At 45.7% G+C, this 57671-nt stretch carries 55 protein-coding genes and 1 pseudogene (1 of these 56 running past the window's edge); 21 read left to right on the top strand and 35 right to left on the bottom strand.

Going from position 1 to position 57671, the window contains the following annotated elements; all coding sequences use genetic code 11:
* The 4 genes from J7545_RS06185 to J7545_RS06170 all read left to right on the top strand — a co-directional run.
* Positions 1–313 carry the 3' portion of a hypothetical protein gene (locus J7545_RS06185; RefSeq protein ID WP_318699750.1) on the top strand. Its footprint begins 332 nt before the window's first position, so 313 of the gene's 645 nt are visible here — the last part of the coding sequence; the start codon falls outside the window, past its left edge; the stop codon is at positions 311–313.
* A gap of 31 nt (positions 314–344) precedes the next feature.
* Positions 345–1709, top strand: coding sequence for a DUF2157 domain-containing protein (locus tag J7545_RS06180; RefSeq protein WP_318699752.1), 1365 nt, complete (start codon positions 345–347; stop codon positions 1707–1709).
* A gap of 89 nt (positions 1710–1798) precedes the next feature.
* Positions 1799–2818, top strand: a complete 1020-nt coding sequence (locus J7545_RS06175; RefSeq protein WP_318699753.1) for a hypothetical protein — start codon at positions 1799–1801, stop codon at positions 2816–2818.
* Positions 2819–2892: 74 nt separating this feature from the next.
* Positions 2893–3531 carry a GDYXXLXY domain-containing protein gene (locus tag J7545_RS06170; RefSeq protein ID WP_318699754.1) on the top strand — a complete coding sequence of 213 codons (639 nt, stop codon included), beginning with the start codon at positions 2893–2895 and terminating at the stop codon, positions 3529–3531.
* Positions 3532–3652: 121 nt separating this feature from the next.
* Here J7545_RS06170 and J7545_RS06165 read toward each other — a convergent pair whose 3' ends face one another.
* Positions 3653–4381, bottom strand: a complete 729-nt coding sequence (locus tag J7545_RS06165; RefSeq protein WP_318699755.1) for a C40 family peptidase — start codon at positions 4379–4381, stop codon at positions 3653–3655.
* A 19-nt stretch (positions 4382–4400) separates the two neighbouring features.
* Positions 4401–4895 (bottom strand): crossover junction endodeoxyribonuclease RuvC, encoded by a 495-nt coding sequence (gene ruvC, locus J7545_RS06160; RefSeq protein ID WP_413038727.1) that lies wholly within the window; start codon positions 4893–4895, stop codon positions 4401–4403.
* A 48-nt stretch (positions 4896–4943) separates the two neighbouring features.
* Between ruvC and J7545_RS06155 the strand changes: the two genes are divergently transcribed.
* The 7 genes and pseudogenes from J7545_RS06155 (at position 4944) to J7545_RS06125 (ending at position 10360) form a co-directional block, all read left to right on the top strand.
* The gene (locus J7545_RS06155) at positions 4944–6158 is read left to right on the top strand and encodes an inorganic phosphate transporter (RefSeq protein ID WP_318699757.1); all 1215 of its coding nucleotides are present in this window, start codon (positions 4944–4946) and stop codon (positions 6156–6158) included.
* Positions 6159–6367: 209 nt separating this feature from the next.
* Positions 6368–7663 (top strand): DMT family transporter, encoded by a 1296-nt coding sequence (locus J7545_RS06150; RefSeq protein ID WP_318699758.1) that lies wholly within the window; start codon positions 6368–6370, stop codon positions 7661–7663.
* Positions 7664–7792: 129 nt separating this feature from the next.
* Entirely contained in the window at positions 7793–9184 is a 1392-nt protein-coding gene (locus J7545_RS06145) for a hypothetical protein (protein WP_318699759.1), read from the top strand.
* Positions 9185–9274: 90 nt separating this feature from the next.
* A pseudogene (locus J7545_RS06140) lies at positions 9275–9418 on the top strand (Uma2 family endonuclease); the annotation flags it as partial.
* 41 nt (positions 9419–9459) lie between these two features.
* Positions 9460–9582 carry a hypothetical protein gene (locus tag J7545_RS06135; RefSeq protein ID WP_318699761.1) on the top strand — a complete coding sequence of 41 codons (123 nt, stop codon included), beginning with the start codon at positions 9460–9462 and terminating at the stop codon, positions 9580–9582.
* A 147-nt stretch (positions 9583–9729) separates the two neighbouring features.
* A complete protein-coding gene (locus J7545_RS06130) occupies positions 9730–10020 on the top strand; it encodes a nucleotidyltransferase family protein (RefSeq protein ID WP_318699762.1) in 291 nt (96 codons plus the stop codon).
* Positions 10010–10360, top strand: a complete 351-nt coding sequence (locus J7545_RS06125) for a DUF86 domain-containing protein (protein WP_318699763.1) — start codon at positions 10010–10012, stop codon at positions 10358–10360. The genes J7545_RS06130 and J7545_RS06125 overlap by 11 nt, the downstream gene beginning before the upstream one ends.
* A 153-nt stretch (positions 10361–10513) precedes the next feature.
* Here the strand turns inward: J7545_RS06125 and J7545_RS06120 are convergent, their stop codons facing one another.
* From J7545_RS06120 to J7545_RS06090, 7 genes are all read right to left on the bottom strand, one after another.
* On the bottom strand, positions 10514–11317 hold the full coding sequence (locus tag J7545_RS06120) for a tetratricopeptide repeat protein (protein WP_318719301.1): 804 nt from the start codon (positions 11315–11317) through the stop codon (positions 10514–10516).
* Between the two features lie 3 nt (positions 11318–11320).
* Positions 11321–13300 (bottom strand): NB-ARC domain-containing protein, encoded by a 1980-nt coding sequence (locus tag J7545_RS06115; protein ID WP_318719300.1) that lies wholly within the window; start codon positions 13298–13300, stop codon positions 11321–11323.
* Between the two features lie 98 nt (positions 13301–13398).
* A complete protein-coding gene (gene murI / locus J7545_RS06110) occupies positions 13399–14244 on the bottom strand; it encodes a glutamate racemase (protein WP_318698670.1) in 846 nt (281 codons plus the stop codon).
* A 60-nt stretch (positions 14245–14304) separates the two neighbouring features.
* Positions 14305–15852 carry an N-acetylmuramoyl-L-alanine amidase gene (locus J7545_RS06105; RefSeq protein ID WP_318698671.1) on the bottom strand — a complete coding sequence of 516 codons (1548 nt, stop codon included), beginning with the start codon at positions 15850–15852 and terminating at the stop codon, positions 14305–14307.
* Positions 15853–15959: 107 nt separating this feature from the next.
* Positions 15960–17852 carry an N-acetylmuramoyl-L-alanine amidase gene (locus tag J7545_RS06100; protein ID WP_318719299.1) on the bottom strand — a complete coding sequence of 631 codons (1893 nt, stop codon included), beginning with the start codon at positions 17850–17852 and terminating at the stop codon, positions 15960–15962.
* Positions 17853–18078: 226 nt separating this feature from the next.
* Positions 18079–19515: a cation:proton antiporter gene (locus tag J7545_RS06095; RefSeq protein ID WP_318719298.1), complete on the bottom strand. Its 1437-nt coding sequence runs from the start codon at positions 19513–19515 to the stop codon at positions 18079–18081.
* A gap of 97 nt (positions 19516–19612) precedes the next feature.
* Complete coding sequence (locus tag J7545_RS06090; RefSeq protein ID WP_318698674.1) at positions 19613–20422, bottom strand: carbon-nitrogen hydrolase family protein; 810 nt, start codon at positions 20420–20422, stop codon at positions 19613–19615.
* A gap of 261 nt (positions 20423–20683) precedes the next feature.
* Between J7545_RS06090 and J7545_RS06085 the strand changes: the two genes are divergently transcribed.
* Positions 20684–21295 (top strand): hypothetical protein, encoded by a 612-nt coding sequence (locus J7545_RS06085; RefSeq protein WP_318698675.1) that lies wholly within the window; start codon positions 20684–20686, stop codon positions 21293–21295.
* A gap of 10 nt (positions 21296–21305) precedes the next feature.
* On the opposite strand, the gene J7545_RS06080 is transcribed toward J7545_RS06085, so the two are convergent.
* The 4 genes from J7545_RS06080 to J7545_RS06065 form a co-directional block, all read right to left on the bottom strand.
* Entirely contained in the window at positions 21306–22640 is a 1335-nt protein-coding gene (locus J7545_RS06080; protein ID WP_318698676.1) for a PrsW family glutamic-type intramembrane protease, read from the bottom strand.
* A gap of 123 nt (positions 22641–22763) precedes the next feature.
* Positions 22764–22964, bottom strand: a complete 201-nt coding sequence (locus J7545_RS06075; RefSeq protein WP_318698677.1) for a hypothetical protein — start codon at positions 22962–22964, stop codon at positions 22764–22766.
* Positions 22965–22973: 9 nt separating this feature from the next.
* Positions 22974–23537, bottom strand: a complete 564-nt coding sequence (gene def / locus J7545_RS06070) for a peptide deformylase (RefSeq protein WP_318698678.1) — start codon at positions 23535–23537, stop codon at positions 22974–22976.
* Between the two features lie 75 nt (positions 23538–23612).
* Positions 23613–23801, bottom strand: coding sequence for a hypothetical protein (locus tag J7545_RS06065; RefSeq protein WP_271939893.1), 189 nt, complete (start codon positions 23799–23801; stop codon positions 23613–23615).
* A gap of 142 nt (positions 23802–23943) precedes the next feature.
* Between J7545_RS06065 and J7545_RS06060 the strand changes: the two genes are divergently transcribed.
* Positions 23944–24927: a GntR family transcriptional regulator gene (locus tag J7545_RS06060; protein ID WP_318698679.1), complete on the top strand. Its 984-nt coding sequence runs from the start codon at positions 23944–23946 to the stop codon at positions 24925–24927.
* Here J7545_RS06060 and J7545_RS06055 read toward each other — a convergent pair.
* Entirely contained in the window at positions 24919–27501 is a 2583-nt protein-coding gene (locus tag J7545_RS06055; protein WP_318698680.1) for an EAL domain-containing protein, read from the bottom strand. The two genes, J7545_RS06060 and J7545_RS06055, sit on opposite strands and share 9 nt — an antisense overlap.
* A gap of 677 nt (positions 27502–28178) precedes the next feature.
* Between J7545_RS06055 and pstS the strand changes: the two genes are divergently transcribed.
* The 5 genes from pstS to psb27 all read left to right on the top strand — a co-directional run bounded on the left by pstS (position 28179) and on the right by psb27 (position 32654).
* Complete coding sequence (gene pstS, locus J7545_RS06050; protein WP_318698681.1) at positions 28179–29309, top strand: phosphate ABC transporter substrate-binding protein PstS; 1131 nt, start codon at positions 28179–28181, stop codon at positions 29307–29309.
* 87 nt (positions 29310–29396) lie between these two features.
* Positions 29397–30347: a phosphate ABC transporter permease subunit PstC gene (gene pstC, locus J7545_RS06045; protein WP_318698682.1), complete on the top strand. Its 951-nt coding sequence runs from the start codon at positions 29397–29399 to the stop codon at positions 30345–30347.
* 49 nt (positions 30348–30396) lie between these two features.
* On the top strand, positions 30397–31293 hold the full coding sequence (pstA, locus tag J7545_RS06040; RefSeq protein WP_318698683.1) for a phosphate ABC transporter permease PstA: 897 nt from the start codon (positions 30397–30399) through the stop codon (positions 31291–31293).
* A 36-nt stretch (positions 31294–31329) separates the two neighbouring features.
* The gene (pstB, locus tag J7545_RS06035; RefSeq protein WP_271939899.1) at positions 31330–32163 is read left to right on the top strand and encodes a phosphate ABC transporter ATP-binding protein PstB; all 834 of its coding nucleotides are present in this window, start codon (positions 31330–31332) and stop codon (positions 32161–32163) included.
* 92 nt (positions 32164–32255) lie between these two features.
* A complete protein-coding gene (gene psb27, locus J7545_RS06030; protein ID WP_318698684.1) occupies positions 32256–32654 on the top strand; it encodes a photosystem II protein Psb27 in 399 nt (132 codons plus the stop codon).
* Between the two features lie 96 nt (positions 32655–32750).
* On the opposite strand, the gene J7545_RS06025 is transcribed toward psb27, so the two are convergent.
* The 3 genes from J7545_RS06025 to J7545_RS06015 all read right to left on the bottom strand — a co-directional run bounded on the left by J7545_RS06025 (position 32751) and on the right by J7545_RS06015 (position 35969).
* Positions 32751–33797, bottom strand: a complete 1047-nt coding sequence (locus tag J7545_RS06025) for a hypothetical protein (protein ID WP_318698685.1) — start codon at positions 33795–33797, stop codon at positions 32751–32753.
* A gap of 129 nt (positions 33798–33926) precedes the next feature.
* Complete coding sequence (gene murA / locus J7545_RS06020) at positions 33927–35189, bottom strand: UDP-N-acetylglucosamine 1-carboxyvinyltransferase (protein ID WP_318698686.1); 1263 nt, start codon at positions 35187–35189, stop codon at positions 33927–33929.
* A 159-nt stretch (positions 35190–35348) separates the two neighbouring features.
* The gene (locus tag J7545_RS06015; protein ID WP_318698687.1) at positions 35349–35969 is read right to left on the bottom strand and encodes a DedA family protein; all 621 of its coding nucleotides are present in this window, start codon (positions 35967–35969) and stop codon (positions 35349–35351) included.
* Positions 35970–36305: 336 nt separating this feature from the next.
* Between J7545_RS06015 and J7545_RS06010 the strand changes: the two genes are divergently transcribed.
* On the top strand, positions 36306–36662 hold the full coding sequence (locus tag J7545_RS06010) for an STAS domain-containing protein (protein WP_271939903.1): 357 nt from the start codon (positions 36306–36308) through the stop codon (positions 36660–36662).
* Here J7545_RS06010 and J7545_RS06005 read toward each other — a convergent pair.
* The 5 genes from J7545_RS06005 to J7545_RS05985 all read right to left on the bottom strand — a co-directional run bounded on the left by J7545_RS06005 (position 36648) and on the right by J7545_RS05985 (position 42195).
* A complete protein-coding gene (locus tag J7545_RS06005; protein WP_318698688.1) occupies positions 36648–37289 on the bottom strand; it encodes a hypothetical protein in 642 nt (213 codons plus the stop codon). The two genes, J7545_RS06010 and J7545_RS06005, sit on opposite strands and share 15 nt — an antisense overlap.
* A gap of 9 nt (positions 37290–37298) precedes the next feature.
* The gene (locus tag J7545_RS06000; protein ID WP_271939905.1) at positions 37299–37829 is read right to left on the bottom strand and encodes an Npun_F5560 family protein; all 531 of its coding nucleotides are present in this window, start codon (positions 37827–37829) and stop codon (positions 37299–37301) included.
* Positions 37830–37878: 49 nt separating this feature from the next.
* Positions 37879–39969 carry an ATP-binding protein gene (locus J7545_RS05995; protein ID WP_318698690.1) on the bottom strand — a complete coding sequence of 697 codons (2091 nt, stop codon included), beginning with the start codon at positions 39967–39969 and terminating at the stop codon, positions 37879–37881.
* A 161-nt stretch (positions 39970–40130) separates the two neighbouring features.
* Positions 40131–41423: a phosphoribosylamine--glycine ligase gene (gene purD / locus J7545_RS05990; RefSeq protein ID WP_318698691.1), complete on the bottom strand. Its 1293-nt coding sequence runs from the start codon at positions 41421–41423 to the stop codon at positions 40131–40133.
* A 109-nt stretch (positions 41424–41532) separates the two neighbouring features.
* Complete coding sequence (locus J7545_RS05985; RefSeq protein WP_318698692.1) at positions 41533–42195, bottom strand: hypothetical protein; 663 nt, start codon at positions 42193–42195, stop codon at positions 41533–41535.
* A 100-nt stretch (positions 42196–42295) separates the two neighbouring features.
* Here J7545_RS05985 and J7545_RS05980 point away from each other — a divergent pair, with 100 nt between their 5' ends.
* Positions 42296–43858 carry an FAD-binding oxidoreductase gene (locus tag J7545_RS05980; protein ID WP_318698693.1) on the top strand — a complete coding sequence of 521 codons (1563 nt, stop codon included), beginning with the start codon at positions 42296–42298 and terminating at the stop codon, positions 43856–43858.
* Positions 43859–43895: 37 nt separating this feature from the next.
* Here the strand turns inward: J7545_RS05980 and J7545_RS05975 are convergent, their stop codons facing one another.
* The 12 genes from J7545_RS05975 to J7545_RS05920 all read right to left on the bottom strand — a co-directional run bounded on the left by J7545_RS05975 (position 43896) and on the right by J7545_RS05920 (position 55911).
* Positions 43896–44870 carry a hypothetical protein gene (locus J7545_RS05975; protein WP_318719297.1) on the bottom strand — a complete coding sequence of 325 codons (975 nt, stop codon included), beginning with the start codon at positions 44868–44870 and terminating at the stop codon, positions 43896–43898.
* Between the two features lie 183 nt (positions 44871–45053).
* Positions 45054–45239 carry a hypothetical protein gene (locus J7545_RS05970; RefSeq protein ID WP_318719296.1) on the bottom strand — a complete coding sequence of 62 codons (186 nt, stop codon included), beginning with the start codon at positions 45237–45239 and terminating at the stop codon, positions 45054–45056.
* Entirely contained in the window at positions 45232–46155 is a 924-nt protein-coding gene (locus J7545_RS05965; RefSeq protein WP_413038748.1) for a radical SAM protein, read from the bottom strand. The genes J7545_RS05970 and J7545_RS05965 overlap by 8 nt, the downstream gene beginning before the upstream one ends.
* A 56-nt stretch (positions 46156–46211) precedes the next feature.
* Complete coding sequence (locus J7545_RS05960; protein ID WP_318698696.1) at positions 46212–47150, bottom strand: isopenicillin N synthase family dioxygenase; 939 nt, start codon at positions 47148–47150, stop codon at positions 46212–46214.
* Positions 47151–47291: 141 nt separating this feature from the next.
* Positions 47292–47603: a hypothetical protein gene (locus tag J7545_RS05955; protein WP_318698697.1), complete on the bottom strand. Its 312-nt coding sequence runs from the start codon at positions 47601–47603 to the stop codon at positions 47292–47294.
* A gap of 10 nt (positions 47604–47613) precedes the next feature.
* Positions 47614–48024, bottom strand: a complete 411-nt coding sequence (locus tag J7545_RS05950) for a DMT family transporter (protein WP_318698698.1) — start codon at positions 48022–48024, stop codon at positions 47614–47616.
* A gap of 136 nt (positions 48025–48160) precedes the next feature.
* The gene (locus tag J7545_RS05945; protein WP_318719294.1) at positions 48161–50578 is read right to left on the bottom strand and encodes a CoA transferase; all 2418 of its coding nucleotides are present in this window, start codon (positions 50576–50578) and stop codon (positions 48161–48163) included.
* Positions 50579–50669: 91 nt separating this feature from the next.
* Positions 50670–51416, bottom strand: coding sequence for a hypothetical protein (locus J7545_RS05940; protein ID WP_318698700.1), 747 nt, complete (start codon positions 51414–51416; stop codon positions 50670–50672).
* A 150-nt stretch (positions 51417–51566) separates the two neighbouring features.
* The gene (locus tag J7545_RS05935; RefSeq protein WP_318698701.1) at positions 51567–52670 is read right to left on the bottom strand and encodes a mandelate racemase/muconate lactonizing enzyme family protein; all 1104 of its coding nucleotides are present in this window, start codon (positions 52668–52670) and stop codon (positions 51567–51569) included.
* Between the two features lie 36 nt (positions 52671–52706).
* Entirely contained in the window at positions 52707–54017 is a 1311-nt protein-coding gene (locus tag J7545_RS05930; RefSeq protein WP_318698702.1) for an NAD(P)-dependent oxidoreductase, read from the bottom strand.
* A gap of 22 nt (positions 54018–54039) precedes the next feature.
* Complete coding sequence (locus J7545_RS05925) at positions 54040–55110, bottom strand: alcohol dehydrogenase family protein (RefSeq protein WP_318698703.1); 1071 nt, start codon at positions 55108–55110, stop codon at positions 54040–54042.
* A 108-nt stretch (positions 55111–55218) separates the two neighbouring features.
* Positions 55219–55911 (bottom strand): class I SAM-dependent methyltransferase, encoded by a 693-nt coding sequence (locus J7545_RS05920; protein ID WP_318698704.1) that lies wholly within the window; start codon positions 55909–55911, stop codon positions 55219–55221.
* A 274-nt stretch (positions 55912–56185) separates the two neighbouring features.
* Here J7545_RS05920 and J7545_RS05915 point away from each other — a divergent pair, with 274 nt between their 5' ends.
* Positions 56186–56998 (top strand): Uma2 family endonuclease, encoded by an 813-nt coding sequence (locus J7545_RS05915; RefSeq protein WP_318698705.1) that lies wholly within the window; start codon positions 56186–56188, stop codon positions 56996–56998.
* 365 nt (positions 56999–57363) lie between these two features.
* Here the strand turns inward: J7545_RS05915 and J7545_RS05910 are convergent, their stop codons facing one another.
* On the bottom strand, positions 57364–57552 hold the full coding sequence (locus tag J7545_RS05910) for a hypothetical protein (RefSeq protein WP_318719292.1): 189 nt from the start codon (positions 57550–57552) through the stop codon (positions 57364–57366).
* Positions 57553–57671 lie beyond the last annotated feature (119 nt).

Raw genomic sequence — 57671 nt, 5'->3', positions numbered from 1 at the left:
CGCAGAACAACAGGCTAGTGAGATTTTAGACGAAATGAGCTTAGTCCAGCAAGCGGAACAGGAAGCTCAAGCCATTTGGCAACAAACGCTACAGGAGTGCCAAAAGACGAAGGAAAATTTAGTTTTGGAATTACAGGAGTTAGAAAAACAGTCCACGCAAGATTTAGAACTCCAGCGTCAGAAACTTCTGGAAGAGTGTGAGATGATTCAAAAAGGAGCTGATGATTATGCAGATCAGGTATTGCAGGATCTTGAAAGTCGTCTAGGCGAGATGTTGCGGGTGGTTCGTAACGGTCGCGAGCAACTTCAGTGAATTCACTTAACTGAGAAGATCGAGTAATCTTATGGCCGAGAAATTTCGTCGCCAATTACGCCAAGAGGCTGAAATTTGGAAATCTGAAGGGTTGATTTCTGATCAAATTTATACTCAATTATCCGATCGCTATCAGTTCGATCGCCTGGAAGCAGCCGCCAGTAACCGATTTATTGCTGTATTGGTGGGATTAGGAGCAGTATTATTGGGATTGGGAGCGATCGCATTTGTGGCAGCAAATTGGCAAGGATGGCCGCGATCGCTCAAAATAGGCATATTACTATCGAGTTTAATCCTCACTCATGGTATTGGATTTTACTTGTGGCGATTTACCTCCGATCGATGGCAACATCGATTTGGCCAAGGTTTATTGCTCTTGGGCACTCTTCTCCTGGGTGCGAACTTGGGATTGATGTCCCAAATGTTTCACTTAGATGGCCCCATTTATCAACTCTATCTGATTTGGGGATTGGGGGTAACCAGTTTAGCTATTAGCTTGCGAATGACTCTCTTAGGGTTTGTTTCCCTTGTGTTAATGGCTCTTGCCTATGGATCGAGTCTAGATGATTGGTTGTCTATCGGGAGATTACCAGGAATTGCCAGAATTTTGCAACATGCACCCTTAATTACGGGGGTAGTCGGAATTATTTTAGCTCGTTGGTGGAATTCACGGGTCATTTTCGCCTTAATGATGATAGCGTTTATTCCTACCGTATGGATACAGCTTGCGGCGATCGGCGTATGGAGCGTTCCCACCGTAGTTAAACTGACATTAGGGTTAACATTGCCACCCGCATTTTTGTGGGGTTACAACGATCGCGCGATCGAAGTTGCCAAAGGCGATCGCCAACTGTTTCAGCCCCTTGCTCGTAGATTAGCCCTATTGCTGATTGCTCTACAGTTATACCTCTTTTCCTTCCATGGATGGTGGAATAGCTGGGGTGGTTGGGGTAATATTGACGACACCCTAGGGGGATGGGAATTAAGTCTCGATATTTTTGCCTTAGTAGGGCTAACGGTATGGCAGTGGTTTCAACTGGCTAAATCTCGGCGATCCGGCGATCTCCGGCGTTTCGATAGTTCTAGCTTTCTAGTCATCAATCTTTTAACCATAACTAGCGCTCTGTTCCTCTGGCACAGTCTAATCTATCCATTACCCATTTTCGCCCCCTTAATCATCAATATTGAGATCTTTCTCTTAGCCGTGAACTTAATTCGTATCGGATTAAAACAAGGAACTCGCTTAAGATTTTGGAGTGGGTTAATATTATTGACCAGTCAAATTATTAGCCGCATGTTAGAATATGAGACAGGATTATTATTAAAATCTATTGTCTTCATTCTCTGCGGCTTAGGTGTCATGGCAGCCGGATTCTGGTTTGAAAAAAAAAATTAAGAATAGTCGATCTTACTGGAGTAGGGTGGGCAGGAAAAGAAATATTCCCTATTCCCTATTCCCTACTCTCTATTCCCTAACTTCTACAAATGATCAAAACTCAAACATTGGCTTGGAAATGTTCTGCTCGCCTGGCAACCCTACTCTTGACGACCAGCTTAGGTCTTCTAGGCTGTACCTCTGTTTCCTCTGAGGTGACTGAACACTCGACTCGCTCTTCTTCAGTTCCTGAAATCGAGTCCTCGAATGGGGGAGAAGCCAACTCTACAGACTCGGCTCCCTCACAAACCTCTGCTACTCACGCACTAGGCCCAGCGAGCATCTCCGCATTAAATAAGCAATGGAAGACTGAAAACGGTCTGCGCTATGGAGAAGTACGGAGGCGATTGATAGCACAGGGATGGATTCCCCATACTATAGAAACGACCGGCCCCGTGCGCCACTACAATCCTGGGGGGTTGTTACAAAAAATGTATGACTTAGGGTATGAGGAAGTTGTTGATTGTGCGGGTACAGGTTTGGCCCCCTGTCGGTTTGAGTTTGTCTATCAAGATCGGGCTTTAGATAATGGTCCAGTGTTGGCTGTCATTGCCACAGTAGCGAGTGGGCCGAATCCCGATCCCTATTTCGCGGGTATGAATCCCGATGCTTACGGTGTTAATACAGAGTATCAAAATCGCTCTTTAGATGCTGCTTTATTTGCAGAAATTCAACAGGATAAACAATTCTGTGGTGCGATAGGTACTTGCCCAGACTTATTTTCACCCTCTGAGTTATATCAAGCTTACTCTGAGTTGTATCAAACTCAATCACAATATGCATTTCAAGATGTGGTGATTCTGGCTCGTGCTTATCTGGAGGGGGGAAATCGAGCAGTTGTTTTTCCTCGTAGACCGGTTTCTCGGGCACAAGCTCTAGAGTATGCTAGGATTCTCGATACTGAAAACACCATTGATTTGAGCGATCGCAATCGGGAACTCTACAACTATGACCGGCCAATTGAAAGTTATGCTGCCCCAGGAGAAGGCCCTCGTAATTTAATTACACTCGTATTAACAGCAGATGGACAAGTTTCTGAAATCAGTTTTGTTAAACCTGGATCGCTTTAAGAGCAGCTCAAGATTGTGGAGCGGATAAGCGAGTTTGAAAAATTACTTAAGAACACTGCATAATCAATAGGTTTATGTCTAACTCTATTCCCCCATCTGTCCTTTCTCAACCTCTACCAACTTCCCTAAAACGCTCTCAGATTCCCTGGTGGCGCTTAATTGTGCCCTTAGCTATTCAGGTAGGCTTAGTCGTAGCCATTCCGGGTCAAGCGTTCTATACTAGAATCACAGGCAAAACGGTGATTTTACAAACCCAACCGGTTGACCCCTACGATTGGTTACGGGGCTATTCCCAAACCTTGAGTTATGATATTTCTCGCTGGGAAACCTTGCAGAATCTTCCTGGATGGGATGAATTGTCGAGTAAGCCAAACCAGTTCAGTCGAGAGTTTTATCTGATTTTGGAACGACCGCAAGGACAACAACAGGGAGAACTACCACAACCTTGGAGTGCGATCGCCGTTAGTCCTCGTTTACCGCAAAACTTACCCTCTAATCAAATTGCCTTACGGGGACGAGTGAATCAAGGACAATTGGTTTATGGGTTAGAAACCTATTATATGCCAGAAGATCAACGGCAGAAAATTAATGAGGAAATCAACTTATCGCAACAACAAGAAAGTCAACCCTTTGTTGTAGAAATTAAAGTTGACGATCGAGGGCGATCGGTTCTGATTCAACTCTGCATTAATAACCAATGTTATCAGTTTTAAAAATCAGGAATCATCCCGATCGATTGCAATAGGCAATTGAGCGATCGCCAAGGGTTGAACTGCTATAACCCAGAACACAACACAAACCGCTATACCAATAAAACGCCCGATTTTCATGAATTCATTGATCGGTGATAGGACATTCAAATTGAGCGTTGGGATTGCCAGTACTGATATAGCCTGTAATAATTCGACCTGCACCACAGTATAGTTGATGATAATATCGACTCAAGGAATCTCCTTCAGAGGATAAAGGGTCTATACCAATGCCATTGCGACCGTTATCTTTTCCAGAGCTATGAATATAGTTCCGATCGCCTAAATATAACGCGACATGGGTAACCCGTTGTTTAGAAGAGAAAAATAGTAGATCTCCGGGTTCGGCTTCTTCAATAGCAATGGGTTGAGTAAAATTATGTTGTTGATAGGCATCTCTGGGTATCCAGATCCCGACCGAGGCGAAAGCAGCTTGCATTAATCCAGAACAATCATAATTAGGGGGAACTGTTCCTCCCCACAGATAGTGATGGGGTTGATTCATGGCGTATTGGGTATAGGCAATGATGCGATCGATCCTTGTTTCAATTTCAGCACGGGAGACGGGATGCGGTTGATAGGGTGCTAAGGCAAGGTTGATTTTGTCTAAGTCGTTCAAAGATAACCAGCAAGAATAATCGTCTTCAGATAAGAGGATGGGAACAGCATTGTTTTGGGGAGATCCGATGAGGTGAAATTGCCGATCGCCAGCCGCCTGGGTTGCTAACTCTTCCGTTGCACAGGAATTATATAAATCTACAGTGCCACAAAATTGATAAGCTTGGGTCGTGGTTAGTTTTTCAAGAGCGATCATAATAGTTAATTGTTAAGGGTTAATCGAATTGGCAAAACCAGGCCGTTAAAGCGATCGCCAACGCATCAGCCGCATCATCTGGTTTAGGCATCTCTTCTAGAGCTAACTCTAGCATCACCGATTCTTGGACTTCCTCCTTATCAGCCTTGCCATATCCGGTCAGAGTTTGCTTGACTTGGGCAGGCGTATATTCAACCATAGGAATCTGGTGTTGAGCTAAAACCAGGAGCAGCACCCCTCGTGCTTGAGCCACCAGAATCGTATTGCCCATACGATAGAAAAACAATTTTTCGATCGCCGCTAGATCCGGTTTCCACTGGGTGACAATCGCTTGCAGGTCATCATAAAGGGTACAGAGGCGATCTCCCACAGCTTGGGAACTCGGAGTGGTAATTACCCCAAAATCCAAGGGATTCAAGCGCTCCTCTTGGGTATCCTCGCATTGCTCGCAGTCCAGAAGGCCAAACCCCAAACGGGCTAATCCTGGATCTAACCCTAAAATCCGTTTTTGGATCATAATTGTGACTCTCTCTCCCATCAAGCTTAAATTAGGTATTACTGGATGGATTTACTCTTACCTGTTCTACTGGCCTTCTACGTCGCCTGCAATTTAGGCGCGAATGATGTAGCCAATTCCATGGGAACATCTGTCGGATCGAAGGCCATTACCCTCACCCAAGCGGTCTTGATTGCGGGCATCTTAGAATTTACCGGAGCAGTTTGGTTTGGCTCTCGAGTCTCCGAAACCTTAGCCACCGACTTGATTCATCTAGAAGAATTTGCCCCCGATCTGCAACTTCTTTTTCTGGGGATGGTTTCTGTACTGCTCACCTGCGGACTGTGGTTACAAATCGCTACCCGCTTTGGATTACCTGTGGCTTCTTCCCATGCCATTATCGGGGCGATCGCTGGATTTAGTGGGGTGGCGATCGGCCCAGAAGCCATGGATTGGTCTACTCTGGGACGCATTTCCCTCGTTTGGGTCATTACCCCAGTGGTCAGTGGTAGCCTGGCCATGGTCTTTTATCATCGCCTCAAAGCTGGGATTTTAGACCATCCTCAATCCCAGCTCAGGCTGCAAGAATGGATTCCCTGGATCTGTACGGGTTTATTCAGTATCTTTGGGGCGATCGTTTTGCCCACCCTATTTGCCAATTTCTCCATTCCCCATCTTCCCAATCATACCGCCATGATTGGCACAGCCGCCTTGGGAACTCTCGGCCTGACAGCCCTCAGTTGGCATCAGTTTAGCTCAGAGAAACCCCTAGAAGGACTCTTTGCCCAATTTCAGGTCATTAGTGCCTGTTTTGTCGCCTTTGCCCATGGCTCCAACGATGTGGGCAATGCGATCGCCCCCTTAGCCGTGATTAGCCAAATTAGACAGGGGGATATGCTGATGCCGGGAAACTTTCAAGTCCCCCTCTGGAGTTTAATCGTTGGGGCGATCGGCATTGTTTTCGGATTAGCCATTTGGGGTAAAAACGTAATTTCTACTGTCGGCGAAAACATTACCCCCCTCAAACCCAGTGGTGGATTTTGCGCCGAAGTGGCTACGGCTACCACCATTTTACTTGCCTCCCGGTTTGGGTTTCCCGTCTCCACCTCCCATGCTCTCGTGGGTGCTGTCGTTGGCATTGGTTTAGTACAGCGATCGCCCTCTTCCCCCCTCAAATTCAAGACCCTCAGAGAAATTGGCCTAGTTTGGGCAATCACCCTTCCCCTGACTGCTAGTATAAGTGCTACTATCTTGGCAATAGTTCGCCTGTTTTGGGCATAAACACGGCACAGATCAACTCGCTCTGTGGGTTAAAAGCGCCTGGGTGCAGTGACGGCTATCCTCCTTGCTGGTTCTTCATTAAGATTGTTAAATTCCTAGCAAAAATCCTCCGTTCTCTCCCTTGGATCGCTATGCTTAAAGCAACAAAGGCCTTATTACTTCTGGAAAGGGCTTTCGCCCCCTACCCGTCGTCTTTCAAGTGAACATCAATGGACAACACGGACTTAGACAACTCTAAGGCAAGAAGCGCCGAAGAGACTTTAAGGAAAGTTAATCAAGACCTGGAAAGGCTACAAGAGGAACTGGCCCATCAATTGAATCAAGATGGCCAGCCCCTCGGTGACAAAGGAGCTAGACTTCTGGAGGAAATCAGAACGCTAGAGGGTTTGGCCCATCGGTTGCGATCGCAAATTGAAAAACCACAACCCACAGTACATCCGATATCTACTTCGGCTACTCGGGAAGAACCGGTTAATCGGCCCCCAACCGCACCTCCAAGCCCCAAGCCGAAGCCCAAAGAAGGTCAAGTGGTCACTGGTTTACTCTTAGCCTTCTTATCCGCTTGTGTCCTTTCTTTATTCAACGTCACCCTGAAAATCTTATTAAAACTTTCCCCTGAACCCCGACTGGTTTTGGATATGTTTCCTGTCGATGGGTTGATTACTCCAGGGTTAGGTAATTCTTTGCTGATTCTGTTTTTGCGGATGATCGTGGTGATGTTGGTCTTTCCGATCTTGGCTACATTTCTCTATCCTTCCGTTTGGTCAGATCTGAAGCGCTTCATCGAGTCCAATGATTATGACCACATGATCAAGGTGGTTGGCAGTGGGTTCTTCCTGTTTTTGTCCCAAGTCTGTATTTATATCGCCATTGGTAATATTCCTACAGGAATTGCGATCACGATTTTCTTTATCTATCCGATTGTAACCGTGTTTGCTTCTTGGGCCCTATTTGGCGATCGCCCCAACCTGGCTCGCATTATTGCCATGGCTGTTATCCTCGCTGGGGGAATCATGGCCCTACCTCAAGGCGGTGTCGAAGGCAATACCCAACTCGGTATCTCGGCGGCGATCGGTGCTGGAGTTACCTTTGCGGGTTACGTGCTATTAGTGGGCATGGGAACTAAGAAATTACACCCAATTCCGTTTTCTCTGGTGTCGTTTGCCGCTATTTTTGTCTTTTCCGGAATTTCCCTGATGTTTCCCTTACCCCCTGAGTTGGGTGTAGTCATTGAACCGAATACTCAAACGGGTCTGTTGATTGGGGGAAGCATTTTGGGACTTCTCACCCTCGGAAGTTACTTGCTCAATAACTTTGCTATTCGCTTTGCTGGCCCTGCTTTAGCCTCTATTGTCGGAGCGAGTGGTCCGGCTCTGACGGCTCTATTTAGCTTATTCTTGATTGCTGAGGCCCTCAAAATGCAGCAATGGGTAGGGTTAGGCTTGGTAACTCTAGGCGTGTTGGGCATGAGTTTAGAACGCATGTTAGCCTCCAAAAAAGCCTAAAATAGAAAAATCCAGGAGAATATACGGATGGGAGAAGCGGTGAATTTTGGCTAGCTCACTCCCACCTCTCCTATCTTATGTGCATAATGATAATTATCAATTGGATCGACGAAAGGTGCAGAGGTCTCCATGAGTCTTGAAAATGACCAAAAACAATGTTTAGAAAAGCTGGTTTGGGCGATCGATCAGTTAGAGGTAAAGGTTGAGCCAAGTAAGCTTTCCGATATTGCTGACCTGATTGTGCAAACCATGACGGGGCCTTGGCGGTATTTCCATACGCCAGAGCATATTTTTGAAGTCGGAGGGAGAGACGATGCGATCGAAGTCCTGGCGGCTTTATTTCACGATGTGGTCTATGTACAAGTTGATAAAAGTGTAAATTTTAACTTAAGCTACTATATTAGTCCCTTTATTAGTCAAGTCGGAGAAGATCTCCTGATCCTAGACCGGGATAAATTGCCCAAAGATGGCATGTTTGAAATGGTCTTGGATTTGTTTAACTTCCAGGCTGGACAAAAACTTTCCCCCATGACAGGACAAAATGAATTCCTCAGCGCCCTAGTTGCTGCTAAAGTGTATGAAGATTTTTTGAGTCCGGGTCTAATCCTGCAAATTATCGCTTGTATTGAAGCCACGATTCCCTTTCGCTCTAAAACACCAGAAGGGTTCAGTAGTAGCGAAGTATTATACAAAAGACTAAGGGCAGTTAACGAAAAATACCAAACTGAACTCACGGAAGAAACCATGCTCGAAACCGTGTATAGTTCGGTACGAATGTCAAATCGTGATGTCGGTAGCTTTGCTTATGAAAGTGCGGCTCGCTTCCTAGATGGAACCTGGAATTTATTGCCAGAAACCAACCATCACCTGAAAAACTCCAATTCCTATACGGTGAGCCAATATCGCACAGCATTACAGAAAATGGAAGGTTTCATGAATTTCTTGAAACCGGAGATTATTTTCCATGAGTTTCGCAATGTCCCTGAATCAACAGAGTATCAGCTTTTGATTGAGCGATCGCAACGGAACATGGATGTCGGTCGTCTCTATTTAGGCACCAAACTGCTCTCCATTGCCTTCCTAGAAGCCCTCTCCTTGCAATTTGGTAAAAACATCCCCATCTCCACCATGATGGGCGAAATGCGTACTGAAGGCAGTGTCGGAGTCGTCTTAGAGGAATTACTTCCCCCAGTCACCAATCCCCATCAACCCGGAAATGGACTAGAAAAAGAGGTTCTTACTCTCCTGGAAAAAGGACGCTTACAAGACTCATCCTATGACCTAAAAAATTCCCCTTTGAGTACCTTTATGGTCAAATCTATGGGATTCGATCAGATTCGAGAACTCACCCTTCAGGCTAAAGCTTTTTTCAAAGGAGAACTGAAAGCCTCTGACTTTTTAGCACTGTTCCCCTCCGATGTTCTACAAATTGTGATTGAAAAACTTTTAGAGTTGTTTGAAGCACGGAAAAGCGCCCTCAGAGCAGCACTTCCAGAAACAGAAGTTTTACCCGTGGGCTAAAAGGCAAAAAGTCAGCAATGGAGAGCTGTCACTGAGCGCAGTCGAAGTAACCGCTCTCTCTCATTTTTTAACTGTTCTAGGTGACTCATCATGAACTGGGAAGACGTTTGTACCCATAAACAATTACAAGATTTACCCTTCAAAATTGAATTAAATAAATGGGGACAAATCGTTATGAGTCCAGTTAAAATTAAACACTCTTTTTATCAGGGGAGAATCCAAAGTGAATTAGATCCCTCTGAATTAGTGCCAAATTTTCCTCAGAACATTCAACGGTGATTATAGTACTTTGCGCTAGAAAATATTGCTTCTCTCCTGAAGCGATCGCCGAAATCTTGAATCTTCCAGTCGAAACAGTTACCGAAATCCTAGAGAATTTGAGTCACAACGATCGATAATGGCGCTTCGCCTCCCACCCAAAGAAACCGGGTTTCTCCTTATCTTGCAGCTCCACCCCTAGATTGTCGCAGAAACCCGGTTTCTAGCTCCCTAGCAATCGCTATAATGGGAAGAATATCGTAATTATACAATTACTTCATCAAACTATGAATCAGGAAACCGTTATTTCTACTCTGAAAGAGCATCCAGAAACCTTGCATAATTTGGGCGTAAAATCTTTAGAACTTTTTGGCTCTGTTGCTCGGAACGAAGCTAGACCCGATAGCGATCTGGATTTTCTGGTAGAATTTGAAGGGAAAATCACGTTTGATGCTTATATGGATTTAAAGTTTTTTCTAGAAGACCTGTTTACAAGAAAAGTCGATTTAGTGATCAAAGAAGACCTCAAGCCTCAAATCCGTGAAGTCGTGATTACTCAAGCCATCCATGTCGCGTAATCTCAGTTTATATCTGACTGATATTCTCAGCAGCATTGACAAAATTCAAAGCTACACGAGATCGATAACCTATGATGAGTTGATTGAAGATGGACGAACGTTAGATGCTGTGATTTATAACTTCTACCTAATTGGAGAAGCAACTAAACAGATTCCTGAGACGATCCGGATTAAGTATCCACAAGTGGAATGGAAAAAGATTGCTGGACTACGAGATATTATTGCCCATGCATATTTCTCGATCAATACTCAAATTATCTGGAGCATTATTCAAACTAAGCTAGAACCATTGAAAAGCGGTGTTCAAGCGATCTTAAATCATGAAGAGACAGAGCAATAATAATCCTTCTCGAAGAAACCGAGTTTCTGGCTGCGAAGAGAGGCGAAAAGAAACCGGGTTTCTTCCCCATTTAAGGCACTTCTCCTAACTTCTGGCAGAAACCCGGTTTCTGGCTACGACGCGGACATCTCTTCGTTGTTAATTGTTCATTGTTCATCGAATCCGCCGATAGAGGAGAACGGCAATAAACCAGAGCAGGGCAAAGGGAAACGCCACGACACCGGCAATAAAACAGAGGGCGAAATTGAACCAGCCTTTCTGAGCAAAGCGAATAAAGGATTTGAACCATGGGGCAGTCGGTAAAGCGTCCAAACCTTGCAGTTCTAATAGCTGTTGGTTGTAGTAACTCGCTTGTTGATATTGTCCTAGCTGAGAGTGGGCAATGCTTAAATTTTGTAGAGATCTGATTTCTCCAGGCTTATCGCCGATTTGTTGTCTGATTTCCAGAGACTGCTGGTGGAAGGATATGGCGCTTTCGTAGTCTCCTTGGGAATCGTAAGCGTTGCCTAAGCCCATGAAAGAATTGGCAATGCCAGAGCGATCGCCAATTTCTCGTTTGATTTCCAGAGACTGCTGGTGGAAGGATATGGCGCTTTCGTAGTCTCCTTGGGAATCGTAAGCGTTGCCTAACTCTGTCAAAGAGGCAGTATAGCGCCAATCTTGCTGGTTGGGTAAATGGGGCACTAATTGCAGATAGAGTTCAATCCGCAGAGCATTGTAACCTCGTATATATAGAAACTGACTAACTGACTTCTTATAATCTCCTGGATTATTACGAATTACATCAAATGCCTGCACATACTCTCCCAACTGGCACAGGTGATAAAACAACTCCAAATAATCCTGTACATCCTCAACCGTTGCCGTTTTCCACTCTTCCGGCATTTCACACCGACTTCCATACACCTCCACCGCTCGCTCGTGCGCTTCCTTCGCGTCCCCAGCGCGATACTGCAAATACTACAAAATAAACGGCTGAAACTCATAGCGTTGTCGCTCATGGCGATTCTTTTTCTCCAAAGCCACCAGAAACCCTTGAATCCCTAGATTCGGCAGTTCCTCATCTCCAATATTCTCTCCCACCATGGCTTCTACCAGAAGGCGATCGAATCCTTGCCGCAATACCGTCAGCCGCACTAATCGCTCTTGCCAAACTGGGGATAACCAACCAAAACAGCGATCCAAAACCACCAGCAACTGTACATTTTCTTGGCGATGCCTTCCTTCAAGCTGCTGCATCCCTTGACTGATATCTGTCGTTAACTTTGCCAGCGTTATTCGCTCCTCTCCTCTCTGATTGCTTAACATCCCTGCCGCTAGACTCAACGTTAACGGATGTCCGCTTACTTTCTGGGAAAATTGCTCCCGTTCCTCAAGGGGTTCCTCAACTCCCCGTGCTGCTAACAACTGCGCTCCTTCTGAGTTCGATAATCCCCGTTTCAAGGGCAATATCTGGGGTTTCTCTCCCCACGATAACCTTGGCTCAACCTGCGTCGTCACCAAAATCTCCGTCTGATGACAACTCCCTAACCACCGTTGCAAAAAGTGCAAATAGTCCTCATCCCCAACTACCGACTCAAAGTTATCCAACACCAACAAAAATCGCTGCCGTTGCAACTCCCGTACCAGAATTTCAGATAACCGAGCATTCGGCATTTTTTCCACAATATCCCCATCTATCCCCACCAACTCCCGCAAAACCTGCCGCGCTAAACTGGCCAACCGGGGAAGTTCCCCCAACTCTGCCCAATATTTGCCGGTAAAATCCTCACGCTCTCGATACACCTTCACTGCGAGAGCGGTTTTCCCCATCCCCGCTATCCCCACAATAATCCCCAATTTGCGATTGTCATCATCCAACCATCCATGAATTGTTGCTAACTCTTGCGTTCTCCCTTGCCAATGGTTAATCTGGGGCAACGCATCCCCCACGACGGATGAAGTACTTTCCGGTTGGGGTGTAGGCGTAAATGTCCCAACTGTTTCGATCAACTCATCAAGCTTTCCACTATTTCCAACAGCAATATCTTTAATTTCGCCAGTCGTTTTTTCAATCTCTGTCAATGTTGTGCCGATCTGACGTAACTCATCACCCAACCATCCCTGCAAGCGGTTGAGGATATCCTGAGTGATTTCAATTTCCCCTAAGATTACCTCTATCCCCAAACCCAACTGCTCGGATAACTGCTCAAACCGCACCTGATTTTTCTTCAACTCCTGTTCAACGTTCCCCAGTTGCACCAATGCTTGGTTCACCTCCTCTCGACTTTCCTGGGGAACCCGCACCTCCTGCAACCCGGCATGAATCGCCCCCAAAAGCGAGATTACCAAACCCCCAAAGGCTTTCCCTCCCTCGGAACAATCCGCCTTCAACACTTCCCGCAAGGCAAACGCAAACTTATCCCGCAAGTCTATCGCCAACCCTTTGAGAACATGCTGCCGTAACTCCACATCCGCACGCTGTCGCAAGTCTTCCAACAACTCCAACCAATCCGCTTCCGTCAACACTTGTACCGTTCCCTTGCCCAGAGCCTGGCTAAACAAGCCCAGAACCTGATCATCCTCAATCAGGTCAAATTTGTCATTTTCTCCTACTTTCAGCCCCTGGGCGATATCTTTCCAGTTGCTGGCGGTATATTCAGCTAGGGATACCAGCTCTTTCTTGGAGCCTTCATAATTTCCTGCTTCTACCCTGGCCTTAATCAGCAGTCCAATCGCCAACCCCACCGCTTCCGCTAAATCATGATTGTCCAGTTGCCCCCGACTATCGCGCAACCGCACCGTCAGATTCTCCATGTACTGGGGAATCACATCATTGGCAATAATTCCTGCCACCACCGAAGCCACGCCAGTACCCAAGACACCACCACACACGGTTCTTCCAGCTAACAAAGCGGTAGAACCAAGTAACCGAGTATGGCGTTGAGTCAGTAAATCCATGCGATCGCCAACAATACCATCGTTGCTCTTTATTCTATTCCCTATTCTACGTCTCGTAGGAGCGAAACATTTTCCCCCCTACGGTTAGCAGTTATGGCTTACATGGTCGCATTTTCTTTATTGCACTCTCGTGCATTAGAAACCGGAACAGGACTTAAATATACCTGTTCAACCAGGGGGGTATATCCCAACCAACACAGAGAACGAGTAGTAAACTGTTGGGGAGAACCACTGACACCAAAGCGGGTGGGCTTAGGTGCGTAGGCATTCCGCAAACCCAGCAAATCTAGCTCTTGACCTGTTGCTTTGACGACATGAACGGCTGGATTAATCACCTGTACCGATTTGGGTAGTAGTTGACGAATCACCGAATCTAAAAGAGGGTAATGGGTGCAACCATAAACCAGAGTATCAATATTTTGTTGTAGCAGAGGTTGCAAATAGGAGCGGGCAACCTCGTAAGTATAGGGGTCATTGATGCGATTTTGTTCAATGAGGGGTACAAACTCTGGGCATCCCACTTGCCATACCTGAACCGTTGGATCGACTTCAATCATAGCTTGACGATAGGCTTGACTGGCCGCAGTTGCAGGAGTGGCAATTACTCCCACTCGTTTACCAACAGCAACAGCCGCTCTAGCGGCTGGTAAAATTAATCCGAGGATGGGAGTTGAGAACTCATCGCTAATGGCTTCTAGTGCTAAAGCATTACTGGTATTGCAAGCCATGACAACCATTTTCACCTGTTGCTGTTCCATCCAGGTGATAATTTCTCGTACAAATTGAATAATCTCTTCCGGTGATCGCGTACCATAGGGCAAGCGTGCCGTATCGCCAAAATAAATAATCGATTCCTGGGGAAGCTGACGATACAGTTCACTCAGAACCGTTAGTCCGCCTACACCGCTATCAAAAACCCCAATTGGTCGATGATTGATGGTCATGATTTCTCTTTACTCCAAATCACTCACTCACACCATGGGGTTTAGCTGCGCCTCCCCCCACTAATAATTTTGCTGAATATGGCGCAAAATGCCATTCGCGATGCCTTGAGCCATCTGGCGACGGAAAACTGGGTTAGCTAACTTCACCGAATCTTCCCGACCGGTGATAAATCCAGTTTCCACCAAGACCGAAGGCATCGATGTTTTCCTCAGCACATAAAATCTAGCACGACGAACTCCGCGATCGCGAATATTTAAAGTTTGCAGGATCGTATTATGGATATCACGAGCTAAACGCTGACCGGTTTGATAGTAAAACGTTTCCAACCCATTCACTTCTGGACGGCTCAGACTAATCGCATTTGCATGAATGCTCACAAATAATGTCGCATTTGCCCTCTCAGCCGTCGCAACTCTTGGCGCTAAATCAATTTCCCGGTCATCGCGACGGGTCATCACGGTTTGTACGCCATTTTGCTCCAAGATAGCAGCCACTTGATTGGAGATATCCATCACAATCTCTTTTTCCAGGAGTCCATTTCCCACTGCTCCCGGATCGCGGCCACCATGACCGGGGTCAATGGCTACCCGAATGCGAGAATTCCGAGGAGGTCTGGGGTTGGAAGGACGAGGATTAGTTGTTGGAGGAGGTAAAGGTTGGGGACGAGGTGCTGGAGGAGGTAAGGGTTTGGCTGGTGGCGGTACATTAATCGCAATGCCATCTTGAGTCGGTAAAGGTGATGGAGGTTGCGTAGGAGAAGGGCCAACAGAAGCATTAGCCGATACCAATTCCCGATTTGCAGGCCAAGGTTGCTGTGCTTCTTGACCCATCTGACCCCTACTTCCAGAAACCGGAATAATTACTGCTCCAAACTTATTTGTTAACCCTTGCCAATCTGGACTTGCAGGGGTTACATCTAGAGTCACCCGGACAATAGAATCCTGCAATTGGCTCATCTGGATTTGCCTTACCCCTCGACTATTAATTACCAAGGGTCTTTGATGTAAATCGCTTGCTAAGGTCACCCCCTCAAAATCAATAGTAATTTCCTGTTGATTTGAGGTGCGTTTGACCGATTTAACGTTAGGTTTTTCTCCGTTCACCCGTAAATAAAATCCATCACCAGTGACGCGAATCGCTTCGACTACCGATGAGGCGCTGCTCGGGGGAGCGGGTTGAGGAGAAGAGACTGGAGGGGGTGTAATGGGTCGTCTATCTCGTTGAGGATTAGGAATTTGAACGACCCATCGACGAGGGGAAATACCTTGGAATTTAACTTGATTGGGGTCAATGGTATAACCCGGTTTGAGTTCAATGACTAAGCGAGTCGTATTAGAATTGAATTGCCCGGTTCGCACCTGTGCAATCCCAGGGGTATTGACCAATTGTTGACGCAATTGTCTGCCTAACTGAATTCCTGGTAAATCAATCACCAGACGAGTTGGCCCGTAAATGAGTTGCGCTCTCGGTTGGACATTGGTATCGGTAGTAAATTCTAAACGATTGCTTCTGGCATCAAAGCGCCAATTTTGCAAACTGGCTGCATAGACAGGAGATGAAAGCAGCCATAATCCTAAAACACCGGGTAAGAGCCAATGAAGTTTCACGCCATTTCCTCGCTGATGATAGTGATACGCCCTTGCTCATCCGACAATCCCTACATCAGCCTTGGAAGTGAACCCTGATGAGGGCGTGAAACTTTCCGAACTTAGCTCTAGTAGTTTTGCCGGACGTACAGCAAAATTCCATTGGCGATCGCCTGAGCCATTTGACTTCTAAAGGCTGGAGTCCTTAACCGGGGAGCATCCTGTGCCCCAGTCACAAATCCAGTTTCCACTAATACGGAAGGCATCGAAGTTCTACGGAGGACATAAAAGCGAGCGCGTTTTACGCCTCGGTCTCTCATCGGTATGCTCCGGAGGATGGAACCTTGAATCGCTTGGGCTAGGCGAAGGCCTGTGTTGTAGTAGTACGTTTCTACTCCATTGACATCCGGACGGCTCAGACTAATCGCATTGGCATGAATACTAACAAAGAGAGTCGCATTTACCCGTTGGGCGAGATTGACCCGAGGCGCGAGATCGATTTCGACTTCGCGATCGCGGGTTAAAATCACTTGAATCCCATTTTGTTGTAGGATAGCGGCCACTTGGCGAGAGATATCTAAAACCACATCCGTCTCTCGCAATCCTCCAATCCCCACTGCACCCGGATCGCGGCCGCCGTGACCCGGATCGATCACAATCGTAATTCGAGAATTGGGGGTGCGTCTGGTCGAAGGCAGAGGCCATTGGACACCCGGTGAGGGACGGCTAGGAGCCGGTTGTGGATTAGCCGGTCGCGGGACAGGAATGGGAACAGTAGAAGGGCGAGGATTAGGAGAAGTGGCGATGGGAGGGAGTGTTGAACCACTTGACCCCAAAGATAAAGCAATCACCTGAGAACCCGCTTGATTGATCTGTCCCAAGGTGAACCCAGAACGAGGAGTCATGGAAATCACCACAGTTTGCTCGTCAGCCTGTTGGACATCAAAACGAGAAAAGGGACTATTCCCTCCAACAGGAATCGATGGGACATTTTCCCCTAAGCGAGCGGGAGAGACTCTTAAGGTATAAACCGAAGGGTTGGGCCATTGACCCACAGCATTGACTCTTCCGGTAGCGCGAACCACCAATTGGGAATTGCCTCCAGAAAGTTCGATCGCCTGAATCAATGGTGGTTGAGTTGGATCAAACTGATTAGAATCTGCGGCTGTAATTTGGCGACCCGCAGGCCAAGGTCTGGAACCGGACATATTCGTTCCACTCCCTGCCCTCGGAATGAGAACCATACCTAGGCGATTGGGTAAAGCTTGCCAATCCGCACTTTGGGGATTGACATTGAGGGTAATGCGGGTTCCGGCATTATCTCCCTCCAAGGGGCTGAGAATCAGTTGATTCACCCCTCGACTATTAATATTTAAGCGTCTTGGGTTTAAATTATTGGGTAGTGCAACGCCTTTGAGATCGATTTCAATTTGACGCTGGTCTGAGGAGCGCTCTACCCTGGCAATGTCTGGCTGATTGGTAGTGCGAATAAAAAAACCATCTCCTGTAACTCGAACGGCTTCAATTTGATTGGTGCTGCGGTTCGGGGAGGGCTGTTGAGCAACCGGCCGAGGGTTGGGAGGCGAAGTTAAGGTTGGGGGAGGATTGGGGCGTGTTGGGGTGGTTCCCTCTCGTTGGGGTTGGGGCAATTGTACCGTCCATTGGGAAGCAGAAGACCCCACAAATCTCACTTGACTGGGGTCTAGGGTATACCCTGGAGTCAATTCGATGACGATACGGGTGGTGTTCCGTTCAAATTGCCCGGTTCTAACTTGTTTAATCCCTGGAGTCGATACAAATTGAGAGCGAATTTGATTACCTAAAGTGGTTCCTGGCAAATCAATCACTAAACGGGTGGGATTAAAAATCAGTTGAGCGGTAGGTTGAACCCGCCCATTGGTGGCAAATTCCAGACGATTGTTTCTGGCATCAAACCGCCAATATTGTAAGCTGGCTGCTTGGACTGGAGCTGACCATAGCCAGAGTCCTAAAAGGCTAGGAAATAACCAACGCAGTTTCACAGATGGGCCTTTAGAGTGACTAAATTTCATGACGGTTGATGACGGTTGATTGGGAGGAGTGTGTAAGTAACAGTCCGGTCACGAGTATATTACAAGTGCTGACTGATTCAACAAAAGGGATGGGGGGCAATCCTGGATGAGATCGCGATCGCGATCTAACCAGATGAGTGCACCCCCATAATCTTTTATTCAATGCTGATTTTAATGCCAATCGGTGGCGATCGCTTCACTGGGTCGTTTCAGATTCGGCGATCGCTGCGGGTTCTTTGCTTGCTTCCTCACTTGATGCTTCAGAGGTCTCTGATTGTTGAAAAGCAACTCTCAATAAGGGTGGTGCCACAAAAGTAGTCAGGATGACCATCACGATAATAGCTGCATCCAAGGATTCGGGTAGAACACCACTGGCCGATCCAACTCCAGCAAAGACTAATCCCACTTCTCCCCGTGGAATCATACCTACACCAACGGCGATCCGATTTACGGGTTCGCCACCGAATAGGGTAAAGCCACTGACAACTTTACCAACGATCGCCACAACCACTAGAAAACTGGCAATAATCAGGCCTTCCCGGTTACTGGGAACCGCAGGGTTGAGAACAGACAAATCGGTTTCGGCTCCAACAGTGACAAAGAAAATAGGAACGAGCATAAATCCAATCGGTTCGACTAATTCTTCGAGTTCTCGATGTTTTTCCGTTTCTCCCAGAATTAAACCAGCCGTAAAGGCTCCTAAAATGGCTTCGAGTTGAATGACTGCACCGATATAGGCAAAAATAAAGGCGATAATTAATCCACCGATTAATAGAGTCCCTGGGGTAGTGAGTTTATTCAGTAAACCCATAAAGTAGGGCATGACAAGGCGACCCAAGATAATCGAACCAATCAGGAATGCGGCAGCACTGAGCACCAGATAAATAATGCTGGAAACTTCCACTTCTCCTTTTTCAGCTAAAGAAGCGACAATCGCTAGAATAATAATGCCGAGGATATCATCTAATACGGCTGCACCAATGATGATTTGCCCTTCTTTGTCATTCAGATGTTTGATTTCTGCCAATACTTTAGCTGTAATTCCAATACTGGTGGCGGTTAAGGCTGCACCAGCAAAGATGGCAGGAATACTCGGCACATGGAAAAGATAAATCAGTCCCAATGTACCGGCTAAAAACGGGACAACGACTCCCGTGATCGCAACTAATGCCGATTGGACTCCGGCATCAATAAGTTGTTTTAAGTCAGATTCTAAACCGATTTGAAACAGGAGAAAAATAACCCCTAATTCTGATAAAACGGAGATAACCTCACTTTGAGCCAGAAAAACGCCGTTGGCTCCTTCCGGGGTCAAACCGGCTGTTTGTTCCAGCAAAGTAATAATTAGAGATCCCTCCGCACCTGCCCCGCCTTCTGGAAATACCAGCAATTTGAGGACAGAAACCCCAATAACGACCCCTCCCAAGAGTTCTCCAAGGACGGGAGGCAAGTCCAGGCGGGCGCATAATTCACTACCAATTTTACTGGCTAGATAAATAGTAACAAGGCTCAGAAGGACTCCAGCTAAGACGAGGGTAGCGCTGGGGGGCTCGTGGCTTTCAGTTGCTGTCGCTAACAGAGGGGTGAGACTGGTTGGGGTGTGAGAAAACACCCAAGGGAATATTTCAACCATTATATTATTTAACTGATCGATGTCTACTGTACAGGTTCTTTACAAATGTAAAGCAAATCTGAAGAAAAGCGAAAGTAAGAGTTTCACATGATTGTGATTAGAATACGCGATGACTTAAACTGGGCATTTGTTGACGCACCTGTTGTAAACGGTTAGGATTGATTTCGGCGATCGCCACTCCGGGTTCTTCTCCAGCATCGGCGAGAATAATCCCCCAAGGGTCGATAATCATGGCGTGACCGTGAGTTTTACGGCGAGCATAATGGCAGCCAGTTTGGGCCGGTGCGATACAATAACAGGTGTTTTCAATCGCTCTGGCTTGCAATAAAACCTGCCAATGATCTTTTCCGGTATAAGCGGTAAAAGCAGCCGGAATAAACAAAACCTCAGCGCCTTGCTCAGACAAAGAGCGATACAATTCTGGAAAGCGCACATCATAACAGACGGATAATCCTAAGTAACCGAACTCCTCAGACTTGTAGATCGGAGACACTTCAGTTCCTGCTTCCACCGTTAAAGATTCTTGGTAGGTATTCCCATCAGGGACATTAACATCAAACAAGTGGACTTTATAGTACCGGGCTACTTCTTCTCCATTAGCATTAATCAGCAGAGCCGTATTATGAACTTTATCGCTGCTCACCGGGATCGGAAATCCGCCCCCTAGGAGAGTCACTTGGAAGCGTTGGGCCATCGTTTTGAGAAATTTCTCAGTTTGCCTGGCAATAGAGTCCGCTTGGGCAATTTTTTCTGCTTCTATGCCCAAGAAGGGGAAGTTTTCTGGTAGGGCGATCAGTTCTGCCCCTTGACGTTTGGCTAAATCAATGAGGTCTTCCGCTTCAGCAAGGTTTTTCTCCAGATCGGGGACACTGGTCATCTGGATAGCGGCTGCTCGATAGGGTTTCATGGTCTGAACTGGATGTGAGGAATAAACTATCTAGGATACCTGTTAGATGGACATTAGGGGAATAGGGAAAAGGCAATAGACGATGAGGAGAGACTCCAGATACTCCAGATATGGAGAGATAGACATCGTAGAGAGAATAAGTTACTCCCAACTCCAGACTGCTGAATTCTTACGGAACAGCCAATAGCTAAGTTGTAGTTACTCGTGCTATTGAGATGCAAGTGCCGATATTGCTTAAGTATTATGACGGATCAATTTAAGATGAATTCAGACTGGCCCCCTCCAGGTTACCCCTTAGACATAGAACTGCTCGAAGCCCTATTGTCGAATCAGAAACGAGTTTACCCGTGGAATTACTCAATTTTGGAGGGCGAGGCTTATTTCTCGGAAATCGAGAATTTGATGGAAACGCACACTTCAGAGATGGTGGCTGATTTGGATGAAGGCTGTCGCGAATTTTATCAAACTTTGGATAAAGTATGGGAGTCATTCCAACCCGTAGCAGCTCATCGTTTAAACTCTCAATTGCAAGGGAAATTTAGCCCAATAGTTCCCCAGTCTGTACTGGAAATGATTGCGGCTAAGGCAGAGGAATTAACTACGTCTTCAGCATCCATGGCCGATCAGTTAATTCACTGTGTCCAAGATAGCTTGTCCCAGTGGGATATTGAAGATCTATTGGTCTTAGCTCGTCCCTTTGCCTATGCTATGCGGGGAGGAGAAGAAAAAACGGCTTTAGACCGGGTGGTGCAAAAAGCAAGTACCCTAACCCTAGATTGGGAATCCTGTTCAGAGTTGGACAGAGCAAGATTAACTTTAGCTGTGGCTCGTTATGCGATCGCCTATCGAGATCGACCGATAGATCCAGTTTAGGTTAGGGGATCTACTCTTTAATTCGGGTAGCAAAGTTTTGCGATCGCGTGGGAGAAAGGGCACGGGCTTTCAAAATAGCGGCAGCTAGAAAGGCATAAGATAGTACACCAATGGCCGCTAAACAGATCAACCCAGCGAATAGAGACACTTGGGAGGCGACAAAAGTTCCCGTCGTATTCCAAAGTCCATGTAATAAGGCAGCACTCCCATAGCCAATGGCTAGGATCTGCCATCGCTGCTTGGGTTTCAGGACACTCAGGCCGATAAAATAGCCTAAATAGCCGCTATAGGCCAAATGTCCAGACACCGATCCCAGAATTCGAGGAATTAATAATTGTAGTCCAGCGAGTTGTCCCATATCGCCTCCAGAAATGGCGGCAATACTTTGGATTTGGGAGGGCACATACAAGCCTAGGGTTTCAATTAAGGTGAAACCAACGGCAGAAGCGGTACCAATTAAGATGCCATCCAGGGGTTCTCGTACTCCCCAGGTTTGGTGAGTAGAAACAAAGCGGAATTTACCCCAAAAGAGAACTAGGAAGATGGGAAGAGCTTTGATCAACTCTTCTAACAGCCCTGTCCCTAGGGTTTGACGGGCTAATGTGGGTAAAAATTGGTCTCCAGTTGCCCATCCTGCCAGGCCTTGGTAGAAGAGAGGAGCAAGGAGTTGCACGAGAGGAATGGCGAGTAGGAGTGTCCAGAGGGCCGATCCGAGGAGCAGCCACCAGGGTTTATGTTTACCGCAGAGTTGATAAATATAGGTATAAGCGATCGCCGCTAAATAGGCTCCTAAAACCAGATTAAACAGTTCTGGAATTCTGAGGAAAAAGAGTAACACCGCCACTAGAGCGGTTAAACTGGCAGGGATGAGATAAGCTTTACGGGCTAATTCTTGTCCGGTGGAGAAGATGGGAAACAGTTGGGTGAGGGTAACTGACTGGGTAGCGGCGGGTTGAGAAACGCTAGAGTTAGAGACTAAGGTAGGAGTTGGAGTAATGTTTCTAGAGCGCAATTCAACTTCAAATACTGGCCCCTTAAGACCAAGCATAATGCGATCGCCATTCTTTAAGCAGTGGCATCCTCTTAATAGACTTTGGTTAACATAGGTTCCGTTGGCACTGCCCAGATCGCAAACTTCCCAATGGTTGTCTATTTGAGAATACCGAATCACCGCATGTTTGCGGGAGACAATTGTATATTGATGGGCATCCAAAGCAATTTGGCAACTGGGATCGCGCCCAACGATCATCTCTTCAGTTTCCCATAGGGGATATGGGGGATTAGACTGGGTTCTTCCTAATCCCCGAATCAGTTTTAAGAATCCTTGAGGCTCAGTCCCACTCATACAGCGCTACGCGCTAGGCAATAGGCAACAGGGAGTAGGAGCAAAGAATTTTTCGCCCCTACTTGTACTCAATAACAGAACAAACGGCTGTAAATTTAGCATCAGTTTACCGAAATAGAACAGTTACTGGTTGTTGTTTGCATCCTGAACAGCCGCAAAAAAAGACCAGCCGGTGACTGGGATACTGATAGCTAAGATAATACTCGTCGTGGAAACTCCCAGATCGGGTGTGCCGGAAGAGAGTTCAAAGATACAGCCAGTGGCGGCGATCGCCGCAATACAGCACAGGGCTAAGAGTAAGCCACTTTTGGGAGTTAAAGCCATGGGTTATTTCTATGAGTAAGGTTTAACGTCTTGACTGGAAAAACCAAATTTTTGCAGTTCGTCATTGAGAGCGATCGCATTTTCGATGCGGTCTACAAACATCACTCCCTGGAGATGATCGAGTTCGTGCTGAATAGCACGGGAGAGAAGTCCGTCAGCTTGGAGGGTTTTGGGCCGCCCATATTCGTCTTTATAGCTGACCTGAATTGCATCCGGTCGCTGGAGATCCATGTAAACCCCTGGAACACTCAGACATCCTTCTTGATAGGTACAGAGTTCGCGACCGTAGGATTTAATGGTGGGATTGATTAAGATTAAGGGAATATTGGCTGCCTCTTCCGGATCGCAGTCGATCACCACCAGTTGTTTGGCGATCGCTACTTGGGGAGCTGCCAGGCCGATTCCATCCGAACTATACATGGTTTGTAACATTTCTTTAGCCAGTTGGCGAATGCTCTCATCCACTTTCGAGATCCGCTTGGCATTCGTCCGCAGGACGCGATCGCCTAGGGTATGGATATTCAGTGGGGGGCGATCGAGTTTTTTCTTTTCTACCAGAACACTAGAACTCATAAGGTCTGTATCTTAAACAAGCTAAAGGTCGTGAATCATCTGATCTATTGTAACCAACTCTGGTATTGACTTAGATTAGGGGCGATCGCTTGATGACAAGGGAAAGGTTTGCTTAAATTCTTCAATTAGGTCATCCATTTCTTCCAAGGCTTGATTGACATCTAACCGGAGACTACCTAGATTGGGTTGTTCGAGTAACTGTACGAGGGCTTCTCGCTTGCTCTCTAGGATAGTGACTTTTTCTTGAATAGTGGATAGATCCATTGTTTCTTTAATTCAGATAGGGCTTCTCTATAGCTTAACAAAACTTGATACTTTCTCCTCACTCTACTACAGATCGACCGGCTATTACCCAGAAGCGCTATATACTAGAAATCAGTGACATTGTGGGAGTAAATCTGGGCAGATGGTCAAATTTCAGATCCAGCCAGAGAGTGAAATTCCGGCTTCTAATCAGTTATTTAATCAATTACGATTTGCGATCGCCTCGGGTCAATACCCTCCTGGCTCTCAATTGCCGAGTACCCGTGCCTTAGCCATGCAAACGGGTTTGCATCGAAATACCATTAGCAAGGTCTATCGCCAACTGGAAGAAACCGGATTAGTGGAGGCTCAAGCGGGTTCGGGAATTTATGTCCGCCAGCAAGGGAAAGGACTGTTTACAAAGTATAAATCTGAACTGATCCAAACCTATCCCCAAGCTCAATCCATTGTCCAAAATAGCGTCAATCAATTAATTCAAGAAGGCTGCTCTCTCCACGAAGCACGAGAATTATTTTTAGCAGAAGTTGATTGGCGTTTGCGTTGTAGTGCGCGGGTTTTAGTCACGGCTCCCACCAATGATATTGGCGTGGGGCAATTGATGATGGAAGAATTACAAGCAGCTCTGCATATTCCTGTACAGTTAGTTCCTTTAGAAGAATTAGACGATCTCTTGAATCATACGCGATCGGCGACCGTCGTCACCAGTCGCTATTTTTTTGGCGATGCAGAAAACATTGCTGCACCCAAATCAGCGCGGGTGGTTCCTGTAGAAATCTATGATTATGCCCCCGAAGTTGAATTAGTGAAAGGACTACCTAAAGGCACATATTTTGGAGTAGTCAGTCTCTCCCATGGAATTTTACGCGCTGTTGAAGTGATTATTCATAGTTTGCGTGGTGAGGAGGTGTTGGTTATGACTGCTCATCGGGACGATCGCTATAAACTGAATGCTATGGTCAGAACGGTTCAGTATGTGGTCAGTGACGTTGCCAGTTATGACGCAGTTAAAGCGGCTCTCCAAGAAGCTAGAGAAGATATTATTCGACCCCCTCGATTAATTCAGACTGAGAGTTATATCGATCAGTCCTCGATTAATCGCCTGAAGCGAGAACTGGGATTAGACTAATCCGTGAGCTAAAGGCTGGGCTAATAAATTGGCGATCGCTTGTGCGGGCATCGGTTTAGAGTAGAAGTAACCTTGACCATATTCACACCCGAATTGTTGTAGGAGTTTATGCTGTTCAATCTTTTCAATACCTTCAGCAACAATATCCATCCCTAAATTATGACCTAAATCAATCACTGCTTTAATAATTTCTCGATAGTGAGATGAAGCTTTGGAATCTAGATTATTGAGAAAACTGCGGTCAATTTTCAGGGTATGAACGGGGAAACGATATAGATAGCTTAAGGAAGAATAACCCGTGCCAAAATCATCAATACAGAGGCGAATCTGACGGGCTTTCAGTTGTTGAAAGATTAGATTAGCTACCTTAGAATTATCAATAATAGCGCTTTCCGTAATTTCTAGTTTGAGAAATTTCCCCTCAATCTGGGTTGCCTCTAGAATGAGATCGATTTGTTCGATTAGATCTGGTTGGGCAAACTGTTTGACAGACAGATTCACATTCATCGTCAGTGGAGAGCGATCGGGGAATTGGATATTCCAAAGGTGCAATTGCTGACAGGCCTGTTCCAGAACCCAAGTTCCAATCGGTAAAATCAACCCCGTTTCTTCAGCCACAGGAACAAATTCAGCGGGAGAAACAAACCCCCATTCGGGATGATACCAGCGTAGAAGCGATTCAAAACCGGTGAGTTGGCCGGTCTTTAATTCAACAATGGGTTGATAGTAAACCTGCAATTGTTGGCGATCGATGGCTCCTCGGAGATCTGTTTCTAATTTTAGACGATTAACCGCTTGGGTATGGAGGAGGGTATTATACACGGCGTAACGTCCTTTACCAGCCGTTTTAGCTTGGTACATGGCTAAATCTGCATCTCGGAGGATATCATCGGCTTGGTCATATCTGATAGTGCTTAGGGTAATTCCGATGCTACTATTGGCAAAGACTTCATGACCATTGAGGTGGAATGGATTGGAGAGTTTACTTAATATTCGTTGAGCCACTTTGGTGGCATCTTGGAGAGTGTGAATCTTATCTAGGAAAATAGTAAATTCATCCCCTCCCAATCGCGCCAGGAGATCGCTTGGACGGAGGCAGTTTTCTAGACGACGGGCGATCGCCATTAACAATAAGTCTCCTATCAAATGACCCAGACTATCATTGACCTTCTTAAAGCCATCTAAATCGAGAAATAGGACGGCAAACTGATAATTGGAGTCTCTTTGGGTCTTTTCAATGGCCTGTTGCAGATATTCAGCAAACAAAGCGCGATTGGGAAGATTGGTAAGATGATCGTAAAAGGCATGATGTTCGAGTTGCTCTTCTGCTTGTTTGCGATCGCTGATATCAGTTTGAATCCCAATAAAGTGGGTCAGATGGCCTTGGGTATTAAAAACCGGCGAAATTCGCAGTTCATTCCAAAATAGTTGACCATCTTTACGCACATTTTGCACAATGGCATGGCATTCTGTTCCTTGTTCAATAGCTTGACGAATTTCATCAAGGGCATTTTGATCCCGGTAAATCCCTTGCAGAAAACGGCAGTTCCGACCCAGCACATCTTCTCGCTTATATCCCGTAATCTCTTCAAAGGCTGGATTGACATAAACAATCGGATTATCCGGTTGAGTGGAATCAGTAATAATAATGCCATTATTGCTAGAGGCGATCGCCCGCTCCATCAAATTTAATTGATCTTGGGCTTGTAGGCGAGTCATCACATTCGTCAGCACATTGGCGATCGTTTGTAAAAACGACACATCCTCCTGGGTAAAGGGGCGATACTCCCTCGCATACACACTTAACACCCCAAACGGCCCCTCGGAACCTGGAATCCCCGAAATAATCGTACTCATCCCAGAAACCACCCGATGATTATGCAACAGAGGAGAACCACTAAACCGAGTTTCTACCGGCAAATCCTCTACAATAATTGGTTTTTTCTGATATAAAGTATACCCTGCATGACAATTTGGCCGAGCGCTTAACATCGCTTGACCCACCAATTCAGCTTGCCACCCTACCCCTGATCGGAGCAATAGCGTCTGATAATTCGGCAACAATTCCAAGATTGCACTATAGTCTACCGACAGGGTTTCACTGACCAACTCCACTGCCGTTTGCATTACAGCATCAAGATCGCGATCCTCTAGAGCTTTCTGGCTCAATTCTGAAACCGCAGCTTGCTGTTGTAAACGAGAGTGTAATTCAATCTCCACCTGCTTATGATCGGTCATATCCCGACCCACCATATAAATTAACTCCTCATCTGGATCGGGAACCGCAGTCCAAGCAATCCATCGATAGGAGCCATCTTGACAGCAATATCGATTTTCTAAATCAAGGCGAGGTTGTCCTGAGATTAATCGCTCTAATGCCAGGCGAGTAAGCTTTTTGTCGTCTGGGTGGATGAACTGCAAGAAATTCTGTTGAGATAATTCTTCTGGGCTATATCCTAATGTCCTTTCCCATGTTGGATTTGTTTTTTGTAGATTCCCCTGAAAGTCAATCAGACCGAGGAGTTCTAGGGACAGGTAAAAAAAACGTTCCTGATGATTGGTCTCAGTTGTCATCCGACCCTCGTGCCAATACAAAGGGTCTGTTTGTAGGATAGATTTCTGAAATTGTTGAAGATGTTGCTGCACTGCGACAACCCCTATGGCACTTTTGAATTAATCATCAACTTTTTCACTTATAATTCTCCTGTTTATTTTAAAAATATTAAATGATACATTGATTCTAGCATTTTTCAGATAGACTTGAGGGAGGTTTCGGCTTAACCTAACATTAGGTATAGACTAAAAGCTATGTTCCCGAAACAACAAATAGATTTTTGTAATGATATTGATTGGGAGATGATGTAGTTAGGGATCAATAGGATCGACTCTAAATAATGATTAATATTTTTGATTATCCATAGATATCTTGTTAGAGTTTCTCTTGATGATTCTGTCAAACAAAAGATCATTCATCAGGTTTTATCTTATTGTTAAAACAAAAAAATAGTGAATGAAAAAACAAATTTATCTAAGAATTCTAGTGATTACTTTTAAATAAATTTCCACCAATATATCCATGATCAGATTTACTCTGAACTCCGATCAAAGGATCATAAATTATTTCTAAAATAATTTATCGTTAATATTTATTTTACCTAATCTTAACCAAAAGAGTGCCATAAAGGGTTAACCTTCAATCAACATCTTCTCGTACACTGAAGATTGCCCTAATCTCAAACTTGATTGATCTTATGTTTTCCTTCTCTAACTGCAAGCGTAAAAGCATTTCCCTATTAATTGCAGCCCTGAGCGCTGTAGCCTTAGCCTCCTGTGCTGGTGGAGATGAAACATCTCAAGTGGACAGCACTACAGGTGGAGGTGAAACGAAATCCACCAGCAAGTTGGCCCTAGCAGGTAACACCAGTTTAACGGGGGCTGGAGCTTCTTTTCCCGCCCCCCTTTACCAACGCTGGTTCCTAGACTTTAGTAATGCAACCCCCAACCTCCAGATTGACTATCAGTCAGTCGGTAGTGGAGCTGGGGTAGAACGATTTATGCAAAACTTGGTTAACTTTGGAGCCAGTGATGTAGCGATGAAAGATGAAGAAATCTCCGAAGTTGACAAAGGAGTTTTGATGCTCCCCATGACGGCTGGAAGTGTCGTGATGGCTTATAACCTTCCAGGTGTCGATGAACTGAACTTAACCCAAGAGGCTTTGATTGATATCCTCTTAGGAAATATCACCAAATGGAATGACCCCAAAATTGCCTCAGCCAATTCCGGTGTCACCCTTCCAGATACAAATATTACTGTAGTTTATCGATCGGATGGTAGCGGAACCACAGGGGTGTTTACTAAAAATCTGAGCGCTATGAGCGAAGAGTGGAAAACCCAAGTCGGTGAAGGAAAAACAGTAGAATGGCCGGTTGGTATTGGTGGAGCCAAAAATGATGGGGTAGCTGCCCAAGTCAGGCAAACAGAAGGAGCTATTGGTTATCTAGAGCTAGGATTTGCCAAAAGCGCGGGATTGAATATGGCATCCCTAGAGAATAAATCGGGTAATTTTATCTATCCCACTGATGAAGCTGCATCTCAATCCCTGGCAGCGGTTCAATTACCGGAAAACTTACGCGCGTTTGTCACTAACCCAGAAGGGGAAGAGTCTTATCCGATTGTTACCTATACTTGGTTGCTGGCTTACAAGGAATATGATGATCCAGAAATTGCCAAGTCTGTCGAAGCGATGATTGAATATGGTCTGAACGAGGGACAAACGATTAGTGCCGATTTGGGCTACATTCCCTTACCGGATAACGTGCGAGAAAAAGTGGCCATGGTTGCTGATTCCATTAGTCCAGATTATGAGATTGAAGTGAAATAGAGTCTCAATTTCCTCGTGCGATTAGGAGTAAGGGACTCCCTTACTCCTAACCCTTGATTCCACACCTAATGTTATTCATGTTATTTTATGGTTTCTGTAGCAAAAGCTGAATCTGGGCGATCGCGCTCTAATGCAGAAAAAAACTTAGACCGAGGTTTTATTGGTCTTACCTTTATTTTTGCCTTATCCATCGCCGCTATCCTAATTATCATCACCCTCACCGTAGGTTTGGGTGCCCTAGATGCTCTGCAACAATTTGGTATTCCCTTTCTCTTCCAAAGTGCCTGGAACCCGGTTCAAGATGAATATGGGATTTGGCCAATGATCTATGGAACGATGATGAGTGCAGCCATTGCTCTGATGATTGCTGTCCCTCTTGGTCTGGGAACGGCGGTTTTCCTGAGTGAAGACTTTATTCCAGTCAATATCCGTACTATTTTGGTTTTTCTGGTCGAACTGTTGGCAGCTATTCCCAGTGTGGTATATGGATTATGGGGGATTTTCGTCTTAATTCCTCTGATCAAACCTATGGGTGACTTTATGCATAACAGCTTTGGGTGGTTTCCCCTGTTTAGCACCCCTCTGGCTGGTCCAGGAATGTTACCGGCTGGATTAGTCTTATCTATTATGATTCTACCGATTATTACGGCGATCGCCCGTGATTCCCTAGCCAGCCTGCCTCCAGACCTGCGACAAGCCTCCCTAGGACTCGGTGCAACCCGGTGGGTCACCATTTTTCGCGTCCTCCTGCCAGCCGCCTTCTCCGGTATCGTTGGCGGAATTATGTTAGCTCTCGGTCGAGCCATGGGAGAAACCATGGCAGCGACCATGCTCATCGGCAACTCTAATAAAATGAGCCTCTCGATTTTAGCTCCAGGTAATACCATTGCCTCATTAATGGCTAACCAATTTCCTGAAGCCTCTGGACTACAGGTTTCTGCCCTCATGTATGCCGGTTTGATTCTGATGATTCTGACCTTAGTTGTCAATGTGCTAGCTGAATGGATTGTCAATCAAGTCAAAGCCAAATATGACTAGGTTAATAAGGAATCGCTAAATTTCCCCCTATTCTTTATTCCCTGACTTTATGAACCCTTCTACAGAATCGAAGTCCCTAGCCAGTAGCCTAATTCAAGATAATAGCCGTCCCAGAGCCATATTTGATAGGGTGATGACGACCATTTCTGGGATTTGTATTGGACTAACAATATTGCCCCTATTTGCGGTCTTGATTTATGTGATTATTAAAGGAGGATCGCGCCTCAGTCTAGCTCTATTCACCCAATTGCCACCAGCAGCCGGACAAACTGGAGGAGGAATTGCTAACGCTATCCTAGGAACGTTTATTACCGTCGGCATTGCCAGCGTAATTGCTGTACCCATTGGTGTACTGGCAGCCGTTTATCTCTCTGAATTTAGTTCGAGTAGCCAACCCGCCCGTAAAGTGGCTCGTGGAATTCGGTTTGCCACGAATGTCCTGAGTGGTGTGCCCTCTATTATTGCTGGGGTCTTTGCTTATAGTTTGGTTGTTTTAACCACAGGAACCTTTTCTGCCTTAGCAGGAGGCGTAGCCCTAGCGGTGTTAATGCTCCCTACCATTATTCGGACTACCGACGAAGCACTACAAATTGTACCTCAAGATATTCGTTGGGCATCCGTTGGTGTAGGAGCATCCAATTATCAAACCGTCCTTAAAGTAGTTTTACCCGCCGCCCTGCCTGCCATTTTGACTGGAGTAACCCTAGCAGTTGCCCGTGCTTCGGGAGAAACAGCACCCCTCCTGTTTACGGCACTCAATTCTAATTTTTGGCCCAGAGGTTTGATGGCTCCTACGCCATCCTTAGCGGTACTGGTTTACAACTTTGCAAGTAGTTTTGATCTGAAACTGCAAGAACTAGCTTGGGCAGCGTCTTTAGTCTTAGTTATGTTGGTGTTAATCAGTAGTATTGTTGCTCGATTAGCCACCCGTCAAAGTCAGTTTTAATGGTTTATAAGTTTATTCAAGAATTGAGGAAAGACCATGACAAATGCAGATTCGACGAATGCGGATTCAACTACAGTGAACAAAACTGAAACCGTCCTAAGAACTGACAATGTAAGTATTTTTTACGGTGATTTTAAGGCGGTTCGGGATGTGTCTATGGATATCCCCAAAAATCGTGTAACTGCTTTTATTGGTCCATCAGGATGCGGTAAAAGTACAATTTTAAGGTGTTTTAATCGTCTCAATGACTTAATTCCCATCTTTAAGTTAGAAGGAAAAATTTTCTACCACGATCAAAGTTTATACGAAAATAACATTGATGCAGTAGAAGTTCGCCGACGGATTGGCATGGTGTTTCAAAAACCAAACCCTTTCCCCAAATCCATTTATGATAATATCGCCTATGGTGTGCGGATTAATGGGTTAGGTAAATCTAAGTCAGAGATTGACGAAATTGTGGAGCGATCGCTCCGTCAAGCGGCCCTGTGGGATGAAGTCAAAGATAAAATGCACCAAAGTGGGTTTGCCCTGTCTGGAGGGCAACAACAACGCCTGTGTATTGCTCGCACAGTTGCCATTAATCCGGATGTGGTGTTGATGGATGAACCCTGTGCATCCCTCGACCCCATTTCTACCCTGAAAGTAGAAGAACTGATCCATGAACTCAAAGAAAATTACACCATCGTAATTGTGACTCACAATATGCAACAGGCTTCGCGAGTGTCTGATATGACTGCCTTCTTCAACGCTAAAGCGATTGAAGGGGGTAAGCGGTTTGGGTATTTAGTCGAATATGACAATACAGAAGATATTTTCCAAAATCCCCAAGAAGAAGCCACTCAGCAGTATGTCAGTGGACGCTTTGGATAAAGTTAATCATGACCCAACGATCGCCAACGTCACCATTCACGATAGGATCGACTGACGAGTAAATCTCAATGATGCAGTTTTTGACGATCCTTATGAAGCGATTTTTTGTACGATTGCTACCCTTGATTTTAGTGGCGATCATGGGTTTGGTTGGGTGTTCCAACACCCCTTCTGTAATTACAGGCAACTATTCTCAAGATACGTTGAATATGGTTGATAGCCTACGCACAGCCATTGAACTTCCTGAAGATGCTCCCAATAAGGCTGAGGCTCAAGCTGAGGCAAGGGAGTTAATTAATCAATATGCGTCTCGATATCGTCGAGATAGATCTGTGGCTACTTTAACTTCATTTACCACAATCCGCACAGCACTCAACAGTTTGGCAGGACATTATAGTTCCTATCCTAATCGTCCGGTTCCAGAAAAGTTAAAACAACGGATTAACCAGGAATTGCGCCAAGTCGAAGCAGCGCTTAAACGGGGAGCCTAATTGCCCAGTCTCAAGGCTAATCGCTAATAAGTAATGGGTAAACCGTTTTTCCCTAGAGAAACCCAGTTTTACTCATTACTCACTACTCTATTACTCCTAGGTTAAAGCTGGGGTTAGATTGGAGTTCGGTTCGTTTTGCAAGAGTCCCGTTAACAGAGAAGCCGGGTGTTCGGGGTAAGGCCAAGCAAAGGCATGGCGGAATGAAGCATCTTGACAGGCTTGGAGTTGCTCAAAGTCGATGATGTCTAGAGTCAGTAAGTTTTCATATTCAAAGGGTAAACGAACGTTATGGAGTCCAGCATTATCTGTACAAATGGCAATGTCTACCCCAGCGTCAAAACAGCGATCGAAGACAATTTTCAGTTCACTTAAGTCGTCTAGAGTTCCTGTTTTCAGGTAGGTAGTCGGACACACTTCTAGACATTGTCCTTGCCTGGCCAATTGGGGCAGGAGGTGGGGGTAATGTAGGGGAATTTGAATCCCATGGCCAATACGCATCAGATAGGGAAGCAGTTCAGGATAACAGCCCTCATGGGTTTCGTAGAGATGGCCGGTTGTTTTGAGGCCGAGCGATCGCGCATACTCATAGAGTTGAATTAATTCCGACAGGCGATCGCCATAATGGGCATCTCCACCTGCCAGATCAATCCCACAAACATATTCAGGCATTTGGGCGGCGAGTTCCACAATCGCCCGGTTTACCTCATTGGGCAGACGGGAATGAGTACAGAGAACCTGGCTCGTAATAATACTATAGTTATGATTTTGGCTTGCCTGACCTACAGCTTCCACAATAGCTGCCATGCGATCGATGCGATCGTTCTGGCTATACTCTTCTGGAGTCCGCAGGTAAGGCGTATAGCGTAATTCCAAATAAGCTAAATTTTCAAACACATAGGCCCCTCGAATCAAGCGATAAATAAAATAGGGTAATGTGTCTAAAGTTTGGGTTTTCTCGACTAAGGTATGGAGTTCTAAATATTCATCTAAGGTTTTCCGAGGACGGGTATAGAAATCTTCAAACTCAGGATACTCAGCAAACTGCTCAGACCATTCTGAGCCACTACGGTGAAAATAGCGCCAGAGAATGCGAGGGACGACCGAACCGCCTAAGTGTCGGTGGAGTTCAGCATAAAGAGCCACAAGGATAACCTCTTAAAATCTGCGATCGATGGAGTTTAATAACATTTCACCTCCTATGGTAATCCTGAAAATTTAGTTCAGCACCCTTCAGGACAAATTTCAATCCGCTACTCCAAAGATCAAAAATTTTTAAGAGACGCTTTCAATCCGGGTTAAGCGGGCCCCTAGATTTCGCAGTTTGACTTCAAGCTGTTCATAGCCCCGGTCTAGATGTTGTAAATCTTGAACGGTTGTGGTGCCTTCAGCGGCTAATCCCGCTAAGACTAAAGCAGCGGAAGCCCGTAAATCCGTGGCTAATACCGGCGCACCTGATAAAAGGGGTACACCTTTAACAATAGCTATATTCCCCTTAACACGGATATTGGCTCCCATGCGTTGTAATTCAGCTACATGGCGCAGGCGATTTTCAAACACAGTTTCGGTGACCATGCTATTGCCATCGGCTACGGTGAGCAAAGCCATAAACTGGGCTTGCATATCTGTGGGAAAGCCAGGATAAGGAAGGGTTTCAATGTCTGTCGGTAAAATGCGCTCTGCGGGAAGAAGGCGTAATTGTCTCTCTCCTTCTTTGATTACTGTTGCACCTGTTTCTTCTAATTTAGCGATTACTGGAGTCAGGTGAGAGGCAATCACCCGATTGAGCAACAATTCGGATTGGGTAATGGCAGCCGCGACTAAAAAGGTTCCAGCCTCAATGCGATCGGGAATGACTTCATAGTCGGTACTATGCAGTTGAGAAACCCCTTCAATCCAAATCGTTTTTGTGCCAGCTCCCTTAATGCGAGCACCCATAGAACGACAGAAGTTAGCCAGATCTATAACTTCGGGTTCTTGGGCGGCATTTTCAATACAGGTTTCGCCATCTGCCAAGGTTGCTGCCATCATCAGGGTTTCCGTTGCGCCCACACTGGGATAATCCAGATAAATTTTAGCTCCCTTGAGTTTACCTTGGGGAGCATAGGCATTCACAACTCCATGTTCGATGTGGACGTGGGCTCCCATGGCTTGGAGTCCGCGCACATGCAGATCTACAGGACGAGCGCCGATCGCACAGCCACCCGGTAAGGGGACTTGGGCTGTACCCAAACGGGCTAATAAGGGGCCAATAATAAAGAAACTGGCCCGCAGTTGGCTAACGACTTCATAGGGGGCTTGTCCTTGAGTGATGTCAGTGGCATCCAATTCTAGGGTGTCTCCCTGGCGTTGGAACTGAATGCCCAAAGATTCTAGAATCTGGCCCATGCGATTGACATCAACCAGGTTGGGTACATTGCGTAATCGGCAAGTTTGGGAGCAAAGGACTACGCCGGCGAGAATGGCTAAAGCAGAGTTTTTGGCTCCACTGATTTGCACTTGGCCGCTTAAGCGGAATTTGCCTTCAATTTCAAGCATGGAAGGGGTTTTTGCCGCTGCCACAGGAGCGACATTAGTTGAAATTACGGTATTAATAGCTCTATCCTCCAAAAATTAAGTAATTCTTACCATAGGTTCCGAATTTGGTTTGATTGTACCGGAAAGTTTTCCAGTGCGCTAATCCCATCTCCGGATCTTTTATGAGTTTTCAGAGGCACGGGCTTCTAGCCAGAGGGGAACGACGATCCAAGCGATGAGGAGAAGTAGGGCGAGGATCGCAAATTGTCCCACCCAAGCGATGAGTTGCTCAAGGGAAATGAGGTGGCCAACAAAGAAAGCGAGACTCACCATGACACTTGCCCAAAGGGTTGCCCCAGCAACGTTACAGAGGAGGAATTTAGGATAGGGCATTTCCACGATACCTGCGATCGGTCCAGCAAAGATCCGCAGCAGGGCAATGAAGCGACCGAGAAAGACAGCGCGAGCAGCATTTTGCTGAAATTTGCTTTTGGCATTTTCTAGTTGATGTTCAGCGACTCGAAAGAATTTGCCGACTTTGAGGAGTAGGGGCCATCCTCCGGTTCTGCCGATCCAATATCCACAACTATCCCCGATCGCAGCTCCGGCGATCGCACTAGCGAGAACTCGCCAATACACCATTTCACCGCTACCTGCGAGAAATCCACCAACGAGGGTAATGGTTTCACCCGGTAGGGGGAGTCCGGTATTTTCGAGCATTATGCCCAGGAAGATGGTCCAGTATCCGTATTGACTGGCGAGGGATTGAATTGTATCAAGTGAGAGAAATTCTAAGGACATGCAAACCAGGTAGGTGAGAAGAGAGCGTATGAGTTACGTTGTCAGATTAAGCTTTTTTCGATCTTGGCGTGTAATTCAAGTACTGTCAATCTGGATTGGGGATCGATGCTTCAGGAAAGTTTGGGTAATCTGGTGAAGTTCTGAGAAAGTGTTGTTTTTGGGGCTGGCAATTCTCAATTTTCACGCTTATATTAAGAAGGTCTCAAGAGGCGATCGCTAGAGTATGATTACTTAAAGCTAGAGTTCGGTCACTCAGTTTACCAACTTTTTTAGCTTTAGATCTTAGATTGGTCAAGGAACTCAACCTCCTAGGGACTTACTAAAAGGATAACCACGATGACAAGTACAGCAATGGGTCAGTTTACGGTTCTTCACCCTCAAGGGTCTTTTGATGCTCAGAGGGGTGAACAGATTTCTCGGCAAATTGAGGAGATCTCCTCTCAAATGTCTATCCTTTGTCTAGATTTGGCTGGGGTGGGTTTTATGGATAGTGCGGGTTTAGGTAAATTGGTTCATGGACTCAAAGCAGCTCGCCAGCAGGGTTGCCGCCTGGTTCTGTGCAATATTCCAGGACAGGTGAAATTAATATTAGATATCGCTAGACTAGAAGGTGTATTTGAAATTTACCCTTCCTACGAAAAAGTATTAGAGGTGTTTCAACCGGATCAATTGATGGCATTAAGCGCTGTTTGAAGGAAGCGGTTTAATTTGTAAGTCGATGAGGGGGGTTCCGATTTGGCAATACCAATAACTGGTGAGTAAGTCTGGCTCCTGAACCCCCAAACTAGCTAAGACTGGGGTATCAGGAAAGGGAATCAGGCGATCGAAGCAGGGATCGGATGTGCCCCCAAACTGAAGCAGATAAACGCCAGGGATAGCTTGAATATGACGCAGTAATTGATAACCCAGTTGGTAGAGGGTTTGACGGGTTCGATCGCCTAAATGTAGGGGTTGATGATAGGTCTGGTTCCCGTTTTGGATCGCTTCAGCATAAAGCGGGCCTTTAGGGCTGAGAATAATTGGTAACCAATTCTTACCTTCACCGATCGCGTATCCCCAGGTGGAAACGCTTTGCTGCAAGGACTCTATGGAGCGACAAAATTCGTAAGTTTTTTGACCCAGAAACGGAAGATGATCGGGAATATTGAGGGTGAGTGGACAGAACAAAACCTCTTCTGAAGGTTTGAGTGTTTTAAGCGATTGAATCGTTGTGTCAATCTTGGGTGAAATCCGTTGTATGGTGTCCTGCAATTTTACGGGTAGAGCAGCAGAACGATCTCGCTCTGACTCGACAACGATCTGTACAGAGGAATAGATCATGGCGATCGGTTAGGTTTGGGGAGAGGTGATGGGAAAGTTAGGTAAATCAATGCGAGACGGGTTACGGGTTCTCATGGCTAACCGATAGCTGACGCTTTGCAATTCAGCATGGAGTTGGCGATTTTCCCGTTGCAGGAGGGAAACCTTTTCTCGGATAGGTTCCATGCGTTCGGCGAATTTTTGCCGATAGAGATGGGGCAGTTCTTGTACGACTTGTTCGAGCATTCCAGAGCGATCGCTTAATTCTTGCACGGACTGGCGCAGTTGATAAATCTCACCATCTCGCTCTTGAATTTGTTCTTGATAAAACTGTACTTGCTCTTCCACCTTTTGCAGTTGTTCTTGCAGCGATCGCAAATTTTCGGTTTGATCCGCTGACCCAGTTTGAGCCGGGATAAATGAGGCGTTTCCTTTCACTAAGCGAAACAGTTCTTGAGACAACTGTTGTACCAATTGATCTCTTAAGGTTAACTCTTCCTGCAAGCGCGTCATTTCGGCTTGAAATTCCTGAATAGCTTCCGAGTCAGAAGAATGGGTCATGTTTTTAGGTCTCCTTTGGGTCATGGGGAATAGGGAATTGAGAGATCGATTAGCTATTGATGGGAGATCCTCCATATACAGGTTCCAATGGACTGACCGGTTCCGGCTCGATCGCCTCCTCATACAAGGCTAGATCGAACCAAAAGGTTGTACCGACTCCCACTTCACTGACCAATTGTACACAACTATTATGTTTGTCAATAATATTGCGAACAATAGATAATCCGAGTCCTGTTCCTTCCAGCGTATGCACCCGGTTTTCTACTCGATAGAACCGGTCAAAAATAGTAGCTTGATCTTCCGTGTCAATGCCGATTCCCGTATCGGCGACTTCGATGCGAACAACTTTCTTATTGCTCTGAGGACAATAGGCGCGAATCATAACTTTACCTTGGGACTCTGTAAATTTAAGGGAATTTCCTACTAGATTCGTGAGGACTTGGAGGAGTAAGTCATAATGGCCCCAAATTTTGGGCAAATCGGCTTCAATTTCTTGTCTAAGTTCAATCCCTTTATCTTTGGCATTGAGTTGATACGTGCGTAGGGTTTGTTCAATCAGTTGTCCTACATAAACTGCATCCAAATGATAAGTGCGGCTTGATTCTAGGCGAGATAAATCTAAGACATCATTGACCAACCGGGTGAGGCGATCGGTTTCATGATTGGCAGTTTCCAGAAAATCTCGCCGTTCCACATCACTCAATTCTTCTCCATATTCATAGAGGGTTTCGATAAATCCTTTAATATTAAATAATGGCGTTCTCAGTTCATGGGAGACATTACTAATAAATTGGCTTTTCGCTTCATTGAGTTCTACTTCGCGGGTAATATCTTGAACGGTTATGGCAATCCCTTTCAAGTTGCCAATCTTGGCATTCTCTAAATTCGGTTTAATATGATGCTCATACAAGACACATTCTTGGGCTAAGGGGCGTTCTGGAACCACACAAGTGTCATTCGCATCATGTAAGCAGTCTAGACATAGGGCATTTTCTCCAGTGGCGCGATGGGATAACACGGTCGTGAGCAAAATTCTCACTGTGCGTTTAACGGGTTCGGTTAAGGTGATACGAAATTCATAGATAGAAGCACCATCAGACGGAGAAAATTTCCCTTGAACAATTTCATAGAGAGGACGAGTGAGTTTGACTTGTAGGGGAGGAGGAACATAGCGTAAAACGTTTTTGCCCACCACAGATTCTCCGTCCCAATCAAACATGCGGCGAGCATTAGGATTAACTAAGATGATATTGAGATCGGTATCTAATAAGATGGCTCCATCAGCAATGGTAGAGACTAAAGTTTCTAATTTGGCTTTTTCAGCCGTTAATTCTTCAATATTTTGCTCGTCATAATTCTCTAGCCGTTCCGCCATATCATTAAAACTACAAATGAGTTCGCCCAGTTCTCCGCTTAAGGGTAAATCAATGCGCTGCTTAAAATTACCGGCAGCAATACTTTTAACGCCAGCTAAGAGTTCTTTAATCGGTTGGGTGATGGCCAGAGCATTAAAGACTCCCCCTAAAATGACCATAGACCAAATGGAGACAAAAACGGCTAGGGTAACATCGCGGGTGAGGTTAGAGGAGGTGACAACGGTGGGATTGGGATTAATGCCGATCGCCAATACGCCGAGATATTTATTGTCATCGATCAAGGGAACGAAGACATCAGTCACTTCCCCATCTGGGGTTTTATGTTGGCGAACCAGGGGAATTTGTGAGGAGGTGATGTAATTTTCCGGAAGTTGAATTCGGCGCTCGATACTCAGGGACGTTTGTACTTCTGAGTCCCAGAAGGGGAGACCAAAAAAGAGTCTACCGTCTCGATCTGCGTAGAGGAGATAGCGAATATTGGAGGTGCTGTTATAAAAGCGTTGGGAAAACCGGGCAACTTCTGTGAGGTTATTTTCTGCAACTAAGGGGGTGACGTTTGAGGCTAACAGGAGTCCCAGGTCTTGACCAAAGCGGGTATCGTGGAGGCGAGCATCTAGTTGAATGGTGTTGACGGCCCAGAAGGTTAGACTGCTCATGATTAGGGATACCGCTAGGGTTGCGGCTGCCATGAGTCGAGTTTGCAGGGTAAATTCTGACCACCAATGGGCGATCGCTCCTTTAATATTTTTCAGTAAAGCCACCATAATACCGATACATTGATCTGAAGACCTACAGTAGACTTCTTGCAGAAGTCAGGCAAAACCCAATAGGCAATAACCATAAGAATATATGATTACTGCATTACTATTCATTTTCTACCCACTTATGCAATAGGTTTAGTTGTTTGCCGTGTTTATATTATGGGTTACTGGCTCTGTTTTTGCCGCACCCGATGGCCGATATCTCGACGAGTGTATAAACCTTGGAAGTAAATCGAGGCGATCGCCTGATACGCTTTGTCAAAGGCTAGATCGTGGGTTGCTCCCACCGCAGTGACTCCCAAGACTCGGCCGCCACTGGTGACTGGGCGATTATCGTTTAAGCTGGTTCCGGCTTCAAAAACGATCGCTCCCTGAGCTTCAGCCACTTCTATACCAGTAATGGGGAATCCTTTTTCAAAGCTACCAGGATATCCGTCAGAAGCCGCAACCACACAAGCGCAAGCGCCGGGTTTCCAGGTAATCTCTTGCTGGGCTAATTTTCCTTGTGCAGTGGCTAACAGTAGGGTTTCTAGGGGAGTCTCTAACAGGGGGAGAATGGCTTGAATTTCTGGATCGCCAAACCGACAGTTAAATTCGATCGCTTTGGGATCGCCTTCTGGGGTAATCATCAGACCCGCATACAAGACTCCCCGGTAGCTAATCCCCCATTTTTTTAAGGTTGCTATGGTGGGCAGGAGAATTTCTTGGTTAATGCGATCGCTCAATTCTGGGGTCACAAGCGGTGCAGGAGCATAGGCTCCCATGCCCCCGGTATTGGGCCCTGTATCCCCTTCTCCAATGCGTTTGTGGTCTTGGGCGCTAATCAGGGGACGGATGGTTTCGCCGTCAGTCAGAGCTAGGATCGAGGCTTCTTGACCGGTGAGATATTCTTCAATCACGACTTTTTGACCGGCTAATCCAAATTTACCTGCGAAAGCTTCGGCGATCGCTGCTTCTGCTTCTTCTAAGGTCATGGCCACAGTTACCCCTTTACCAGAAGCGAGGCCATCCGCTTTAATCACAATGGGCGCTCCTTGACTCTGGAGATAGGCACGGGCGGCGATTTCCTCCGTAAACACAGCGGAGATAGCCGTGGGAATAGATGCTTCACTCATCAGTGCTTTTGCCCAGGCTTTGCTTGATTCAATTTGCGCCCCGGCTTGGGTGGGGCCAAATACAGTGAGGTTATGGCTTTGCAGCGCATCGGTTATGCCGAGGGCAAGGGGGGCTTCTGGGCCGACAATAATTAGATCGATGGCGTGGGTTTTAGCATAATCGGCGATCGCCTGAAATTGATCGATTTGATCGATCTTGAGGGGAAGATTTTCACAGCGCTTTAATCGGGCTGTTCCCCCATTACCTGGGATACAGACCACGTGCTGAACTTGGGGAGATTGCAGGAGGGTTTTGGCGATCGCATGTTCGCGCCCTCCACTACCGATGACGATAATTTTCACGTTCTGTTATTTAATCACACTCACCTGCTTAATTTTAATCGGTAATGTGCCTATCCCTCCATTTCCCCATTTCTGAGTAAATAGTGATTTGCATTTTACAAAAGACCAATTATTGAATCGAGTCTACTTGTAGATTGTTCAGGATGACATTAGCACGGGGAGCAAAGCCATCTCCCATATCCCCAGGAAAAACGACAGTAACGCGGAAAGCCTGACCTTGGGATTGACCTAGATGCACCGAACCTAAAAGATTTTGTTCAGAATGATAATAGTTCATGTTCTTTTTCTCCCAAGGATACGAAAGTGAACCGCTAGATACGCCTTGTTGCCAGCCTTTGCCTGCAAATACTCCCCCATCTCCAGTTACTCCCGCTTCTAACTCCTCTAAGGTTGTGCCTGCGGGGGGAACAAATACATGGACTCTAGCTCGTAAGGGTGCGTCTGTGGGGGAACCAGATACAGATAGACCTTGGAGAAGCTCAAAAGACACTCCGCATCCTTCATCGCTACACGCACTCCTGACACTAATATTTTCAGGGTAATAGGTAAGCACGGGAATCTGGTCTTCTTGATAGAGCTTGAGGGTAATTTCTTGCGGTTCTCCCTCAACAAAAACGGTTTCTGTCTTACGTTCGGGTAAATTGCTCGCTAACGGAGAGTCAACAGAACTGACTGCAACACTCCCTTGGTTCGGTTCTGAGGCTTGTGGAGCTGTACAGCCTACAATCAATACTAGCCCTGCCATCCAAAGGCGATCGCTTGCAAATTTCATCCTAATGTTTCTATGTCTCTGTTTTCAACATCTAGGATTATTCTAACGCGATCGCTATAGCTCACGTTACCCTAGATGCTGGGTTACTGATGATAAGGCTATGAGCAAAACTGAAGAAATTTTATCCCAATTACCAGGGGATGTGCTGGGAGGGTTGCGAAAGGTGGATGGGCTTTGGTCGAGTTTGCGATCGGGCAAGATTCCTGTCTCCTCAGTCGTTACTGTAGCAGATCGAGAAGGTTCTAGTCCCCATCAACCCTTAGATACGGACGTGGTCATTTGTGGAGGCACACTAGGGATTATGATGGCCTGTGCCTTGCAGTTGCGCGGGATACAGGTAACGGTAGTAGAGCGGGGGATTTTGCGTGGCAGGATACAGGAATGGAATATTTCCCGTCGGGAGTTAGGGGTTTTGGTAGAGTTGGGGTTACTGACTCCAGAACAGTTAGAGGAGGCGATCGCCACTGAGTATAACCCAGCTCGGGTTAGTTTTCCGGGTGGTGACGATATTTGGGTTAACGATATCCTCAATATTGGTATCGATCCGGTATTTCTGTTGGAGTCTCTCAAGCAACGTTTTCTAGCAGCGGGAGGAACCCTATTAGAGCAAACTCCATTTCAAGGAGCAACCATTTATCCGGATAGAGTTATGGTTAAAGTGGGCGATCGCTATCTTAACGCTCGCTTACTCCTAGATGCCATGGGTCACTTTTCCCCTATGAGTCAACAAGCGCGAGCAGGAGCAAAACCCGATGCCGTTTGTTTAGTCGTTGGTAGCGTCGCTCAAGGATATCCTAAAAATGACACTGGAGATCTCTTTGTCTCCTTCACTCTACCCATAAATCACTGTCAATATTTTTGGGAAGCCTTTCCGGCAAAAGATGGTCGCACCACCTATTTATTTACCTACTTAGATGCCCATCCTGACCGATTTAGCCTCGAATTTTTCTATGAGGAATATTTGCGCTTGCTGCCAGAATACCAAAATATTTCCCTCGATAAACTCACCTTTCAACGTGCCCTCTTTGGCTTTTTTCCCTGTTATCAAAACAGTCCCCTTAAATTGCCCTTTGACCGTATTTTACCCATCGGTGATAGTAGCGGCAGCCAGTCCCCCCTCAGTTTTGGTGGTTTTGGAGCCATGATCCGTCACTTAAAGCGTTTAACCTTGGGTATTGAAGAAGCCTTAACCCTCGATACTCTCAAACAGAAAGAATTAGCTCTTCTCCAACCCTATCAGCCCAGTTTATCGGTCACTTGGCTCTTCCAGCGCTCTATGAGTTTAAAAATGGAAAGTAAAGACTTTCTTGTGCCTCCCAATGACTTACTCAGTGGTGTTTTTGCCATCATGGAAGAAGCAGGTGATGAAGTCTTATATCCTTTTCTCCAAGATGTAGTACAGTTTCCTGGCTTAACCCAAACCTTACTAAAAACCTGGATTAAGCAACCCATTTCTGTCCTGAAAATCATTCCTCAAGTTGGTTTGTCTACCTTGTTCAATTGGACGCTCCATTATCAGAATTTAGCCAGTTATACTTTCTTGGATTTAGTTGGTAAATCCTTAGAACGCTATCTCAAATTCCTGTCTCCAGAGCAATTATACACCTATCATCGTTGGCTCGATAGTTGGCACTACGGCTCAGGACGGGATTATCACAGTTAATAATCACCAAAATTGTAGGATGAGTTGATAATACACTCTACTGGCTTGATAGTTGCGCTAAGATTACATAGTCATCTAATGCATAGTGACAATCAAAATGTAGTCCTAAATACTGGCGCAGTAAAGGAGTCATTTGTTGCTGTGGCGAGAGGTTATCTCTGGCAAATTTATAAAAATCAGTGCCAGACATAACCGTTTTACGATCGGTTACAGACAGATATTTATATTGAACTAACCTTAAACCTAGAGTATCTAAAAATTGATCGATCGCAGCCAACTCTTGCAGGCGATCGCTGGGATCTGTTAAGTCATAAGATTTCCATAGTTTTTTATCTTGAATCGTGAGGATAACATATCCTTGAGGTTTAAGAGCATTGTGGAATATTTTAGGGTAGGTCTTTTCAGAATTATTTCGCAAGTGAGGATCGGAAAAAAAGCAATGGGAAATGGTAATGAAGTCAAAAAAATGTTTTGGAATTTTAGCCGTTTGGTGAGCGTAGTCGAAAAAACTAGAGGTGTCAAAGCGAAAATAGGTATTCAAGTTCTTGTTTGCCATATATTTTCTCCAGAATTGCAAGCCCCGATATTGTAGGTCTTTCTGCTGCTCCCAAGAATAGTACGAAATATGCATTGGAGGAGTCGGGAAAAATCCATTACTACTTTGTAGTAATAAGGCTAATCCATAAATAATGGTTCCTGGACCAGCGGCGATATCTAGAATATTGATATCATTCGGTAGTAAGCCGAGTTGATAAATCAAAAACCAGATTAAATAGGCAGAATAAACATTTTCTAAGAAGTATCGAGTTAAATAGACATGGGCACTGAGCTGAAAGTTGTATTGTGGATCTTTGCCCAATTTAAGTTTATTTAAGTCATGGATTGATTCGGTGAGTAACTGCTCAAAATTTGGTCTGTTTTCTAGCCGAGTGTACTCTTGTTTTAAGAACTCAGCTAGGGAAGCTTCAAAATCATTAAAAGTTTGGGCTTCAATTCCTGTACATTGCCACAAATTTGGATCTAATTCAGTAATCTTAAAGCTTTGGGTGACATATTCAATAAACTGGGCATTGGGCGTTAAGTGTTGTGGCTCAAATAAATTAGCAAATTCTTGAATATCTAACGGTCGAGAAGATTGAAATTCTGATAATTTTCGTTTTAATGTTGAGATTTCTTGCTTTTGCTCTTGGCATAATTACTGAGTGTGTTGCCGATCGCGATACATTTTTTCTAAGCCGGACAGTTTTTCACCGGAACGCTGTATCTCTTGTAACCATTTATCTGCCTGCCGGAAATTCCCTTGTTCGAGTGCATGGCGAAACTGGCACGATCGCGACCATCTCTGCATCCACTTAATTATAATCCGCATCCACTTAATCATAAGTAAATCCGTCTTTTCCTTCTCTGACCTCTACATTATACTCCTGTAATGTAGCAATTAGTTGCTGTTGAAATTGCGAATAATGCTCTTGTTCTGAACGATACCACCAATCGTACTTGTCTTTGAGCGCGATCGCCTGTTCGCGGGTACTAGCAACGAGAGATTTCCGACTATTTTGGTGGAAGGCTTGAATCACGACGCGATCGACCAAAGCTAGTTTCTGGATAAAAGAAGGAATATGCTGGGCAAAAATGGGCAATAAAGGCGTAATAGTTACCGAAAACTTAATTTCATGACCGGATTGATAAGGAATACCATAGCGCAGTTTAGCGATCGCCTTCAGTCTTGCGGGAATACTGGGAGATTTGGGTTCAAAATCTTTCCTAACTTGCTCGCTACCAGTAGGAATACTCATATTGATTCGCAATCGCTTAAACTGTTGCAAGAGATCCATGTCCCGAACAATCATCGGGCTGCGTGTTTGAATCACTAACGTGGGCTGATATCGAACCATTACAGCTAATAATTGTCGCGTTAGCTGTTGTTTTGATTCTATCGGTTGATAGGGATCGGTCACACTGCTCATATAAATAGTGGGTGCGCGATCGAGATTGGTTTTATACCATCTTCTCAAGTCTTGCTCTAAAAGTTCCACGCTATTTTTCTTAACAATCGCCCAGTTTCCCCAATCTTGACGCATTTTTTGATTAGGACTAAAGGCTGCTGCATAACAATAGCTGCAACCATATTGACATCCACGATAGGGATTGAGGGTAAAGTCATAAGTGCCGATATATCCACTAGCCTGAGTTAAAATTGATCGAGCATTTTGCTGATAAATATTAGCTCGACCAAACTTTTCTCGAAGAACAGTACCTTCACCGTCTGAATATCCTGCATAAAGAAACTTGCTCATCATACAGCGGATTATTTTATTGTAGGATCGTTATGAACGTACTCTATAGGATAAATTTATTTCAACTCTTTAGCACGACCCCCTCCAGTTTTTTCGACCCAAATGGCATTAAAGTTATTTAACATTACCTCAGTCGGATTAATCGTTTCATCACTTCCAATGGGCTGAAAAACGGCATTTACATTGGGATAAACAAAAAAGGGAATCGAAATCCGACTTTGCTCCAGTTTATGCATTACTTCATGGGGCGTACTGACAAATAAACCATTAGTCCACAGTTGCAACATATCACCTAGATTAACGACAAAAGCATCATCTAAACAGACGGCATCAATCCAAGCATTTTTAGTGTAGACGCGCAAGGAAGGATTGGGGAAATATTCCTGGATTAAGATCGTGAAAATACCATTATCAGTATGTTTGCCAGCGATACCACCTTCAGGAGGATAATAAATGGTGCGGTGAATTAAAATCGGTTCATCAAAATAGGAGTCAAAGTAATTCGATTCTTTCCCTAAAGCAACTGCCAATCCGTGCAACAGGTGGGGAACAATTTTGGTCATGATTTCCCCTTGAAGCTGATAATGGTAAGAGGCAAAACCGGGGGAAATAGTATCATCAGGAATCAGGGTTGTCCCAGTAAAGGGTTGATCGGAAGAGGGGCGTTCTATACCCAAATCGAACAGTGCTTTGGGATCGGGACCAATATCTTCATGTAAAGTTTCACCATACAGAGGACTGTAGCCTCTACAGGTCTGAGGATAAACGGTTTGTTTGTTTTGACTGTAAGCTTGTTTGATTTCTTCAGGCAATTGGAAAAAGTGACGAGAAGCTTCTATAGTTTTCTGCACTAATTCGGGGGAGATGCCATGATCTTTAAGATAAAAGAATCCATGCTCTAAGCAAGTTTTATACAGTCGTTTGTGTTCTTGATTTCCAGATGGAGAACTGAGGTCTTTGAGCTTTTCTAATGAGATTATCGGTAAGGTATCCATTGATCGTCGTCCTTTCTTTGTACCCAGGGACAATTAAAAACACTATCTTTTATTCAATTATGAGTCGATATTCGTACAGTTTTTGATAGTAAGGCAAGCAAAACTCATAGGCTTTTTGTAAGTGTTCATTGTCTTCAATTCTCACAGAGTCTTTTTTTTGTATTTTTCAAACCCTCGACTCGATTGTACCTCACTATGCCAACTTCCTTCCCATTGATGGATTTCGGGTGGTATTTCCTTCTCCCAGGTTAAGTGCTGAAGTAACGGTTGGAAGTTATAAGCTGAATTCATCGCTACTTCTGGATCGCGATCGCTCTTTCTTTCCTCGCTATAGTGGAAATACAAACCAAAGGGTTCATCCAGCACCAGAAAGTCCCCCCTCTGTTGCATCATTCGTTCAAAAGCTGTTGAAGTGGATCGCGGGAGCGCCCATAACGCGAGTATTTTTTTCATGAGTCTCCGTTCAAGTCGCGAATAAGGCGATCGCGATCAGGGCAAAACCCATCGCGATCGCCTGTTTGAGGGTCATGGTTTCTTGTAAGATCGCGACTGCTAGGATAATGACCACTAGAGGATACAGAGCAGAGAGGGGAGCGACAACAGACACGGAGCCTTTAGATACGGCTTGGATGTAGAACAGCACTCCCAAAAAGTTGAGCATTCCGGCAATAATGGCTAAAATTGCACCTTGGGGATGGGTTTCTAGGCGATCGCCCAGATTAGCAAAGATTAGAGTCGCCAATATCGCTCCCCCTAGTCCCTGATAGGCGATCGCACTTTTGGCACCGATATATTGGTTGGATAATTTGGGCAAAAACGCCCAACCCCCCCAACAGAGAATTGCTCCCAGTGTCGGCCATAACCATCCTTTCATCCGTACCCCAACCTTGTGTATTCAGTGGGTAGAATATTAATAGTAATTTAGTCATCACTAATTATCTATTCTTTATGACTATTGTCTATTGTCTTTTGCCTATATTACCGTTTATCTATAGTAGTCGCCAATATTACTATGGATCGTAATCAGTACCCAGTTCCTCTTCCTGCCAGGATTTGACTTGCTCTTCAGGACGACCCAAAAGATGGCAAATGATTTCGCGATCGTGTTCTCCTAAGTCTGCACCAATTCGTTCAAAAACTGGGCTAGTGACAGACATCCGTAATGGAAAGCCAGGAAAAAATGCATCCGAACCCGTACTTGGTTTCTGAAAATAGTTTCTTTCCCAGAGATGAGGATCTTGACAGAGTTCCGCCATGTTTAAAACGGCTCCTGCCATCAATCCCTGCTTTTGGAGTAAGTGCATGACTTCATAGTGTGTTTTTTCACAAGTCCATGCTTCTATCAACCTGTCGAGTGCGTCGTGATTGTCTTGGCGATCGCTACTTGTTGCAAAGCGTGGATCTTCGATCAATTCTGGCTGTCCGAGAATCTCGCAAAAAGTCCTCCATTCCGCATCAGAGCCGATCGCGATCGCCACCCATTGGTCTTCCTCTCGACAACGATAACACCCGTGGGGAGCATAAGCAGGATGACGATTCCCTATGGGTAAGGTCGTCTCCCCATTGACCGCATATTCCAAGAAATGTTCTCCTCCAATAGCGTGTGTCAATCCTTCTAACTGGGAGAGATCTGCCCAATCTCCATCCCCTGTTCTTTGAAGATTGGATAAGGCAGTCAGGGCAGCACAAGCACCCATAACACCATTAATCATGTCAGTTTCCCGAATCCGCTTTGCATCTGCATATGGACTATAAGCGGTTAGGCAATTTACACCACTGAGTGGTTCAATAGAAGCACCGTAACCGGGATAAGGTGCATAAGTTCCTGTTTGTCCATAAGCAGACATCGAAACCAAAATGATGTTTGGTTTAATCGCCTTAAGGTCTTCATAAGAAAAGCCTAGCTTTTTAAGTACGCCCGGTCTGGCATTTTCTAGAACGATGTCTGTTTGACGGATCAGGTCTTTCAATATTTCTCGATCCACCGAATCCTTAAGATCCACCGCCAGGCATTTTTTATTACGATTGAGGTGATGAAAACCCAACTGCTGATTATAGGCTTTATTCTTTGTTGAAGCTCCCCTTGTCGTTTCCATCCGACAGGGATAATCAATTCGGATGACTTCAGCACCAAAATCAGCGAGGATTCTTCCGGCATGGGGGCCTGCCCATTCCCGGGAAATCTCCAGGACTCGAATTCCCGACAAAGGGGGATTTTTCTTTGGGTTTGGTAAGGACTGGCCGTTCTCTTTTACCTGATTCCTCTCAGTCGAGGAAGATTGCTCCTCTTGAGCCTGGATGACTTGATTATGCTCTCCGAGCAATGGCGATCGCCCCATATACCAGGAACTGTTCGACAAGCGGAAAGGAGCTTGGCAGGATTTGAAGCGTCCTACTTCTGGGTGGGATTCAGTTTCTCGGAAAAACTCCCGCTCTTGGTGCTGTTTAAACTCAAACGCTTCTGCCATCGTCGCCAAGTAACCAAAGGCAAATCCCCTAGCTAGCCCCAGTTCAAAGATTTCCTCTTTGTCATGACGCATCAGCCAAGGTTGTATCAGAGATTCTACTTCGTCATGAGCCTTCGCGCGATCGAGTACATGGAGAAACCGCTCTTCTAAAAGCCGTGGTTCTTCAAATAAAGAGGCTCCCTTTCGCCAATGACGATGGGGACCTCCCAGCACGGCAGCATAACCATTGCGACAAGGATAACACTGCCAAGGTGCCCAGTCTCGGTTACTGCTATTGCGTGGTTTGCGCTTCCCCGTATGAAGATAGGCAAGTGCTCTCATCTGGACGTTCTCAATTGCACTTTCCTGAATAGAGACATCGAGATGTTGACCAACACCACCATCTCCACGTTGAAAAACTGCCGCTAGAGTGCCGAAGTAGGCATACATACTAGCCGTGTACTGACTAACCGCTGGCCCAGCAGCCAGAGGAGGCTTATCTGTATCCCCCGTTGACTCCATGCAGCCACTCATGGCGTATAAAATTGCTTCATTGGCCCGATAATCCCGATACGGTCCATCCTGACCAAAATTAGAAAGAGATGTCATCACAATAGCAGGATTAATCTCTCGAATCCGCTCGTAGCTTAACCCTAGCTCAGACATAACCGTGGGAGCAAAATTCTCGACTAAAACATCTGCCCCTGCAATCAGTTGTTTGAGGACTTCAATTCCTTCTGGTGTTTCCAGATCAAGAGTTACACTTTTTTTCGCCGAATTGAGCCAATGAAACGGAATGCTCCGTTCGATTCCTGGTTGGTTGCCTACAAATGGTCCTATATATCGAACAGGATCGCCACTAAGAGGTTCGACTTTTATAACCTCAGCACCAAACCCAGCCAGGAGTTTTGTACAATATGGACCCGCTATATATTGGGTCAAATCGATAACTTGTAGAGCAGACAAAGCACCTTGGCTCATAACATCTCCTTTTTGTGGGAAAATTTAGTATTCAGGATGGCGATCGCTAATGGATTCTATTCACTATCGTTTGTTTGAGGGTTAACAGCCGCTATTTAATCCGCAGCCGATGTTCGTAAAGTTTTTGGTAATAAGGTAAACAATACTCGTAGGCTTGCTTTAAGCGATCGTTATCCTCCACCGTTCCATAGCTAATTCCTTTCTGCGTTTGATTTCTCAACCCATTGCTAGCATTAAGAGAACTATGCCACAGCCCGCTTTGCCAATGGTTAATTTCTGGTCGAGATTTGGGTTCCCAACTTAAGGCTTTTGGAATAAAAGGGATGCCTACTGCATCGCAATACGCTTTAACGGTTGAGTTTGGATCGTTCAGCAAATCGTCAGAGTCGATTAATATGGGTGTTTTACCGCTAATGTCTTGAGCCATCATAAAGTAACGATACAGAGGTTCGTAACCCGTTTCTTCTAGAGTAAAATCCGGCCATCGATAGTGCAAAGAAAGGAGCATTTTAGCTGGGTCTCTTACCAGAAAACTATTCTCAAACTGAGCCACAAATTCAGGCTGTATTAAGTGGCTGATGTAGCAGGGCATATCTTTGATAAAGACCGGCTGCTTTTTGGCAAGTTCGAGCAACCTTTGTCTTGTGGCTTCATAGTTATTCTCAGCTTTGATGTCAGCATCTGGATAACGATTAGTATTGCGCCGTTCTTCGCTATTGTAAAATGAAAGCCCAAAGGGTTCGTGAAAAACCACAAAATCTCCTCGTTCTCGCATCATACACTCAAAGGCAGTAGATGTTGCCCGAAAAGTAGACCATAAAGCTAGTATTTTGCTCATATTCTCTAATTCAGCTCATATACTATTCTGTAGTATTTAAAGATTGAACTTCGCGATCATAGTCAACACGTTTCTCAAAAACTTACTTTTGTGAGTTTTTGAGAATTGGTCTATCTGTAAAAGATTTTGTTTGGGCAATAGTGGTCCGGTCTATTGATAAACAGCGATCGCCTCACCCAAAACATCCACGATCGGCTCTACACCTAATCCTGGAGCATCTGGGGCAACCGTTTTACCCCCTCGATTGCGCGGGCCACCGGTTGCAGTATCCACTGTTAACATCTCATGGCATAACCAAGTGGCTCGTAAGTGGGTGGGTGGCGTAGACTGGGCTAAATGCACCGATCCAGCATCTCCAATGACACTGCCCCCAGTGACTTCAATATTCATGCGAATGCCCGTTTCTACACAGAAATCCCGGATGCGCTTGGCCTTGGTTAATCCACCCACACGACCAATCTTCAACCCGATCGCCTCACAAGCATTATCTGCTTGAGCGCGAACAATATGACCATAGGCTTGAATGCATTCATCTAAGATAATCGCATGATTCGTCAGCCTCCGCAGTTGCAAGCACTCTTCATAAGTTTCACAAGGCTGTTCAAAATAAAGAATCGGCTCTTTAACGGCGTTCATCACCCGCATCGCGTCATCCACTAACCAAGCCCGATTTACGTCAAAGGTGGCACTTTCATTCGGAGGTAAATACGCACCAATGGCTTTAATCCGCTCAATATCTAAGGCCACATCTGCACCAATTTTACAGGTATGGATGGTTTCTCCCTTGGCTTGACCTCGTTTAATCGATTCAATCATGGCCTCTGGGGTATCTGTTGGTACAGAATTCTGAATCATAATTTCTTGGTCAATGCGACCGCCAAACAGCTCGCACAGAGGAGATTCTGTGAATTTACCCAGGATATCCCAACAGGCCATATCTAAAGCTGATTTGATGTAAGGATGACCGGGTAGAGCCATATCCATCGTCCGATAAACCACATCAATACGACGGGGATCGAGTCCGAGCAGTTGGGGGGCAAGTTCCTCAATTCCCGCCCGAATTCCTCTCGGAAATGCGGGTAAATAGGTGGAACCCCAAGGGCAGCCTTCCCCCCAACCCCGGATACCTACATCCGTATCTATGGCTATGATGGTGGAATCGAGTTTGTCAAAGTATAAGCGTCCTCCAGAAAGTCGGTACGGATGCTCTAGAGGTAAGGTGACTTGATAGACGGTAATTCGAGTGATTTTCATGGGGTTTTGGGGTTTAGTTGAATCGAAAAGTCGGGATTAGCTTAGATGGTTGAGGATTTTGGTTAACACTGGAAGCTTGACTCGACGACTGAAATCAAAGGATTTGATTTTGTTGACAATTTCTGGATCGGGTTGATAGGAGGTGATGTTATCAAACACCCAACTCGTGCCACAACTCCAGCGAATGACATCTACGATTAATTCGTCGCTTAATCCCATGTTTTTGCCCAGGTGGTTGGCTTCGCCCAAGATTAAGTAGTTGATATAGGCCATAAAATCCGTTAGCGATCGCGCCATATCCATTAAAATTGGATCGTCTAAGGGTTCGGGTGCCGGATACTGGAGTTCGTAGGGACGGGGTTTGATGCGACCAAATATATCGCTGATTTTTTCCTCAGAATGGACATAGGTGCGATTCAAACCGTAGGGAGAGGATGCCGTAAATCGTGGCACTCTCAGGTTAACGCCATTGTCTTCTTCAATCAGTTTAGTAACTTTGACATGATTATCATGGGCATCATATTTTTGCCCGGCTTCTCGATATCTCTCTTCCACGATGCGACCGATGGGGAGGGGTACATTCAGCTCATCAGCTAAGTTTACTGTTAAGTCCGTATCTTTAACGGTGATTTCTAAGGAGCAGGAATAGTCGTAACTACCGTCAAAAATAAAGGGGGTAACTTGCTCTGCTACGAAGCTACTGCCTTGGGAAGATCGGATTAAATCCCACATCCACAGCAGGGGAATGCCATAGATCTGACCAATCATCAGTACTTCGCCCACGGTAACCATGCCGGTGTAAAAGAGCAGGTTCGTTAATAGTTTGACGGTTTGCGCTTCGCCGATGGTATTGCTGACAAAGAAGGAAATTTGCCCCATGGAGTCGAGGGATGCTTTACTCATGTCGTAGCCTTGGCGATCGCCGCTCACATAGAAGCTGACGTTACAAAAGTCAACCCCCATATGCGATAAATTACTAACCGGCGACTCCAAGCTGAACAGTCCTTTTTTAGCCGCTTCTTGGGCAATATGTTGGGTATTGTGGTAGTCCGTTGTAGAGAAGTCCATCCACGTTGTCCCCGGTCTCATACCTTCTACGGCTCCATTTTGCCCTAACATGTTCTCTAAAACATGATGGGGGAGGGGTAAATTGGTAATCACTAAATCTGCCCCCTGAGCCGCTTCTTTCGGACTATTTTTCCAAATCGCTCCTTTGGCTATCACGGGTTCAGCCGCTTCTTTGTATTTATCATAAACCTGAACGTGATAGCCCTCTTTGAGCAGTTGATAGATCATCTGTTTGCCCATCGCGCCTGTACCAATATAGGCAATTTTTTGCTTACTCATTCTTCTGGTTCTTTTCTATTGCTTAAGAATTATTTTCAGGCGTAATCACTACTTTCCCAAAAAAGCTTTTGCTTTGAAAAAATTTCTGAGCTTCTTGCATTTGACTTAAGGGGAAGCTCTTAGCGACTGGAGGTTTCAATAGACCTCGCTCGATATATCTGAGCAAGTTCTGAAACACTTGGGGTTCATAACGGTTACCTCCATGCATCTCTACATCTTTGTAAATCAGATCTCGCAAATCCAACTCAACCAGCGGGCCTGCAATTGCCCCAGAAGTCACATACCTTCCGCCCACCACAAGGCTTTTGAAAATCAGACTAAAGTATTTTCCGCCCACTACATCCGCAACTACTGTGATTTCATGTTTCCCAACATGAGAAGCGAGTTGTTCATCTCGGCAATAAGCATAATCAGCACCCAACTCCTTAGCTAAATGCTCTTTGTTTGCTCCCACAATTGCAATAACAACTGCTCCTCTAATTTTGCATAACTGTATTGCTGCACTCCCCACACCACCGGAAGCTCCTGTAATCAGGACCGTATCTCTCGCTGATACTCTCGCCTTGGTTAACATATTTTCTGCTGTAGAATATGCACAGGGCACGGTTGCCAACTGAGTATCCGATAAGTTTGAATGGATGGGGTAAGCATTAGTCGCAGGAACTACAGCATATTCAGCAAATCCCCCATCAAGTTCGCTACCCACATACTGATATGCTGCGAATTGAGCAGTACGAATCCAAGGATATACAATCACCCGTTGATTAAGGATATCTGGCGTGACACCTTCACCCATTCCGACCACTTTTCCGACGATATCAGCTCCCTGAATACGTGGAAATTCAACTCCTAGCTGATTCCAGGTTGCTTTTCCTCCCTCGTTAGTCTTGGTATCTTGCAGAATCTCTTGAAACCCTACATCTGCTGCATACCAACCTGTACGGGTATTGATATCTGCATTGTTGATGGAACAAGCTCCTACTTTGATTAATATTTCTCCTTTCTGGGGGGTCGGTTTAGGAACTTGAGTATAAACTAATTGTTCTGGGCCACCATATCCATTCAGAACAACGGCGTTCATTAACTCTGTCATAGTTCTTGATTTCCTTTTCTATTTTTGCATGAAGCCCTGCTCCACGCTAGGTTAACAAGTTGCTTAGAGCAATTTGGCTTCTAGTAAAGGAGCAGGGTGAGGGGCTATCTAAAGAACCTCAAACGCCCAGTAATGAGCGCCTTCTTCGGCAATATAGGGACCGTCGATGATGGAGCTAACGAGCTTCACTTTCTTTTCAGCTTGCAGGCGATCGCACATTTCCTGAAAATTCGTGCTATTGTAGTAGCTTTTCCGGGTACTCACCACGACTAAACCACCCGGCTTAGTAAACCGGATCATCTCTTCTACAGCAGTGGGCGGCACATGGCCAAGAGTAAATACCCCGCAACTGATCGAAGCATCATACTGATTATCCGCATAATACTTGATGCGTTGGGTTAAATCACAGGCTGTTCCCCCCTCCAATTTCCGATAGGAATCGGTTTTGCCGGCTGCTTCAACCATACCCGGGGAGAGGTCAAATCCATCGATATTTTTATAGCCTCTCCGATGTAGGGCTATACCCACTAATCCTGTACCACAACCCGAATCTAGGATTTGAATTTCTGGATCGCGCAAATTTAGGAATTTGCCCAATTTTTTAGGCAATAAGTCAAAATAGGCAGCAATGTATTCTGGGCCACAATATTCTTCGTTTTGTACATCACGGTCATAGTTCCTACACCATTGGTCATAATACTCTTTGAGGTCTTCTGTTTCTCCAGAAAGCTTGTGGGCTTCCTTGATCGCATCAAAACTGCTTGGGTCATTCGTAGTTGTGACTTGAATCGTTTGGCTCACAATTTTGTACCTTAAATAACAACTTTTGATATATCTCTCGATATTTCTCGAATTGAGGGCTATTTATGCTTCCTATTAGCCCGGCCTTATCAGACCAAGGTTTGTGCCGTTTGTCAAGCAGTTGTCCAAATTTAATCAGAAATTAGGTAAGGGGGAGGTAAAAGGCAAGAGGGAATGGGCGATCGCCGGTTCAATGAACAATGAAAAATTGACCCACATCGCCCCATGGCGCACCTGATAAAATAATCAATGACCCTTCCCGGTATCCGCAATTATGTTAGCCACTTCCTCCGCCTACAAAATTACTTGGGAAAAATTACCAGACGACTTCCAACTGCCCGACGATCCTGTGGACAATATTTATCAACCTGCCCTAGCTGCGGCCTTAACCGAAAGCTTAAACCAAGCCGGAAAATTATCTGAAAATTCCCTCACTCCCACCAACTACGGCATCTGCGCCACCGTCAATGGCAAAATGGTGGTTAAAGCCCCCGATTGGGCCTATATTCCCCAGATCCGAGTAGACCGTCAAGAAGTCAGTCGTAGCTATACCCCAAACCTACAAGGAGATCCACCAGTCATTGTCCTAGAATTCTTATCGGAGACCGAAGGGGGCGAATATTCCACAAAATCCACCTATCCCCCAGGCAAATATTTCTATTACGAGCAAATCTTGTGCGTTCCCAACTATGGTATTTTTGACCCCAAAACCGGAGAATTAGAACTCCGTCGTTTAGGCAACCAGCAGCGCTATGCTCTCGCCTCTCCCAATTCAGAGGGACGATTTTGGATACCGGAAATGGATTTATATCTAGGAGTGTGGCAAGGGTGTCGCGAAACGCTAGAGACGTACTGGTTGCGCTGGTGGGATGACCAAGGAAATCTTATCCCCTGGAGTACAGAGAAAACGGAGCAAGCAGAGCAACGAGCCGAAGCCGAACGACAACGAGCTGATGCTGGAGAGCAGCGAGCCGAAGCCGAACGACAACGAGCTGATGCTGGAGAGCAGCGAGCCGAAGCCGAACGGCAACGAGCCGATCGCCTAGCCGCCCAACTTCGAGCCGCAGGCATCGAAATTAAGGAATAATTAACAATTACCCCAAACCCCGGTAGGGGCGGGTTCACCCACCCATTACGACACCCAACGATCGCCTCCTCAAATGAAAAATTCCCCCCCAACCCCCGTAGGGGCGGGTTAAACCACCAATTAGGACACCCAACGATCGCCTCCCTAAACCCGCCCTCCCCCACCAGGCGATTGGGCGGGTTTACCTCAATTGATGGTGAGTCTCCCAAATCTGGGTAAAACCCGCCCCTACAACCTCATCCTGGGGCGATCGCCTCCTCAAATGAAAAATTCCCCCCCAACCCCCGTAGGGGCGGGTTATACCACCAATTAGGATACCTAACGATCGCCTCCCTAAACCCGCCCTCCCCCACCGGGCGTTCGGGCTAAGTCTGGGTAAAGCCCGCCCCTACAACCTCATCCTGGGGCGATCGCCTCCTCAAATGAAAAATTCCCCCCCAACCCCCGTAGGGGCGGGTTAAACCACCAATTAGGACACCCAACAGTCGCCTCCCTAAACCCCCCAATTTCCCCATCTCCCCATCTCCCCATCCTGACAAGTGAATGATTTTCATGATTGTGCATCCATAGACCCTCAGAGCGCCCTAAATTTCATAGAGTCATCTCATTCTCCGTGTCCCCGTGTCCCCGTTTCTCCGTGTCTTCCTGACTCGAATCTTAAAATCATTCCCTT

Origin of the sequence: Roseofilum sp. SBFL (assembly GCF_017746885.1) — a bacterium.
Lineage (GTDB): Bacteria > Cyanobacteriota > Cyanobacteriia > Cyanobacteriales > Desertifilaceae > Roseofilum.
The sequence above is the reverse complement of the archived record's forward strand: the minus strand, read 5'-3'. Positions and strand labels throughout refer to the sequence as shown.

Bases quoted from the DNA above. Each gene is read 5' to 3' on its own strand.
- J7545_RS06090 (WP_318698674.1), bottom strand. From the start codon at position 20,422: ATGAAACCCTATCGAGCAGCCGCTATCCAGATGACCAGTGTCCCCGAT.
- pstB (WP_271939899.1), top strand. From the start codon at position 31,330: ATGACAAATGCAGATTCGACGAATGCGGATTCAACTACAGTGAACAAA.
- J7545_RS06015 (WP_318698687.1), bottom strand. From the start codon at position 35,969: ATGTCCTTAGAATTTCTCTCACTTGATACAATTCAATCCCTCGCCAGT.
- J7545_RS05935 (WP_318698701.1), bottom strand. From the start codon at position 52,670: ATGAAAATCACTCGAATTACCGTCTATCAAGTCACCTTACCTCTAGAG.
- J7545_RS06000 (WP_271939905.1), bottom strand. From the start codon at position 37,829: ATGACCCATTCTTCTGACTCGGAAGCTATTCAGGAATTTCAAGCCGAA.
- J7545_RS06175 (WP_318699753.1), top strand. From the start codon at position 1,799: ATGATCAAAACTCAAACATTGGCTTGGAAATGTTCTGCTCGCCTGGCA.
- J7545_RS06180 (WP_318699752.1), top strand. From the start codon at position 345: ATGGCCGAGAAATTTCGTCGCCAATTACGCCAAGAGGCTGAAATTTGG.
- J7545_RS06085 (WP_318698675.1), top strand. From the start codon at position 20,684: ATGAATTCAGACTGGCCCCCTCCAGGTTACCCCTTAGACATAGAACTG.
- J7545_RS06080 (WP_318698676.1), bottom strand. From the start codon at position 22,640: ATGAGTGGGACTGAGCCTCAAGGATTCTTAAAACTGATTCGGGGATTA.
- J7545_RS05915 (WP_318698705.1), top strand. From the start codon at position 56,186: ATGTTAGCCACTTCCTCCGCCTACAAAATTACTTGGGAAAAATTACCA.
- J7545_RS05950 (WP_318698698.1), bottom strand. From the start codon at position 48,024: ATGAAAGGATGGTTATGGCCGACACTGGGAGCAATTCTCTGTTGGGGG.
- pstA (WP_318698683.1), top strand. From the start codon at position 30,397: ATGAACCCTTCTACAGAATCGAAGTCCCTAGCCAGTAGCCTAATTCAA.
- J7545_RS06075 (WP_318698677.1), bottom strand. From the start codon at position 22,964: ATGGCTTTAACTCCCAAAAGTGGCTTACTCTTAGCCCTGTGCTGTATT.
- J7545_RS06005 (WP_318698688.1), bottom strand. From the start codon at position 37,289: ATGATCTATTCCTCTGTACAGATCGTTGTCGAGTCAGAGCGAGATCGT.
- J7545_RS06095 (WP_318719298.1), bottom strand. From the start codon at position 19,515: ATGGTTGAAATATTCCCTTGGGTGTTTTCTCACACCCCAACCAGTCTC.
- J7545_RS05930 (WP_318698702.1), bottom strand. From the start codon at position 54,017: ATGAGTAAGCAAAAAATTGCCTATATTGGTACAGGCGCGATGGGCAAA.
- pstC (WP_318698682.1), top strand. From the start codon at position 29,397: ATGGTTTCTGTAGCAAAAGCTGAATCTGGGCGATCGCGCTCTAATGCA.
- J7545_RS05940 (WP_318698700.1), bottom strand. From the start codon at position 51,416: ATGAGCAAAATACTAGCTTTATGGTCTACTTTTCGGGCAACATCTACT.
- J7545_RS05925 (WP_318698703.1), bottom strand. From the start codon at position 55,110: ATGACAGAGTTAATGAACGCCGTTGTTCTGAATGGATATGGTGGCCCA.
- murA (WP_318698686.1), bottom strand. From the start codon at position 35,189: ATGCTTGAAATTGAAGGCAAATTCCGCTTAAGCGGCCAAGTGCAAATC.
- J7545_RS06010 (WP_271939903.1), top strand. From the start codon at position 36,306: ATGACAAGTACAGCAATGGGTCAGTTTACGGTTCTTCACCCTCAAGGG.
- J7545_RS05965 (WP_413038748.1), bottom strand. From the start codon at position 46,155: ATGAGCAAGTTTCTTTATGCAGGATATTCAGACGGTGAAGGTACTGTT.
- J7545_RS06060 (WP_318698679.1), top strand. From the start codon at position 23,944: ATGGTCAAATTTCAGATCCAGCCAGAGAGTGAAATTCCGGCTTCTAAT.
- J7545_RS06130 (WP_318699762.1), top strand. From the start codon at position 9,730: ATGAATCAGGAAACCGTTATTTCTACTCTGAAAGAGCATCCAGAAACC.
- J7545_RS06115 (WP_318719300.1), bottom strand. From the start codon at position 13,300: ATGGATTTACTGACTCAACGCCATACTCGGTTACTTGGTTCTACCGCT.
- pstS (WP_318698681.1), top strand. From the start codon at position 28,179: ATGTTTTCCTTCTCTAACTGCAAGCGTAAAAGCATTTCCCTATTAATT.
- J7545_RS05985 (WP_318698692.1), bottom strand. From the start codon at position 42,195: ATGAAATTTGCAAGCGATCGCCTTTGGATGGCAGGGCTAGTATTGATT.
- J7545_RS06170 (WP_318699754.1), top strand. From the start codon at position 2,893: ATGTCTAACTCTATTCCCCCATCTGTCCTTTCTCAACCTCTACCAACT.
- J7545_RS05970 (WP_318719296.1), bottom strand. From the start codon at position 45,239: ATGATTAAGTGGATGCGGATTATAATTAAGTGGATGCAGAGATGGTCG.
- psb27 (WP_318698684.1), top strand. From the start codon at position 32,256: ATGAAGCGATTTTTTGTACGATTGCTACCCTTGATTTTAGTGGCGATC.
- J7545_RS05945 (WP_318719294.1), bottom strand. From the start codon at position 50,578: ATGAGCCAAGGTGCTTTGTCTGCTCTACAAGTTATCGATTTGACCCAA.
- J7545_RS06165 (WP_318699755.1), bottom strand. From the start codon at position 4,381: ATGATCGCTCTTGAAAAACTAACCACGACCCAAGCTTATCAATTTTGT.
- J7545_RS05955 (WP_318698697.1), bottom strand. From the start codon at position 47,603: ATGAAAAAAATACTCGCGTTATGGGCGCTCCCGCGATCCACTTCAACA.
- J7545_RS05995 (WP_318698690.1), bottom strand. From the start codon at position 39,969: ATGGTGGCTTTACTGAAAAATATTAAAGGAGCGATCGCCCATTGGTGG.
- J7545_RS06145 (WP_318699759.1), top strand. From the start codon at position 7,793: ATGAGTCTTGAAAATGACCAAAAACAATGTTTAGAAAAGCTGGTTTGG.
- J7545_RS05960 (WP_318698696.1), bottom strand. From the start codon at position 47,150: ATGGATACCTTACCGATAATCTCATTAGAAAAGCTCAAAGACCTCAGT.
- J7545_RS05910 (WP_318719292.1), bottom strand. From the start codon at position 57,552: ATGAAAATCATTCACTTGTCAGGATGGGGAGATGGGGAGATGGGGAAA.
- murI (WP_318698670.1), bottom strand. From the start codon at position 14,244: ATGACCATCAATCATCGACCAATTGGGGTTTTTGATAGCGGTGTAGGC.
- J7545_RS06155 (WP_318699757.1), top strand. From the start codon at position 4,944: ATGGATTTACTCTTACCTGTTCTACTGGCCTTCTACGTCGCCTGCAAT.
- J7545_RS06125 (WP_318699763.1), top strand. From the start codon at position 10,010: ATGTCGCGTAATCTCAGTTTATATCTGACTGATATTCTCAGCAGCATT.
- J7545_RS05980 (WP_318698693.1), top strand. From the start codon at position 42,296: ATGAGCAAAACTGAAGAAATTTTATCCCAATTACCAGGGGATGTGCTG.
- J7545_RS06150 (WP_318699758.1), top strand. From the start codon at position 6,368: ATGGACAACACGGACTTAGACAACTCTAAGGCAAGAAGCGCCGAAGAG.
- J7545_RS06065 (WP_271939893.1), bottom strand. From the start codon at position 23,801: ATGGATCTATCCACTATTCAAGAAAAAGTCACTATCCTAGAGAGCAAG.
- def (WP_318698678.1), bottom strand. From the start codon at position 23,537: ATGAGTTCTAGTGTTCTGGTAGAAAAGAAAAAACTCGATCGCCCCCCA.
- J7545_RS06055 (WP_318698680.1), bottom strand. From the start codon at position 27,501: ATGACAACTGAGACCAATCATCAGGAACGTTTTTTTTACCTGTCCCTA.